General features: G+C 40.1%; 53 protein-coding genes (2 of these 53 cut by a window edge). 39 read left to right on the top strand and 14 right to left on the bottom strand.

Annotated features, from left to right (window positions below):
* A protein-coding gene (locus IAE20_RS05170) for a hypothetical protein (protein ID WP_200459753.1) crosses the window boundary here: on the top strand, positions 1 to 153 show its 3' end. The gene continues 672 nt to the left of window position 1, outside the view; 153 of the gene's 825 nt are visible here — the last part of the coding sequence; its start codon lies beyond the left edge, outside the window; it ends in the stop codon at positions 151 to 153.
* 34 nt (positions 154 to 187) lie between these two features.
* Here IAE20_RS05170 and IAE20_RS05165 read toward each other — a convergent pair whose 3' ends face one another.
* Positions 188 to 550 (bottom strand): IS630 transposase-related protein, encoded by a 363-nt coding sequence (locus IAE20_RS05165; protein WP_200481366.1) that lies wholly within the window; start codon positions 548 to 550, stop codon positions 188 to 190.
* 439 nt (positions 551 to 989) lie between these two features.
* Between IAE20_RS05165 and IAE20_RS05160 the strand changes: the two genes are divergently transcribed.
* From IAE20_RS05160 to IAE20_RS05145, 4 genes are all read left to right on the top strand, one after another.
* Entirely contained in the window at positions 990 to 2,495 is a 1,506-nt protein-coding gene (locus IAE20_RS05160; protein WP_200459751.1) for a YadA-like family protein, read from the top strand.
* A gap of 60 nt (positions 2,496 to 2,555) precedes the next feature.
* Positions 2,556 to 4,124: a YadA-like family protein gene (locus IAE20_RS05155; protein WP_200459750.1), complete on the top strand. Its 1,569-nt coding sequence runs from the start codon at positions 2,556 to 2,558 to the stop codon at positions 4,122 to 4,124.
* A 343-nt stretch (positions 4,125 to 4,467) separates the two neighbouring features.
* On the top strand, positions 4,468 to 5,226 hold the full coding sequence (locus IAE20_RS05150; RefSeq protein WP_200459857.1) for a hypothetical protein: 759 nt from the start codon (positions 4,468 to 4,470) through the stop codon (positions 5,224 to 5,226).
* Positions 5,227 to 5,510: 284 nt separating this feature from the next.
* The gene (locus IAE20_RS05145; protein ID WP_200481365.1) at positions 5,511 to 6,104 is read left to right on the top strand and encodes a LysE family translocator; all 594 of its coding nucleotides are present in this window, start codon (positions 5,511 to 5,513) and stop codon (positions 6,102 to 6,104) included.
* A 208-nt stretch (positions 6,105 to 6,312) separates the two neighbouring features.
* Here the strand turns inward: IAE20_RS05145 and IAE20_RS05140 are convergent, their stop codons facing one another.
* Both IAE20_RS05140 and IAE20_RS05135 read right to left on the bottom strand, forming a co-directional pair.
* On the bottom strand, positions 6,313 to 7,620 hold the full coding sequence (locus IAE20_RS05140; protein ID WP_227610760.1) for an ammonium transporter: 1,308 nt from the start codon (positions 7,618 to 7,620) through the stop codon (positions 6,313 to 6,315).
* Positions 7,621 to 7,659: 39 nt separating this feature from the next.
* On the bottom strand, positions 7,660 to 10,020 hold the full coding sequence (locus IAE20_RS05135) for a DUF1989 domain-containing protein (protein WP_200459748.1): 2,361 nt from the start codon (positions 10,018 to 10,020) through the stop codon (positions 7,660 to 7,662).
* Between the two features lie 256 nt (positions 10,021 to 10,276).
* On the opposite strand from IAE20_RS05135, the gene IAE20_RS05130 reads away from it, so the two are divergent.
* The 8 genes from IAE20_RS05130 (at position 10,277) to IAE20_RS05095 (ending at position 18,525) form a co-directional block, all read left to right on the top strand.
* Positions 10,277 to 11,440: an ATP-binding protein gene (locus IAE20_RS05130; RefSeq protein WP_200459747.1), complete on the top strand. Its 1,164-nt coding sequence runs from the start codon at positions 10,277 to 10,279 to the stop codon at positions 11,438 to 11,440.
* 21 nt (positions 11,441 to 11,461) lie between these two features.
* Positions 11,462 to 12,163 (top strand): response regulator, encoded by a 702-nt coding sequence (locus IAE20_RS05125; protein ID WP_227610758.1) that lies wholly within the window; start codon positions 11,462 to 11,464, stop codon positions 12,161 to 12,163.
* 33 nt (positions 12,164 to 12,196) lie between these two features.
* Positions 12,197 to 12,982: a PAS domain-containing protein gene (locus IAE20_RS05120; RefSeq protein ID WP_200481364.1), complete on the top strand. Its 786-nt coding sequence runs from the start codon at positions 12,197 to 12,199 to the stop codon at positions 12,980 to 12,982.
* A gap of 126 nt (positions 12,983 to 13,108) precedes the next feature.
* Entirely contained in the window at positions 13,109 to 14,491 is a 1,383-nt protein-coding gene (locus tag IAE20_RS05115; protein WP_200459745.1) for an NAD(P)-binding domain-containing protein, read from the top strand.
* A 361-nt stretch (positions 14,492 to 14,852) separates the two neighbouring features.
* On the top strand, positions 14,853 to 15,401 hold the full coding sequence (locus tag IAE20_RS05110) for a dimethylamine monooxygenase subunit DmmA family protein (RefSeq protein ID WP_200481363.1): 549 nt from the start codon (positions 14,853 to 14,855) through the stop codon (positions 15,399 to 15,401).
* Entirely contained in the window at positions 15,394 to 16,338 is a 945-nt protein-coding gene (locus IAE20_RS05105) for a PDR/VanB family oxidoreductase (RefSeq protein ID WP_200481362.1), read from the top strand. Before IAE20_RS05110 ends, IAE20_RS05105 begins: the two co-directional genes overlap by 8 nt.
* A 15-nt stretch (positions 16,339 to 16,353) precedes the next feature.
* Positions 16,354 to 17,364, top strand: coding sequence for a heme-dependent oxidative N-demethylase family protein (locus IAE20_RS05100; protein ID WP_200481361.1), 1,011 nt, complete (start codon positions 16,354 to 16,356; stop codon positions 17,362 to 17,364).
* Between the two features lie 30 nt (positions 17,365 to 17,394).
* Entirely contained in the window at positions 17,395 to 18,525 is a 1,131-nt protein-coding gene (locus IAE20_RS05095; protein ID WP_200481360.1) for an aminomethyltransferase family protein, read from the top strand.
* A gap of 72 nt (positions 18,526 to 18,597) precedes the next feature.
* On the opposite strand, the gene IAE20_RS05090 is transcribed toward IAE20_RS05095, so the two are convergent.
* On the bottom strand, positions 18,598 to 18,936 hold the full coding sequence (locus IAE20_RS05090; protein WP_200459740.1) for a P-II family nitrogen regulator: 339 nt from the start codon (positions 18,934 to 18,936) through the stop codon (positions 18,598 to 18,600).
* A gap of 379 nt (positions 18,937 to 19,315) precedes the next feature.
* On the opposite strand from IAE20_RS05090, the gene IAE20_RS05085 reads away from it, so the two are divergent.
* The 7 genes from IAE20_RS05085 (at position 19,316) to IAE20_RS05055 (ending at position 26,754) form a co-directional block, all read left to right on the top strand.
* Positions 19,316 to 19,549 carry a hypothetical protein gene (locus IAE20_RS05085; protein ID WP_200459739.1) on the top strand — a complete coding sequence of 78 codons (234 nt, stop codon included), beginning with the start codon at positions 19,316 to 19,318 and terminating at the stop codon, positions 19,547 to 19,549.
* Positions 19,550 to 19,780: 231 nt separating this feature from the next.
* Positions 19,781 to 20,647 carry a formyltetrahydrofolate deformylase gene (gene purU / locus IAE20_RS05080; RefSeq protein WP_200459738.1) on the top strand — a complete coding sequence of 289 codons (867 nt, stop codon included), beginning with the start codon at positions 19,781 to 19,783 and terminating at the stop codon, positions 20,645 to 20,647.
* Complete coding sequence (folD, locus tag IAE20_RS05075; protein ID WP_200481359.1) at positions 20,644 to 21,537, top strand: bifunctional methylenetetrahydrofolate dehydrogenase/methenyltetrahydrofolate cyclohydrolase FolD; 894 nt, start codon at positions 20,644 to 20,646, stop codon at positions 21,535 to 21,537. The genes purU and folD overlap by 4 nt, the downstream gene beginning before the upstream one ends.
* Positions 21,538 to 21,592: 55 nt before the next feature.
* Positions 21,593 to 22,831: an FAD-dependent oxidoreductase gene (locus tag IAE20_RS05070; protein WP_200459736.1), complete on the top strand. Its 1,239-nt coding sequence runs from the start codon at positions 21,593 to 21,595 to the stop codon at positions 22,829 to 22,831.
* 12 nt (positions 22,832 to 22,843) lie between these two features.
* Entirely contained in the window at positions 22,844 to 23,167 is a 324-nt protein-coding gene (locus tag IAE20_RS05065; RefSeq protein WP_200459735.1) for a sarcosine oxidase subunit delta, read from the top strand.
* Positions 23,164 to 26,079: a glycine cleavage T C-terminal barrel domain-containing protein gene (locus IAE20_RS05060; RefSeq protein ID WP_200481358.1), complete on the top strand. Its 2,916-nt coding sequence runs from the start codon at positions 23,164 to 23,166 to the stop codon at positions 26,077 to 26,079. Before IAE20_RS05065 ends, IAE20_RS05060 begins: the two co-directional genes overlap by 4 nt.
* A 3-nt stretch (positions 26,080 to 26,082) precedes the next feature.
* A complete protein-coding gene (locus IAE20_RS05055; protein ID WP_200481357.1) occupies positions 26,083 to 26,754 on the top strand; it encodes a sarcosine oxidase subunit gamma in 672 nt (223 codons plus the stop codon).
* A 268-nt stretch (positions 26,755 to 27,022) separates the two neighbouring features.
* On the opposite strand, the gene IAE20_RS05050 is transcribed toward IAE20_RS05055, so the two are convergent.
* The gene (locus IAE20_RS05050) at positions 27,023 to 28,336 is read right to left on the bottom strand and encodes an ammonium transporter (protein WP_200459732.1); all 1,314 of its coding nucleotides are present in this window, start codon (positions 28,334 to 28,336) and stop codon (positions 27,023 to 27,025) included.
* A gap of 304 nt (positions 28,337 to 28,640) precedes the next feature.
* Positions 28,641 to 29,237, bottom strand: a complete 597-nt coding sequence (locus IAE20_RS05045) for a helix-turn-helix domain-containing protein (protein ID WP_200459731.1) — start codon at positions 29,235 to 29,237, stop codon at positions 28,641 to 28,643.
* A gap of 294 nt (positions 29,238 to 29,531) precedes the next feature.
* Between IAE20_RS05045 and glnT the strand changes: the two genes are divergently transcribed.
* From glnT to IAE20_RS05020, 5 genes are all read left to right on the top strand, one after another.
* Positions 29,532 to 30,923, top strand: coding sequence for a type III glutamate--ammonia ligase (gene glnT, locus IAE20_RS05040; RefSeq protein ID WP_265092573.1), 1,392 nt, complete (start codon positions 29,532 to 29,534; stop codon positions 30,921 to 30,923).
* Between the two features lie 47 nt (positions 30,924 to 30,970).
* Positions 30,971 to 31,873 carry a class II glutamine amidotransferase gene (locus IAE20_RS05035; RefSeq protein ID WP_200481356.1) on the top strand — a complete coding sequence of 301 codons (903 nt, stop codon included), beginning with the start codon at positions 30,971 to 30,973 and terminating at the stop codon, positions 31,871 to 31,873.
* Between the two features lie 27 nt (positions 31,874 to 31,900).
* Positions 31,901 to 32,620 carry a protein glxC gene (locus tag IAE20_RS05030; protein ID WP_200459729.1) on the top strand — a complete coding sequence of 240 codons (720 nt, stop codon included), beginning with the start codon at positions 31,901 to 31,903 and terminating at the stop codon, positions 32,618 to 32,620.
* A 20-nt stretch (positions 32,621 to 32,640) separates the two neighbouring features.
* Complete coding sequence (locus IAE20_RS05025) at positions 32,641 to 33,975, top strand: FMN-binding glutamate synthase family protein (RefSeq protein WP_200459728.1); 1,335 nt, start codon at positions 32,641 to 32,643, stop codon at positions 33,973 to 33,975.
* A 448-nt stretch (positions 33,976 to 34,423) separates the two neighbouring features.
* Positions 34,424 to 36,370, top strand: coding sequence for an acid phosphatase (locus tag IAE20_RS05020; protein ID WP_200481355.1), 1,947 nt, complete (start codon positions 34,424 to 34,426; stop codon positions 36,368 to 36,370).
* 160 nt (positions 36,371 to 36,530) lie between these two features.
* Here the strand turns inward: IAE20_RS05020 and IAE20_RS05015 are convergent, their stop codons facing one another.
* On the bottom strand, positions 36,531 to 37,202 hold the full coding sequence (locus IAE20_RS05015) for a TetR/AcrR family transcriptional regulator (RefSeq protein WP_227610757.1): 672 nt from the start codon (positions 37,200 to 37,202) through the stop codon (positions 36,531 to 36,533).
* Between the two features lie 244 nt (positions 37,203 to 37,446).
* Between IAE20_RS05015 and IAE20_RS05010 the strand changes: the two genes are divergently transcribed.
* From IAE20_RS05010 to IAE20_RS04985, 6 genes are all read left to right on the top strand, one after another.
* Entirely contained in the window at positions 37,447 to 38,283 is an 837-nt protein-coding gene (locus tag IAE20_RS05010; protein WP_200481354.1) for a fumarylacetoacetate hydrolase family protein, read from the top strand.
* 61 nt (positions 38,284 to 38,344) lie between these two features.
* On the top strand, positions 38,345 to 39,283 hold the full coding sequence (locus IAE20_RS05005) for a VOC family protein (RefSeq protein ID WP_200481353.1): 939 nt from the start codon (positions 38,345 to 38,347) through the stop codon (positions 39,281 to 39,283).
* 17 nt (positions 39,284 to 39,300) lie between these two features.
* Positions 39,301 to 40,860, top strand: coding sequence for a bifunctional 3-(3-hydroxy-phenyl)propionate/3-hydroxycinnamic acid hydroxylase (locus tag IAE20_RS05000; RefSeq protein ID WP_200481352.1), 1,560 nt, complete (start codon positions 39,301 to 39,303; stop codon positions 40,858 to 40,860).
* Between the two features lie 13 nt (positions 40,861 to 40,873).
* The gene (locus tag IAE20_RS04995) at positions 40,874 to 41,581 is read left to right on the top strand and encodes a CoA transferase subunit A (protein WP_200481351.1); all 708 of its coding nucleotides are present in this window, start codon (positions 40,874 to 40,876) and stop codon (positions 41,579 to 41,581) included.
* Between the two features lie 2 nt (positions 41,582 to 41,583).
* Positions 41,584 to 42,216 carry a CoA transferase subunit B gene (locus tag IAE20_RS04990; RefSeq protein WP_200459722.1) on the top strand — a complete coding sequence of 211 codons (633 nt, stop codon included), beginning with the start codon at positions 41,584 to 41,586 and terminating at the stop codon, positions 42,214 to 42,216.
* A 114-nt stretch (positions 42,217 to 42,330) separates the two neighbouring features.
* On the top strand, positions 42,331 to 43,215 hold the full coding sequence (locus tag IAE20_RS04985; protein ID WP_200481350.1) for a transporter: 885 nt from the start codon (positions 42,331 to 42,333) through the stop codon (positions 43,213 to 43,215).
* Positions 43,216 to 43,451: 236 nt separating this feature from the next.
* On the opposite strand, the gene IAE20_RS04980 is transcribed toward IAE20_RS04985, so the two are convergent.
* The 6 genes from IAE20_RS04980 to IAE20_RS04955 all read right to left on the bottom strand — a co-directional run bounded on the left by IAE20_RS04980 (position 43,452) and on the right by IAE20_RS04955 (position 49,966).
* Positions 43,452 to 44,675 carry an OprD family outer membrane porin gene (locus IAE20_RS04980; protein WP_200459720.1) on the bottom strand — a complete coding sequence of 408 codons (1,224 nt, stop codon included), beginning with the start codon at positions 44,673 to 44,675 and terminating at the stop codon, positions 43,452 to 43,454.
* Between the two features lie 94 nt (positions 44,676 to 44,769).
* Entirely contained in the window at positions 44,770 to 45,429 is a 660-nt protein-coding gene (locus tag IAE20_RS04975) for a 3-oxoacid CoA-transferase subunit B (protein WP_200481349.1), read from the bottom strand.
* 67 nt (positions 45,430 to 45,496) lie between these two features.
* Entirely contained in the window at positions 45,497 to 46,153 is a 657-nt protein-coding gene (locus tag IAE20_RS04970; protein WP_200459718.1) for a 3-oxoacid CoA-transferase subunit A, read from the bottom strand.
* Position 46,154: 1 nt separating this feature from the next.
* A complete protein-coding gene (locus IAE20_RS04965) occupies positions 46,155 to 47,525 on the bottom strand; it encodes an MFS transporter (protein ID WP_200481348.1) in 1,371 nt (456 codons plus the stop codon).
* A gap of 51 nt (positions 47,526 to 47,576) precedes the next feature.
* The gene (locus IAE20_RS04960; protein ID WP_200481347.1) at positions 47,577 to 49,064 is read right to left on the bottom strand and encodes a bifunctional 3-(3-hydroxy-phenyl)propionate/3-hydroxycinnamic acid hydroxylase; all 1,488 of its coding nucleotides are present in this window, start codon (positions 49,062 to 49,064) and stop codon (positions 47,577 to 47,579) included.
* Positions 49,065 to 49,114: 50 nt separating this feature from the next.
* Positions 49,115 to 49,966 carry a fumarylacetoacetate hydrolase family protein gene (locus tag IAE20_RS04955; RefSeq protein ID WP_200459715.1) on the bottom strand — a complete coding sequence of 284 codons (852 nt, stop codon included), beginning with the start codon at positions 49,964 to 49,966 and terminating at the stop codon, positions 49,115 to 49,117.
* Between the two features lie 111 nt (positions 49,967 to 50,077).
* Here IAE20_RS04955 and IAE20_RS04950 point away from each other — a divergent pair, with 111 nt between their 5' ends.
* From IAE20_RS04950 to IAE20_RS04940, 3 genes are read left to right on the top strand one after another with little or no spacing between them, the layout of a single operon-like run.
* Positions 50,078 to 50,623, top strand: a complete 546-nt coding sequence (locus IAE20_RS04950) for a VOC family protein (protein WP_200481346.1) — start codon at positions 50,078 to 50,080, stop codon at positions 50,621 to 50,623.
* A 12-nt stretch (positions 50,624 to 50,635) separates the two neighbouring features.
* Positions 50,636 to 51,382, top strand: a complete 747-nt coding sequence (locus tag IAE20_RS04945) for an IclR family transcriptional regulator (RefSeq protein WP_200481345.1) — start codon at positions 50,636 to 50,638, stop codon at positions 51,380 to 51,382.
* A 56-nt stretch (positions 51,383 to 51,438) separates the two neighbouring features.
* Positions 51,439 to 52,053, top strand: a complete 615-nt coding sequence (locus IAE20_RS04940) for a glutathione S-transferase family protein (RefSeq protein ID WP_200459712.1) — start codon at positions 51,439 to 51,441, stop codon at positions 52,051 to 52,053.
* Between the two features lie 187 nt (positions 52,054 to 52,240).
* Here the strand turns inward: IAE20_RS04940 and IAE20_RS04935 are convergent, their stop codons facing one another.
* The gene (locus IAE20_RS04935; RefSeq protein WP_200459711.1) at positions 52,241 to 53,134 is read right to left on the bottom strand and encodes a LysR family transcriptional regulator; all 894 of its coding nucleotides are present in this window, start codon (positions 53,132 to 53,134) and stop codon (positions 52,241 to 52,243) included.
* 155 nt (positions 53,135 to 53,289) lie between these two features.
* On the opposite strand from IAE20_RS04935, the gene IAE20_RS04930 reads away from it, so the two are divergent.
* From IAE20_RS04930 to IAE20_RS04910, 5 genes are all read left to right on the top strand, one after another.
* The gene (locus IAE20_RS04930; RefSeq protein WP_200459710.1) at positions 53,290 to 54,327 is read left to right on the top strand and encodes a cupin domain-containing protein; all 1,038 of its coding nucleotides are present in this window, start codon (positions 53,290 to 53,292) and stop codon (positions 54,325 to 54,327) included.
* 26 nt (positions 54,328 to 54,353) lie between these two features.
* The gene (locus tag IAE20_RS04925) at positions 54,354 to 55,577 is read left to right on the top strand and encodes a 3-hydroxybenzoate 6-monooxygenase (protein ID WP_200459709.1); all 1,224 of its coding nucleotides are present in this window, start codon (positions 54,354 to 54,356) and stop codon (positions 55,575 to 55,577) included.
* Positions 55,574 to 56,212 carry a maleylacetoacetate isomerase gene (maiA, locus tag IAE20_RS04920; protein ID WP_200459708.1) on the top strand — a complete coding sequence of 213 codons (639 nt, stop codon included), beginning with the start codon at positions 55,574 to 55,576 and terminating at the stop codon, positions 56,210 to 56,212. The genes IAE20_RS04925 and maiA overlap by 4 nt, the downstream gene beginning before the upstream one ends.
* A gap of 32 nt (positions 56,213 to 56,244) precedes the next feature.
* Positions 56,245 to 56,946, top strand: a complete 702-nt coding sequence (locus tag IAE20_RS04915) for a fumarylacetoacetate hydrolase family protein (protein WP_200459707.1) — start codon at positions 56,245 to 56,247, stop codon at positions 56,944 to 56,946.
* Between the two features lie 111 nt (positions 56,947 to 57,057).
* On the top strand, positions 57,058 to 57,671 hold the 5' portion of the coding sequence (locus tag IAE20_RS04910; RefSeq protein ID WP_200459706.1) for an MFS transporter. 730 nt of this gene lie beyond the right edge of the window; the window shows 614 of its 1,344 coding nt (coding positions 1–614); the start codon lies at positions 57,058 to 57,060; the stop codon falls past the right edge of the window.

Raw genomic sequence — 57,671 nt, 5'->3', positions numbered from 1 at the left:
TCTATTGAAAAATTGACTCAATTAAGCGGAGACCTCTGGAATTTAATGTCAAAAGCGCTTGTGTCTGCTGCAATTGATTATTGTAAAAACGATGAAAATTCACCTGATGCGAATAAACGTTTCAGGTTGGGCGTTTATCAATATGATGAATGATATAGATATAATGAATGCCAGTAATAATGAACAATTAGTTTCTGACTTTGTCAGTATTTCTTCTGGTCTTGCCTATTTTATCTAGACCTCTCCATAAAATTGCATAAGAAATTTGATAACCAAATTTTTGTTCAAATGGTTTTAGCAACTCCTCAATTTTTGTAAAAGGTGTTGTCTCTACAAATTGTTTAAAGTCTTCAAGATTTTTAATAGAAAATGGACGCCCTTGTTTGACCACAGGAAGTGGTTCTAGCGCATGTGTTTCTTTCTCAAGTTTAATCCAGCCATCTAGCGTTGATCTGGCGATACCGAATTGCTTGCAAACATTCGATTTGTGTCCAGTCTGGTAATAAAGGGCCATGACTTTTTTTCGAAGATCTAATGAATAGGCACGCATAAAGCAGATTAATATTCCTTTGTATTTATATCGGTCCTTTATTGATTGAAATACAAAAAATAAAGAAGTATGGATTGAGCATGGTGGCTCACTTGAACGTTGTTGCAGGAAATCTATCACTTAATTTTATAAATGTCTATATTGAACATATTTATGAAAAATATTTTTTAATTATGCTGATTAAAGTAGGGTAACTTTTAAAAGATTTTTATTTTTATTTATTAAATACAAGTAATTATATGGCTTTATTTTTAAATCATTCCTTTCATTAGAACTATTGCGAAACAATGGTGTCTATGTTAATTTTTATTAATGTGCAAATTACACATTAAATATTGGTTTTGATGATGCGTTCCTCATAATAAACATCCGCTGGAAACGTATTTATAGAAAACCATTATTTATCAATAGCATAATTTATATGAAGAAGGATCATGTAATGATTAAAACGTTTCCACTATCAGTACTTACACTTGCGTTAATGACAACAAATTTATATGCCGCTCAAACCAATATTGGTACAGGGAATACGGCGAGTGGTCCAAATACTACCGTCGTGGGTACAGATAATAACGCCGCTGATACAACTGTAATTGGTAACAATAACAATGTGACTGGGGGGCTAGGCTTTGTTGGAGGGAATAATAATACGGTTGAGGGTAACTATAATGTTGCGCTAGGTTCGGGCAATACAACTCAACAAGACAAGAATATTGCGATTGGTAATGACAATACGACGGCTGGCGCGGCCAATATCGCCATTGGTAACAATGTAAGTACTACGGATAGCAGTACTATTGCAGTGGGTAATAATTCACAGGCCAGTGGTAATCAGGCAAGTGCTTTCGGTGATAGCACTGTAGCAAATGGTAAAGCAGCGACTGCGGTAGGTGCCGGTGCAGAAGCAACAGGTGATTGGACAGTAGCGTTAGGTGCTGGTGCCGCAGCTACTCAAGATAATGCAATTGCTTTAGGTGCTTCAACCAAAGCTGAAAGTAAAGATTCAATTGCACTGGGAACAGGTGCACAGGCGACTGCTGACGGTGCCGTTGCATTTGGTGCAGGTGCACAGGCAACTGCAAAAAATTCGGTTGCAATTGGTGCAGGTACCATCGCCGATGAAGAAAATACAGTCGCAATGGGTGACCGTCGTGTTACACAGGTTGCTGACGGTATTCGTGATAATGACGCGGTCAATGTTAAACAGCTAAATGATGCTCTGGCGAATGTTGATACCACGCCAAGTGAAGAATTTAAAACTGAAATACAAGGCAAAATTGATAACGAAGCTCAAATCCGTGCGGATGCAGACACAGCGCTACAGACCAATATCGATAATGAAGCGCAGGCACGTGCTGATGGTGATGCAGCAGAAACCGCTGCTCGTACTACTGCCATTAATAGTGAGGCTCAAGCACGTGTTGTTGGAGATGCAGCAGAAGCCGCTGCCCGTACTACAGCCATCAATAATGAAGCTCAGGCACGTATTGCGGGTGATGCAGCAGAAGCCGCTGCACGTACTACAGCGATCAATAATGAAGCTCAAGCACGTATTGCGGGTGATGCAGCAGAAGCTCAGGCTCGTGCTGATGCAGATTTAGCATTAGGTCAGCGTATTGATGTTGAAGCTGCAACACGCACCTCAGAAGTCAAACGTCTGGATGGTCGTATTGATCATATTAATCATCGTCTGGATGATGTTGAAACGACTGCAAATCGTGGTGTTGCGATTGCTCTTGCTGCTCAACAAGCGATTCCAAGCATTCAGCCTGGTCAGGTCGCAGTATTTGGTGGAGCAGGCTATTACGAAGGTGAAGCTGCGGGTGCACTTGGTGTAGTAACTTCATTTAGCAATCGTTTCTCAGGTAGTGGTGCAGTGGGTGTAGCCGATGGTGGAAAATTTGGTGCGCGCGCTGGCGTAGCTTATGTCCTCGGGGGGAACTAAGTCAGATTTAGTCGATATAAATCGCTAAGTAAGATTTAGTCATAATAAAAGGACAATCAAATGAAAAAAACGTTTCAATTATCAGTCATAGCAGCAGCATTGATGACAAGCAATCTGTATGCAGCACAGACTATTCAGGGTCCTACTGGAGCTGGTACAGGAAGCAACACTGCTACTGGTTCAAATGCCATTGCGATTGGGCAGGGTAATGATGTAGGCGATAGCACCAGTATAGGTTATTTCAACAATGCAACTGGCGACAATAGTTTTGTTGCGGGGAGTATCAATAATACGACTGCGGGCAATAACTCGATTGCTGTAGGCTACGATGCACGTGTTCTTAACGATAGCAATACGAGTATAGCGATTGGTACTGACGTTGATGTACTTGCATCCAATAGTGTGTTGATTGGAAATGACACTTCGATGCAGGGAGCAAATGCGACCGGTATTGGTAACAATAATTATGTCAACGGTGACAACTCCACCAGTTTAGGACAATTGTCATGGGCAACCGCTACTAATGCAACTTCAATTGGTACGGAGTCATGGGCAAACGCCGAGAATACGACATCATTGGGCTATAACGTAGAGTTAGGTCAGGAAAATGCCACAGGAATCGGCTGGCAGGCTGATGCCGTGAAAGACGCAACCAGTATTGGTTATAACTCGAATGCATTACTGACGGGCACTGCAGTCTTAGGTTCAAATACTGTGGCTAACGACGCAAATTCGGTTGCTCTGGGCTATAACTCTGACACCTACGATTTGCTCGGCGACAGTAATGGTGTGGTTACAGTAGGTACGGTTGAGGGCGTACTCGATAGTGATGGCACTAAAACCCGAAAGATTACACAGGTTGCCAATGGTATTAATGATACAGATGCCATTAATATTTCACAGTTAAATAGTGCGGTTAGCAATCTGGGTGTAAATCAGGAATTTTTAGATAATGTAGATGGATTGATCAGTAATGAAGCACAAATTCGTGCAACTGCTGATACCACTTTGCAAACCAATTTAGATGATGAAGCCGCTCAACGAGCACAGGCTGATACCGACCAAGCCGCGGCACGTACTGCAGCCATCAATACAGAAGCTCAGGCACGTATTGACGCAGATGCAGCAGAAACAGCAGCACGTACCACCGCGATCAATAATGAAGCAGATGCACGTGTTGCTGGTGATGCAGCAGAAGCAGCAGCCCGCACCACGGCAATCAATAACGAAACTCAGGCCAGAATTGCAGGAGATGCGGCGGAAGCACAAACCCGTTCAAATGCGGATATCGCCTTGGGACAACGCATTGATACACAAACAGCAACACGTGTCGCCGAAGTGAGTCGTTTGGATGGTCGTATTGATCAGGCAAATCGTCGTCTAGATGATATAGAGCGAACTGCTTATCGTGGTGTTGCCATTGCTCTGGCAGCACAGCAAGCAATTCCGAATATCCGTCCGGGACAAATCGCAGTATTTGCTGGGGTTGGGCATTATGAAGGGGAAACAGCAGGTTCAGTTGGCGTAGCTACTTCATTTATTTCTAATCGAATTTCTTTAAGTGGTTCTGTTGGTTTTGCTGGAGGAAATGAGGTCGGTAGTCGTATTGGCTTGACTTATCTTTGGTAAGTTTCTTCAACTTTGGGCAGATATAAAAACAAACAAAAGAATCTGATCTTTAATTTCCTATTATCTTAAAGATCAGATGGTTTTCATTTTTCCTCTTCGGTTGTTCTTTATGCTGCATAGAGAACAACCTTTTTTTAAGAAAAAAACTAAAGCTTTCGCGCGCTTTTGCCATCGGCTTGATAGCAATTCCTGTTAAAATGCTGAGAAATAAATACTGAGAAATAAATACTGAATTTTGGTGATAGGGTGGGGATCGTCAAATTTTCAGCAACAAAGTTAAAAGGAGAGAACTTTGGCGGTACATTCAGGTTATAAACTGTTTTGGGGTTGCATAGGTATACTGATGTTATCGGGTTGTGGAGAGGAAAGCCAAAACTTTAGCGTTGGTGTAAGTCTAGGTGGTACAGGGACAGGTACTGTTTCTACGCCCAGACCAGATATTATTCCTAACCCGACGGAGGATGATGTGCTTTATGCTTTGGCCTATCCTGATCCGGTTACACAGTATTGCAATGGCATGGAACGGACGATCCAGTTTGTGAGGCACTATGCTCCCTTTACTCCCATGATGCAGGGGGATCGTATGGATCTTCTGTCTATCAATCATTCATTAAAAGTACGATATAAGTTGCAGGTAATTGTTAAAAATACAACCTCCTCCAAAATGTATGAATATATTGATAGTTGTAATTCCGCGTTTCAATTGACGGGTACTCAAACAGAAAAAAATACAAAAACTAATGAGTGTTTAAATGATGAAACTGTAAATGAGTATCAACCGAATGAGACTCGAACTTATTATTATACCTTTAACCTACCTAATATTTTGCAGAACTGGACAGCGAGTTATCATTCCCAATATTCCAGCCAATTATATGCGTCTTCTTATGAAGAAGATAATTTAGCGAATAGATCGCAGTGTAGTCCCTTAACGTCTATTTTATTAATTGATGCTTATCCATCTTCAATGGATAGCGCACCTAAAACAAATACAGAAGACAATTCAGAAAATGAGTCCAATTCAGTGGATGAAAGTTCACAGCAGACAGCATCTGATCCTCTTCCACAGTTTGGGGCATTTGGTCTGGATGATGGGTTATAAATGGCTCAAATGTGTAAGTAAAATAAATCAGCTCGTTTAATGAAAAACGCTGTGTCATGAGTCAAGATCATTGGTTCTGTGTAGGGTTTTTAAAATGATCTTTATAGACATAATGAGCTGAAATTTTTTGATAAGGGGATTTATGGCGTTTACATTTGTTAATTTAATTCATTGAATTGAAATTATAAATTATTGTTATTAAATGTCTTCTTACATTTTAAATCTCGACAAAACAGTGGTCAATACGTAATGATTCTGCCAACTCTATAAGAGAAGGAACTTGAATGATTTCATGGTTATTTGTGAGTTTAGTGATAACAATCCTGTTGACACCAGGACCAACCAATACACTTCTTGCATCATCAGGAATTGAGTCTGGTCTGAGAAAGTCACTGAAGCTTATACCCGCTGAAGCCACAGGTTATTTGATTGCCATTTCGTTATGGGGAATTTTGATTGACTCCATTGCGGATAGTTTTCCGTTGATTCCACCCGTAATGAAATTATTAAGTGCAACATACATTATTTTTCTGGCCTTAAAACTTTGGAAAACTTCGACTGTTGATACGACTCTGGATCAGCCCCTCATTACAGTTAAAGCATTATTTTGTGCGACATTGTTGAATCCAAAGGCTCTTTTATTCGCGTCTGCGATTTTTCCGGCTTCAAGCTGGTCATCCACACATAATTATGTCATTCATATGGGAACATTTTTGGCGTTAATCCTTCCAATAGCCATGTTCTGGATATTCATTGGATCTATTTTGGTTTCTAACCGCATTTCATGGTTGAATCAGAAAAATCTAAAACGTACAGCTTCATTGGTACTGGTTAGTTTTTCTATACCCTTGAGTTATTCGGCTCTTACTTCGTTTTAAATGAATTTAAGTATTTAAAACGTTAATTTGCCCAAAAAACCACAAGTAAAAAATTGTGGTTTTTTTTGTCAAAATTTTAAAGGTTTGCGATTAACTTTTGCAGAGTCTCGGATTTCATTCAGCAATCAACCTTATCGATATGATTTAACTATAAAACATATCGCAAGCCATCCGCTGAGTGAACATATGACGAATCGTATGCTTCTCCTTAGTTATATGCTCGTTCATTATGATCAGAAAGATCCAAACCTTGTTCTTCTTGCTCTTTACTTACACGAAGCCCAACGGTCAGTGCGATTATTTTAAAAATAACCCAAGTTAAGATACCACTATAAGCAACGGTCACTAATATACTCAATATTTGTGCAAAGATCTGCTGTCCAAATTGTAAATCAGTGATATTGCCACCAAGACTCGGAGAAGCAAATATACCTGTTAGGATACAGCCGATCATTCCACCGATGCCGTGTAATGCAAAAACATCCAATGAATCATCAATATTGAGCAAACGTTTTAGACGGGTAACTGCATAAAAACACCCTATGCCCGTGAGCAAACCGATGGTAGCTGCTCCAAATACGCCTACATAAGCAGCGGCTGGAGTTATCCCTACTAATCCAGCAATTGCTCCAGAAGCTAGTCCGAGTGAGGAAACATGGGTGTCTAAAAATTTTTCTACAATCATCCATCCGACAATACCAGCACAAGCAGCAATCTGTGTATTAATCAGAATTAGGCCTGCACTGTTATTGGCAGCAAGAGCTGAGCCGACATTGAAGCCGAACCAGCCAGCCCAGAGTAGACCAGCGCCAATGAATGTGTATACAAGATTATGAGGGGCAATACTTTGGGTTTTCCAGTCTTTACGTTTTCCCACCATGATTGCTCCGACCAGAGCTGCTACACCTGCATTGATATGCACGGCAGTTCCACCAGCAAAATCAAGTACGCCCCAGTTGTGCATGGCTGAACCAGGACCACCCCAAACCATATGAGCCATGGGTGCATATACCAGTATGGTCCATAGAATTGCAAAAATGACCATCGCACTGAATTTCATTCGTTCAGCAAAACCACCCACTACAATAGCAGGGGTAATCATGGCAAACGTCATACCAAATACAGAAGTTACAAACTCTGGAATATCACCTACCAAAGATTGATCAGTTATACCTTTCATAAAAGCTTTGTTGAACCCACCAATGAAGCTGGATAGATTAAACACACCTTCTTTCATGCCACTACTATCTACAATCATGCTGTAAACAAAACTGATCCAGAGCAAACCCACAATGCCAGCAAAAGCAAAGAACTGGGTGCAAATAGACAAGACATTTTTACTACGAATCATGCCCCCATAAAATAATGCCAGACCGGGAATAAACATGATCATGACAAATACAATGGAGGTCATAACCCATGCAGTAGAAGTTTGATTGAGTGTTGCATCAGCTGCATAAGTGAGCGGCATGAATAACAACATTGTCATGAAAGCAGCCATAAAACGAAAAATCATGATCGATTCTCCAGAACTAAAGTATGAAAAATAAGGGTTTCAGGCGCGAACACGTGTTCGTTCAGGGTCGTAAAACGGCAGAGCAACTACAGTCGCTTTCAGGCGTTTTTGCTGCCCATCAAGTTTGCCAATTTCAAGGGTTGAACCCACAGTTGCGTGTTGGGGTGCTATACGGCATAAGGCTATCTGTTTGTGTAGTAATGGGGAGTTAGTTGCGCTTGTAATGACCCCTATAGGAAAGCGTCCGTTATAAACGACATCCCCATGTAGTGCGGGTTCGCTTTTTTCTAAGATGAGTCCAACTAATTTATGTCTACTGGCAGCAGATTGATTCTGAATAGCTGTTTTACCTAGAAAGTCTTCTTCTTTTGTTTTTAGGGGAACGGTGAACCCAATACCTGCTTCAAAGGGATTCGTTTGGGCATCAAACTCATGTTGAGCAAAAATTAGACCTGCTTCAATGCGCAGCATATCCAATGCATCAAATCCCATAGGCGCGATATCAAAAGCTTGACCTTCCAGCCAAACGGCATCCCAGATCTGTTCTGCATGATCGGGATGGCACCAGACTTCAAAACCCAGTTCCCCCGTATACCCAGTACGCGAGATCATCACGGGAATACCAGTTGCTCCCCCTAAACGGCCTAAAGTAAAATGAAACCAGGCCAATTTATTAATAGTGGGTTGATGCTCAGGTGTCCAAATGATTTTTGATAATAATTCACGACTTTTGGGGCCTTGAACTGCGATATTGTGAATCTGGTCAGAGGACTGGCGTATACTGACACGATAGCCCAATTCCTGTGCTTTTTGTTTAAACCATCGCCCACTATATTCATCACCACAGATCCAACGAAAATTGTTTTCGCCTAAACGAAAAATCGTGCCGTCATCCACCATACCTCCTGTTTCCAAACATGCAGCAGAATAGGCAATTTCGCCAATCGCCAATTTACGGATATTACGGGTAAGCATATATTGCAAAAAACTTTCGGCATCTGGTCCAGTTATTTCAAATTTGCGAAGAGCGGTTAGATCGATAACAGCTACACGTTCGCGACAAGCTAGATATTCTGCTTTTGCTCCCCAACTGCTGTATTCTGATGCCACCCAGTAACCGTGGTATTCTACGAGTTTTGAAGTTAATCCCGAGATACGTGAATAGAAACCAGATTTTTTAGTCATACGAGGCATCTCCTCTGGAGCGATACGATAAGGTTGTGAGCGAGGAAAATCTTGGAATTCATCATAAATACGGACATGAATATCGGTAGGAATCCACCCATTAGATGGATCAATATCATCTGGACAGGCTGAAGAAGCACAAAGTAGGTCTTTTTGCGCGCGCATTAATACGTAATCCCCGGGACGTGACCATGGTTCATCCATTGAAATGGTGCCGCAGGGTTCAATCTGTGTGTTGTAAAAGAAGTTAATTGCAGGCCATGCGCTCTTGGCCTGAATACCATATTTGCACAGGATTTTATTAAAATTATCTGTACAGGAAATATGTCCAAAGTAGCCCGAATCTTCATAAAACTTAGGGCTACATGCAGTTAAAAACATATCATGGCGACCTACTGTATCTTGCACAATTTCTACCAGTGCTTGCAGGTCTGAACCATAAAAACGGGAATGAATCCCAGGTAACGGTGTGCTATGCCCTAATAGGGTTCGAGTTGCGACTGCATCTAGACCAATTTCTTGGCCATTTTTTAAAGCCTGACGATCAAAAGCCAAAAAGTCAGAGCATTGTTTGCCTGACACATCAATAATTTGAATCCATTGGCCTACTTTAACCTCATAACTTTTTGCAGAAGCACGTGCAATGCGAATTTCTTGTAGAGGCGGGGCAAAAAGTGGAGGTAAGTATTCACTCTGGGGGCGGGCTTTGAATAATTTAACTTCAATTTCGTCGATGGCATCTTGCTGATCAACGCGCATATTTTTACCAGTATTCAAAACAATAAGTCGCAAATTATTGAGAGCTTTAAAACGTACAAAACCCTCGTGTTGAATTAGGCGTTGAACTTGCTTTAAATCACTTTGTTGTAACCCCAATCGTTGCAGTTGATGTTGTAATTTCTGGGTTGAGTGTCCTTGTTCTGCCAATTGCGCTTTTGTATTTTTTGCGATATCAGATTCGAGCACAGTTTGTTCAGAAAGTAATTGTAAAGAGTGAGGCTGGATATACCCTTGTAAGTCCTGTATCACGAATTCAATAGATTGTTCTTTTGCAAGATGCAGTTCAATTTCATCTTGTGCTTCAAGAGAAAAAGATCCAACTGATTGAGGATCAACCCGTAGGTTCAAACAGTGAATTGCGGGTTGCAAATGAAAAAAATCTCCTGTTTCTTCAAAGATATTTTCATTTTTTTGAGGTTGTTGTAAGTGTCCCATGTACATCACCTATAGCTGTGCGACTGGCAGCGAAACCGATAAAATTAAGTCGGTTAGTCCCTTCCGTTTTATTCACTATCCCTAGTCATAAAATAGAAAACAATTCCACCGATTGAATACCTAAAATGAGGTAGATTTTATTTTTGGCATGAATAATGCTCAAAAAAATTAACCATGAAGAATATAAATGGCTGATCAAAGGTGAGTCAATCAAATAAATGAACAGCGATTTGCCGCATTTAAAATGGGTAAAGATATGAAGTTTTGGCAACACTGGTTCAAAAATCGAACGCATTCCAATGATCTGGAGTCGATGCAAAAGACTCTATTCGCTTGTCAATTTGATTTATTTTGTGCCCAGCTGGAACTACAACTGGCGCAAATGCAAAATGTTTCAGAACAAATCCCATTATTTTTGGAACATCTGCATCAACAGATTCCGCATTTTTTTTCAGAACAAAAAATACAATATTGTCTGGTGTTTTGTTATCCCTTTACTCAGGAATGCTTTATTTATCATGCTCAAACAGAACAGATGAACCGATCTGATATTGAGCTGATTCAGCAAACCCTGTTGAATAATTCTGTGTATGTTCAGCAGTCAGACAGGCATGTAGCTCAGGAAATGGCTATTTTATCTTATCAGTCAAAGTTGTTATTAACAGGCCATGACATTCTCGTTTGGCGTTTATATAGATTTTTATCACCCGTCGAATTGCCATTTAATTTCATGCAATTGTTAGATCAAGCTTTAGGAAAAGGACTTGAGGTCTGGTTACAACAACAAAAAAAATTACACCAAATATTATTGGAGGAACGAAAGGACGTTGCAGCAGAACTACATGACAGTATTGCACAGATATTAGGCTTTTTACGCCTCAAATCAGCGCAACTGCATCGTCAGTGTAAGGACAATGCGCAATATACGGAGATACAGGATGTAACTGAAGAGCTTGCAAGTTATACCCATTACGCCTATCAGCAAACTCGTGAACTAATTACAGCTTCTCGTTTGGCTTATCAGGAACTGGATTTTTCATTGGCATTAAAAAAAGTCATTCAGGAATTTGAACATCAATCGAGTATTTCATTTGAACTGGATAATCGTATTCCTCAATTTAAAGTCACGGCTAAACAGGCGGTGCAATTGCTTTATATCATCAGAGAAAGCTTAAGTAATATTGTCCGACATTCTCATGCTTCACTTGCACAAATACGGCTGGACTATCTGGCTTCGGGTGAGCTGCAAATTCGGATTGCCGATGACGGCCGTGGGTTGGATTTAAGCCAGAAACGCAGCGACAGTTTTGGGTTGGATATTATGCGAGAACGTGCTGAACGTATTGGAGCAGAACTTAGTTTTAGTGTGAATTTTCCTCAAGGAACCTGCGTTCTGTTAAAGCTAAATGCGTATTCATAAATTTTAAAAGGGGTCATCAAAATGTCGATGCCAGTCTATACAGTGAGTATTGTCGATGATCATGCTTTATTTCGGCGTGGTGTACTCGATATTTTAAGGCAATCGGGCCGTTATCAGGTTTTAGCAGAATATGCTTCAGGCAGAGAGTTTTTGGGTCAGATGCAACAGGTGTACCCCGATTTGTTATTGCTTGATGTACAAATGCCTGATGAATCTGGTTTAAATATTCTAAGGGAGATTCGTAAAACCGATCAACGATTAAAAGTCGTTGTTTTGACAGCGAGCGATGATGCACAAATTATTTTGGAAGCGATACAGCTGGGTGCAAATGGATTTTTGCCTAAAGATACTTTGCCAGAAGTGATTTTATCTAATCTAAACGATGTCTTAAATGGACAAACGATTTTACATGGGCAGGGCATCACTATTTTAGCGCATCAGTTGCGGCTCAATAATCATGAGGCAACAGAATTATTATCCGAAAGCCCTGAACTCATGGATGATCACCATGTTTTATTTTCAGAAATGACGATGCGCGAGCAGGAAACTTTATTGCTTATTGCGAAAGGATTAAATAATAAGTTGATTGCTAGAGAGCTGGGAATCAGTGATGGCACAGTCAAAGTATATGTGAAAAGCCTATTGCGCAAATTGAATGTACATTCTCGACTGGAACTTTCAGTCTGGGTACACAGGCATTTAAAAACGATCCGTAACGTTTAATAAATATGAATAATTTCATAGTAGGAGCATCATATGCTAAAACTACTGCATAACGTCCTGCATCCTCATCCTGCTGCGTCCATCAAACAGTCTTGGTCTCCCTTATTTCAGTCTTTTTCAGAAATAGTTTTACTGGTCGATCAATATCTAAACATCTATGAATATAATGTTGCGTGGATTAATTTTATTCATATTGATCATTCAGATCGTACTTTGATCCCGCAGCAAGATTTTTCTCACTGGGTTTATCCCGAAGATGTGTATTATTTTAAGCATTTGTTGAACCATCCACAAAATAGCCAATATCGTTTACGTTTAATGGATGGAAAAAATAATTTGCACTGGTTTGAGGTTTCAGCAAATTATATTCAACATGATCCTAAGCACAATAAAATGTATTGGTGTTTGATATGTTCTAATCAGACCGAACGAATTAAGGAGCAATATTTACAGGTTGCTCAACAGCGCAGTTTAAATGATCTGTTAAAACGTCTGCCTATTATGTTATATCGGTCCCGAAATGATCGGGACTGGACCATGGAATATGTCAGTGAAGGTTGTGAAAAAATTACGGGTTATGCTGCACATCAATTATTAAATACACCTTTATACGGCAATATCATTCATCCTGACGATGAAGCCGAAGTTTGGGAAGTTTCACAGACAGCCATACGAGCTCGAACGTTGTTTTATCTGGATTATCGGTTAATACGAGCAAATCAGGATATTTTAAATGTTCAGGAAATAGGGCAAGGCTTATATTCAGAGAGTGATATGGTTTTGGGGGTAGAAGGGGTAATTTTCCCCAATGCGGGTTGATCAACCCAATAGACTTTTACAGTATTCCTAACTAACCCCTTGGTCATACCTACTACAGGGAATTTATCTCCTTAAATTTCAGAATTATCGTTAATTCAATAGTTTTACGATTTGAGGAGAACATCAATGACACGTGTTGCGATTATCGGGGCAGGACCAAGTGGAATGGCGCAATTGCGTGCATTTCAATCAGCTCAACAAAAAGGGATGGATATTCCCGAAATCATATGTTTTGAAAAGCAGTCTGACTGGGGAGGACAATGGAATTATACATGGCGTACAGGACTAGATGAACAGGGTGAGCCTGTTCATAGCAGTATGTACCGTTATCTGTGGTCAAATGGCCCCAAAGAAGCCCTTGAATTTGCTGATTATAGTTTTGATGAGCATTTTGGTAAGCCAATCGGTTCCTATCCTCCACGAGAGGTATTATGGGATTACATTAAAGGTCGTGTTGAAAAAGCTAATTTACCCGATGGTTCAAATGTTCGAAGTTGGGTACGTTTTAATACGGCTGCTCGTCATATTGAGTTTGATCAAGTCACTCGTCAATTTACGGTGACTGTACATAATTATGATAAAGATGAAGTTTATTCGGAAGTTTTTGACTATGTTGTGGTGGCTAGCGGACATTTCTCTACTCCAAAAGTACCAGAATATGAGGGATTTAAAAGCTTTGGCGGACGGATTTTACATGCCCATGATTTTCGTGATGCGCTTGAATTTAAAGATAAAACAGTTTTAGTGGTAGGCAGTAGTTATTCGGCCGAAGATATTGGTTCACAATGTTATAAATATGGTGCAAAGCAAATTATCAGTTGTTACCGTAGCGCACCGATGAACTATAAATGGCCTGCTAACTGGTCTGAACGTCCAGCATTAAAACGAGTCGATCAGACGCATGCGTACTTTGTTGATGGTTCAAGTGCACAAATAGATGCCATTATTTTATGTACCGGCTATTTGCATTATTTTCCATTTATGCAAGAAGAATTACGCCTTAAAACAGATAATCGTTTGTACCCTTTAGGCTTATATAAAGGTGTCGTCTATGAGAAAAATACTCGATTATTCTATTTGGGCATGCAAGATCAGTGGTACACCTTCAACATGTTTGATGCACAAGCATGGTATGTGCGTGATGTGATTTTGGGAAAAATTGAACTGCCTGAATATGACGAGATGTTGGCACATACGCAGAAATGGCACGATATCGAAAAAGCCATTACCGAAGTGCCTGACATGTATAAATTTCAGGGAGATTATATTCTAAATCTGATTGAAGCTACGGATTATCCAACCTTTGATATTGAAGCCATGCGCTTAATTTTTATGGAATGGAAACAGCATAAAAAAGAAAACATCATGACTTTCCGAGATCATATTTATACATCTGTCATTACGGGTACGTTAGCAGCCTTACATCATACGACTTGGCTTAATGCATTGGATGATTCTTTGGAAAATTATTTGCACGCGGGGCAGGAAGATTGCAAGAAGGTTGGATAAGCACATTTTGTTAAAAATGAGTGATCTCTAACGTTTGAATGATCTAAGCTGAGTGGTATCAATAAGGATTTACTTTTTAAAAATGAAAAGTAATAAAAATCTGTTGTCGGACTGACAATACGAAGCATTGTTGCAGTCCGCCATTCATATTGCCTGTCTTGATAGCTAATCAGGATTAAAGATTCTTGGATTATTTCTAGCGTTTGACAGTTTGAGCCAAGACTTCTCTATAAATGTCACATCCCATAAAAAAATTCATTTAAATACCCCTAAAGAGGTATGCCTTCAAGGAAATTTTCCTACCAAGAAAATAATTTTACTCTTGATTGATCTTCTTATTTCACTACACGGGGACTCTGCGATGCAAGAACACATGCTCAGTACGCCTGTTTATCAGAATGTCCATGATCTTCAAATACTACATGGGAAAACACTATTTCTGGTTCAGTCATCTCAGCCAACAGCAGTTCAGCATATACAGCAAAAAATGCGAGATGTTGATTTTGAGAATTTTTTTATTTTTCAAGATTCAGCCATCTGGGCAGAACAAATACAGGCTGTAGTTTTTCAATGTTTAAATCAGGCGCAGGCGGGATGGCGCGCCGTGATTCATGGCGAAGAGTATTTTATTTGGTTGGTCGATCATGCCTTACGCCAAGTAGGTTTGCTCAAAGATGAAATTGCGAGAGTGCTGATTGAGGGTAAACGTAACGTGTATTGCGTACATTGCTTTCATATGCAAAACAGCGATTCCGAAGACTTTTGCCAGTGTGAAAACTGTGGCGTTGATTTGCTGATTCGTAGCCATTTCTCCGAACGTTTGGGGGCATACATGGGGGTATGTGCCAATGCTGAACATCTAGGTGGGCCTTACCAAAAGATTAAAGCGCTGGAGGTGAGTCATGTCTAATCTCATGGCAGTAAGAGTGAGTCAAATTGAGCAAATGACTTCAATTATTCGTGAATTTACCTTTGAGTCAGTCGATCAACCTTTAAGACATTTTTCATCGGGTAGCCATGTAGTGGTGCAATTACCAGTACAAGATCGAATTTTAAGAAATGCTTATTCATTGCTCAGTGATCCTTTTGAAAATCAATATTATAAGATTGCAGTACGCTTGCAGGACGATTCTCGCGGTGGCTCACGGTTTATGCATGATCAGGTGAACGTCGGTGACATTCTGAAAATTTCAGCACCATTAAATCTATTTTCATTGCATTCTCAAGCCCAACATCATGTATTTATTGCAGGTGGCATTGGCATTACTCCCTTTATGTCACATATTCGGCAATTGGTGCACAGTGGTGGGAGCTTTGAGCTGCATTATGCCTGCCGAGATCAAGTCAGTAATGCTTATGAATCGGTATTAAATCAACTCTTTCCAGCCCAATTAAATGTCTATTCGGAACGTACTGAATGTCGTTTAGATGTCCTAAAACTGTTGCAACAGCAAGATTTACATACACATGTTTATATTTGTGGGCCAGATCGTTTAATTGATGCAGTAAAAGATGCCGCCCAGAAGTTAGGCTGGTCAAAACATAGAGTGCATTGGGAAGCCTTTGCCTCACCACCTGCAGGAACACCGTTTCAGGCAAAACTAACTAAACGTCAAAAAACAATAGAAGTAGCGAGTAATTACAGTTTGCTCGAAGCGTTAGAGGCTCAAGGCGTGGAAGTACCAAGTCTCTGCCGTGGCGGTGTGTGTGGGCAGTGCGCTTTGAAATATAAAAATGGTGAGATTGATCATCACGATCATTTTTTAAATACCGAAGAACGTCAGCATTTTCTCATGCCCTGTGTTTCGCGTGCCAAGCATGGCAGTTGCATCGAACTCGATTTATAGAAAGGAACATTGCTTATGACTATTCAATTTAATCCATCAGAACAGATGCGCGATCAATTTTATTATTACAACAGCCCCAAAGCGATTGCACGTTTTCCTTTTCCTTTTCCAGAAGACCACTATATGTATTCTGTGAATATTGAACCTGTTGTTTCAAAATCGGACACTGTTTTTGAAAACTGGTTTGATATTGATGAGCATTATTTAACAGAAATGAACGAGCGGGCGTTAACCCTCGCCAGTGATCCTAAACGTTGCATTGTTTTACCGCACATGCATCAAGCAGCTTGGGATTTTTTGGAAATGGCCATGACCCATTTATCACACGATTACCCAGAGCATTTCCAGTTGCAACAGCACGGTAAAGCATGGCATTGGGTGAATAAGCCTTTAAACATTGATATTCATTTTACTTTTGGTGATGCAGCCACATTACCACTTGAGCCTTTTGAATTTATCGCTCGACAGGTACAAGGTGATATTGCCTTGCTTGATCAGCGTGATGGCGATTTATACATGGATGCCGGCATGATTACGGGACCAGCCGATTGGTCGCTGAATTTTGATGCAGGAATGAGTTTCAAACAATGGCATGCGCCTGTGCCACAACTTGCACATAACTTAGGGGTGTTTGATCGTGCCTTAAAATTTTTACTCAATATTCAGGTCGATCAACCATACCGTCGTTTGAACTGGACGATGACAATCAATCCACGTATGGATACTTCCTCTGAAACCTATCATTTATGGGGACATGAGCGAGCATTAGTTACCCAAGACAATGCCGGTGAATTGGTACATTTACGTGTTGAACTACAAATGATGCCGCGTTTAGCACGTAGTAATGCCTTGTTATTTAGTATTCGTACTTATCTGATAAGTCTGAATGATTTGGTAAAAAATCCAATTTGGGCAAGGCGTTTACATCGCGTGATTCGGGACTTGCCCGAGCCAATTGCCGACTACAAAGGCATTAGCCATTACCGAGAACCCTTGGTGCAATGGTTAAGTCAATTTGATGAATAAAATTAGTATTTTTAAAAAGGAAAATTAAGTATGGCAAATTTATGGCGTATTTCGGCATTGGCAGAACGTCACCGTCAATTGGGGTCGAAACTCGAAGACTGGAACGGGATGGGAACGGCATGGACTTATGACAGCAATACTGCTGATCATTACACTGCAATTCGGACTAAAGCAGGGTTGATGGATGTTTCGGGTTTAAAGAAAGTTCACTATGTTGGGCCACATGCGGAAAGCCTATTGGAATATGCAACTTCACGAGATATTTCAAAACTCTATCCGGGTAAATCTGCTTATGCCAGCATGCTCAATGAAGAAGGCAAATTTGTGGATGATTGCGTGATTTATCGCACGGGTCCAAATTCATTTCTGGTTGTACATGGTACGGGGATAGGCTTAGAAATGCTGACTCGTTCTGCCATCGGGCGTCAGGTTGCAATTTTATTTGATGATGATTTACATGATTTATCGCTACAAGGCCCATTGGCCGTGGATTTTCTGGCAGAGTATGTTCCGGGTATTCGCGATTTGCCATATTTCCATCATATTCAAACACGTCTATTTAATTGTCCAGTCATGATTTCACGAACAGGTTATACGGGTGAACGTGGTTATGAAATTTTCTGTAAAGCCAATGATGCGCCTATAATCTGGGATACGATTTTAGAAAAAGGCAAAAGCTATGGCATTGTACCGTGCTCATTTGTCACGCTGGACTGGTTACGCGTAGAAAGCTATCTCTTGTTTTATCCTTACGATAACTCCGAATATTTTCCATTCAAAAATGAAAAATCAGGCGATACATTGTGGGAACTCGGGCTTGATTTTACCGTTTCACCGACCAAAGGAGAGTTTCGTGGTGGTTATGAACATAAGCGTTTAAAAGACAAAGAGCGTTTTAAGATTTATGGCGTAGTTTTAGACACTGAACAAGCGGCGGAAATGGGGGATACCCTATGGGATGGTGATACCCAAATAGGTGTAATTACCTGTGGCATGTATTCTCCGTTAAGCAAAAAGTCGGTTGCTATAGCCCGTGTTGATGTGCCTTATGCAGTAGATGGCAAAGCATTGACGGTAAAAGGTAGTTTAGACGTGACTGCTGAAACTCATAGCTTACCATTCGATGATCCACAAAAATTAAAGCGAACCGCAAAAGGCTAATTCGAATCAAAAAGAACAATCCTGTCAGAATTGGCAGGATTTTTTATAGCTATTTAAAAAAAGGAAATCAATTTAGAGAGCATCTCTACCTGTTTCACCCGTACGAATACGGATCACTTGTTCAAGTGCTGACACAAGAATTTTACCATCGCCAATTTTTCCAGTAGATGCAGCTTTGCTGATCGCATCAATGGTCGTTTCTACAGATGTATCATCCAAAGCAATTTCTAGTTTGACTTTGGGTAAAAAATCAATTTTATATTCGGCACCACGGTACATTTCAGTATGACCTTTTTGTCGTCCAACCCCTTTTACTTCTGTAACAGTTATGCCTTGAATGCCTAGTGCAGAAAGAGCCTCACGGACATCATCCAATTTAAATGGTTTTATCACTGCGGTGATCAATTTCATTTGATTCCCCTGATTGAAAGGTCAATAAGCTTGGGTTTACGAATTTGTCATCATCTCGTTTCCTCTTTTGTTATATAGAATTTAAGCAGGAAAAGTCTATATTTCTTTATAAAATTCAAAGACTTTTTTTAGGTACTCCTTTAGAGGTATAGGCGTCTTTGGACTTTTCTTATGGGTTTAGTTGAATATTTGAAGAGGTATATTTAGACGGTAATTCGTAGGGCAAAACTAACATTTTTTGCTTAATTTTGATGCATAAAAAATTCCTATCACGAATATTTTATTGGTTGTATTTTTATCTAATTGAACAAAAAGACTTTTTTAGAATGGCATAAAGCTTGCTAATACAACATTACCCCTTAATTCAGAAGGTAATGCCATGAATGAATCTAGTTTATTTAAGATCAAAAACATACGTTTAATTGGACAAAAAACGTGTGAGCTTTATATGGAAAATGTGGAAACCTTGTCGATTAAAGGCTGGGTCATTAATTGCAATGATGTATTTATTCACCAGTTTCACGAGCAGTTAAACAACTTGTGTCAGTCCGATAATCCATTTCAGTCTTTACTACAGTTAAAGCAATACCACAAAGTTGAAGTTCTATGTTAGGCCAAAAGTGATGCGTGGTATTGAAAGCAATACCACCATTTCCTAGTTTTTATGTTTTATATCTATAAAAGTTTCCTGATAAGAAAAAAAAATTCAAAAAACTATGGACGATTAGGAAAAATTAAACTATAAATTACTACTAAGAAAATTAATTTCCTGAAAGGAAACTTTTTCAATGCGAATTGTCATCATCCGTCATCACGTTTAGGACTTAACATTGAGGAATTCATTATGTCCCACGATCAAATCGAGCAATACATTTTAAAAATTAGTTGTCCTGCTGCTTCAGGCATTGTGTCTGCGGTATCAAGCTATTTAGCAGGTAATAATTGCTATATCAGTGAAATGTCACAATACGATGATGAAACAACCGGATATTTTTTTAGTCGCATCGTTTTTCGTTTTAATAACGGCAAAGGAAACATTGAGGAACTCAAGCAAAATTTTGGTGAGGTAGCGGAAAAATTTGCCATGAATGCAAGCTTTTATGACAAAAATAATCCGATGAAAGTTTTAATTATGGTCAGTAAGTTTGATCATTGTTTGCTGAATTTATTGTATCGCCATCATAAGGGCGAACTGGATTTTCAGATCACAGCCATTGTGTCTAATCATCTAGATTTACGACCAATTGCTGAACGTGAAGGCATTCGCTTCATCTATTTGCCCGTAACCAAAGACACTAAGCAGCAGCAAGAGCAACAATTGCTCGACATCGTGGATGAAACCGGTACGGAACTGGTAATTTTAGCGCGTTATATGCAAATCCTTTCCAATAATTTATGCACACAGCTTTCTGGTCGTGCCATTAATATTCACCATTCGTTTTTACCAGGTTTTAAAGGTGCTAAACCCTATCATCAAGCGTATGAGCGTGGAGTTAAATTGATTGGTGCAACAGCACATTTTGTGACCAGTGATTTAGATGAAGGACCAATCATTGAGCAAGAAGTACAACGTGTTGACCATGCTTATTTGCCAGATGATTTAGTTTCTGTTGGCCGTGATACCGAAACCGTGGCGTTATCTAAAGCAGTAAAATATTTTGTTGAGCATCGCGTATTTATGAATGATGATCGTACGGTGGTGTTCAAATGAGCTTGAGCCTATTACAGCAAGAGGATGACAAAATCATTGATGGTAAAACCACAGCACAGCAGGTTCTAGACGAAGTCAAATACGAAGTTGTCAAAATGAAACAGCAGGGTATTGAACCATGTTTAGCGGTGATTTTGGTCGGTGAAGATCCTGCAAGTCACGTATATGTCCGTAACAAAGTCGAAAAAGCTGAATTTGTTGGCATGCGTTCTTTGGAGTTTCGTTTTGAAGTTGATCTGAATCAAGAACAATTACTTGCCAAAATTGATGAACTCAATGCCGATACCCGTGTACATGGCATTTTAGTGCAGTTGCCTTTGCCAAAACATATTAATGAAACCGATGTATTACAACGTATCGATCCCCAAAAAGATGTCGATGGTTTTCATAGTGAAAATGTCGGGGGATTGAGCCAAGGTCGTGATGTGCTTACCCCATGCACACCAACGGGTTGCATCCGTCTGCTAAAGGACAGTTTGGGTGATGATCTGAGTGGCTTACATGCGGTGGTGGCTGGACGTTCCAATATTGTCGGTAAACCTATGGCAGCTTTGCTTTTAAAAGAAAACTGTACAGTTACGATAGTTCATTCCAAGACTAAAAATATACAGCAAGTGTGCCAGCAGGCCGACATTCTTGTCGCAGCGGTAGGGCGTCCAAAAATGATCACTGCATCTTATGTTAAAGCTGATGCGGTGGTGATTGATGTCGGAATTAACCGAATTCTGGAAAATGGCAAAAATCGTTTGGTAGGCGATGTCGACTTCGATGATGTACTGCCAATCGTAAGTGCTATCACCCCTGTACCAGGTGGAGTAGGGCCGATGACCATTGCTTATTTAATGAAAAATACCTTGCATGCTGCCAAGTTGCAGCACGCTGAACTGTAAAACGAAATTATCCGAATGATCACAGGCGTTTGAAACGCCGCGGAGGAATGTACCCATGCCTTTTGGTCTACTGAAGTATGGATTGAGCCATGAATATCCTGTGGAAGTGGATTTGCCTCCACCCAAGGAACTCAAAACTCATTATGACATTGTCATTATTGGGGCAGGCGGGCATGGTTTAGCCATCGCATATTACTTGGCAAAATATCATGGCATTACAGACATTGCCGTGTTGGAAAAATCTTATCTGGGCAGTGGCAATATTGCGCGAAATACTGCGGTTATTCGCTCGAATTACCTTACCTCCGAAGGGGTAAAGTTTTATGCCGAGTCAGTAAATTTATTTAAAAATCTGTCCAATGAATTCAATTTCAACATTATGTATTCTGAGCGTGGACAGTTGACTCTGGCACATACAGATTCTACGGTCAGAGCCTTTCGCCAGCGTGCTGAAGTCAATAAACATTTTGGTGGCCGTACTGAAATGATCGACCGCCAACAGATTAAAGAATTGGTACCTTGCCTGAATCTTGACCCGGCACATCTGCCTGTCTTGGCGGGTTTATGGCATATTGACGGGGCGACTGCACGCCATGATGCCGTAGCATGGGGCTATGCCAAAGAAGCAGCAAAGCGTGGGGTGGAAATTCATCAGCTCACAGAAGTTAAAGATTTTGTTGTAGAAAAAAATAAGGTCGTCGCAGTGAAAACCAACCGAGGCACTATACAGTGTGGTTGTATCGTACAAGCGATTGCAGGTTCCTCTTCTATTTTAATGAACAAACTGAATATCCGCGCTCCAATTCATACCTTCCCTTTACAAGCTATGGTGTCACAGCCATTTAAACCGTTTATTAATCCATTGGTGAGTTCATCTGCATTGCATTGTTATGTACAGCAAACCAGTCGAGGGGAAATTGTATTTGGTGGCGGTTCTGATCCGTATCCCTTGTACAACACGCGTTCAACACTCGATTTAAAAGAAAGCTTGCTGGCACATGCTATTGAAATGTTCCCATTTATGGCAAATGTGAAATTAATGCGGCAATGGGCAGGCATTACTGATATGACACCCGACTATAGTCCGATTATGGGGAAATCACCCTATGACAATTATTATCTCGATGCTGGATGGGGAACTTGGGGGTTTAAGGCCACACCAATTTGCGGAAAAACTATGGCAGAGCTGGTTGCGACTGGTCGTACACCTGAGTTGATTAAACCGTTTGCGCTAGAACGCTTTAGTCGTTTTCAGCAAGTCAATGAAATGGGCGCCACTGCGGCCAGCCACTAGGGAGTAGATTACATGAAAATTATGCATTGTCCTTTAAATGGCCCTCGTAATATCAGCGAATTTACCTATGGCGGCGAACTCAAGGAAATGATTGATCAAAACACTTGCAGTGACGAGGCATGGGCAGATTATGTGTTCAATACTCGAAATATTGCTGGTGTTGTCCTCGAATGGTGGATGCATACACCAAGCAGTTACTGGTTCATCGCTGAACGTCATACTGTGACCGATAAAATTTTAAGAACCTTTGATGCCAAAGCGTTATTTTCACAACGCATTGATTTCTCTGCCCCTGAAGCGACAGCAACTGTAGTACATAAGGAGTCATTAACATGAGTAAAAGTGAAACTTTACAACGACTGCCTTTACCTTATGGCTGTTTAATTGACCGTCAAAGAACCATTGAATTTGAATTTGATCAGCAAAAATTTACGGGTTTTGCCGGTGACAGTATTGCCAGTGCCTTACTTGGGCAACAGCGTTGGGTAATGTCACGTTCATTTAAATATCATCGCCCTCGTGCACCTTTGACTCTAGCGGGTCAAGACGCCAATACCTTGATTCAATTGCCACATGAGGCCAATGTATTAGCGGATACCACTGAAATCAGCACAAATCTAATAGTATCGGGTCAGAATTTTTCGGGCAGCTTATTGAAAGACAGTAATGCTTCTTTAGGGAAGTTTTCAAAATTTATGCCAGTCGGATTTTATTATCGTTCATTTTTCAAACCCAAAGGAGTCTGGAAACTTTGGGAACCTTTAATCCGAAAAAAAGCGGGCTTGGGCATTGTGGATTTAAATTTTCAGCCTGAGTATTACGATAAAGCTTATTTATTTACAGATGTTGCGGTGATTGGCGCTGGACCAGCAGGGTTACAAGCGGCATTAAGTGCAGCCAACGAGGGTGCAAACGTCTTATTAATTGAGCAAGAGAAAATTCTTGGCGGTAGTTTGAACTATGCACGGTTCGATTTGTCAGGTAAAAAAGCGGCTGAGTTACGTGCCAAGCTGGTCAGTGCTGTTGAGCAACATGGCAACATTACGGTGATGAAACAAGCAGTATGTAATGCATGGTTTACTGATCACTATTTACCAGTAATTCAAGGCAAACGTATGTATAAAGTACGTGCTAAACAATGTGTGGTGGCAAGTGGCAGTTTTGATCAGCCTGTTGTGTTTCGCAACAATGATTTACCAGGAGTGATATTAACCAGTGCAGCGCAAAGACTAATCAAATTATACGCGGTCAAGCCAGGTCAGCGCATTGTGATGCTGACTGGGAATGATGATGGTTACTATGCTGCATTAGATTTTATTGAAGCGGGTTTAAATGTTGAGGCTTTGGTTGATTTACGCGCAACGACCGCCAATGAAAGCTTGCAGCAAGCGGTACAGCAAAAAATTCAATGCTATATGAACAGTACGGTTTATGAAGCTTTTCATGATAAAAGCATGCATCGTGTAACGGGTGTGGAAATTCGCAATATTATCAGTGAGGGGCAAGTTGGTAATGTCATCAACAAGCTGGAGTGCGATGTTTTATGCATGTCTTCTGGTTATATGCCTGTTTATCAATTGTTGTGTCAGGCGGGGGGCAAACTGAGTTATGACGAGCAAAAGGCTGAATTTAATATTTCAGACTTGCCTCAAGGCTTACATGTCGTAGGTTCAGTCAATGGCGTGCATCATATTGAAAATGTATTAAATGATGCACAGTACACTGCACGCTTGGCTGTGGCTCAAGCTTTAGGACAGGATATACAGCAAGATCAGCCCAAAATGCTCCATGAGGCAGCAGTAAACTTTCCATGGCCGATTTTTGAACACCCAAAAGGCAAAGAGTTTGTTGATTATGATGAAGATTTACAAATCTGCGATATCGTGAATGCCACTAAATGTGGTTATAGAGATGTGCAATTGGTGAAACGGTTTTCAACCGTGGGAATGGGGCCATCGCAAGGACGTCATTCGGCTTTGCCTACAGCTCGATTGGTGGCAAAGTCGACTCAGCGCAGCATGAGTGAAACGGGTGTAACGACAGCGCGTCCGCCATTTACTGTTGAAAAACTGGCGCATGTGGCAGGACGTGGTTTTGAACCATATCGACAAACAGCCATGCACAGCCGACATATTGAAGCTGGCGCGAAAATGATGCCCGCTGGCAATTGGCAACGTCCAGCCTTTTATGGAAACCCAGATGAACGACTAAAAAATATAGCAGATGAAGTCAATAATGTACGCCAGAATGTCGGCATTATTGATGTCTCAACATTAGGTGGTCTGGATGTTCGTGGGCCAGACAGTGCCGAGTTTCTAAATCGACTTTATACCTTTGGTTTTGCCAAATTGCCAGTCGGAAAAACCCGTTATGCTGTCATGGCAAATGAGCATGGGGTCGTGATTGATGATGGTGTGGCAGGACGTTTAAGCGAAAATCATTTTTATGTGACCGCCACCACCAGTGGGGTAGATCGTATTTACCAGCAAATGCTGAAATGGAATGTACAGTGGCGTTTAAATATTGACATTACGAATGTGACTACAGCATTGGCCGCCGTTAATATTGCTGGGCCCAAATCGCGTGAAGTGATGATACAAATTTGCCATGATGTCGATTTATCCAACGAGGCATTTCCATATTTGGGACTCCGTGAGGGAACCATTTATGGTATTCCTGTGCGTATTTTACGCGTTGGCTTCGTGGGCGAGTTGGGCTATGAAATTCATTTCCCGGCACGTTATGGGGAGTTTATGTGGGATAAACTCATCGAAGCAGGTAAGCCTTTCAATATGAAACCATTCGGAGTAGAAAGTCAGCGTTTATTACGTTTAGAAAAAGGCCACATCATTATTAGTCAAGATACCGACGGTATGACTCATCCTCTAGAAGTTGATTTAGGCTGGGCTGTCGCGCGTAATAAACCATGGTTTGTTGGTAAGCGTTCAATTGCGATTTTAGAAGCACAACCGTTGAAACGTAAACTGGTATCTTTTGTTTTGGATAAATCTCAAGAGCAGCCACTTGAAGGGCATCTTGTACTTGAGGGCGAAAATATTTCAGGCAATATCACGTCCTGCGAATATTCACCTACCGTGGACAAAATTATTGGAATGGCGTATGTCGGGATTAATCAAAGTGAAGTTGGACAACAATTTCCAATCCGTGTTGAGAATCGTGCCGTTGTACTTGCGACAGTCGTCAAAGCCCCGTTTTACGATCCACAAAACCAACGTCAGGAGGTTTAAGCCATGCAAAATTTATATCATGCACAGCGCAGTCCGATTGCTAAAACAGTTCCTACCTCACTTTACCAAGCTTTTGGTCAGGGTAAAATGTTTCTGAAAGATGACTCTATAGATGCCAAATGGCAGATTCAAAAATCTGCCATTATAGATTTAACAAACCTTTCTCGAGTGGGTTTTCGTGGAGCTGATACGGCAAATTATTTGAGTAGTTTTGGATTTTATTTACCAGAAGTCCCAAACTTTGCTTTACAACAGGCCGATGGGAGTTGGGTTGCGCGTTTATCTGCGACAGAATATTTATTGTTAGGTTCACTCACAGATTTTGGTGAAAGAATCAATCAGTTAGAAAATGGCTGGACAATGGATGATCGTGCAAATTATTTATTGCCCCGACAGGATAGCCATGCATGGTTACAACTGACTGGAGAAACTGCGGCTTGGGTGATGGCAAAACTCTGTGGAGTTGATCTATCCAGTGAAGTTTTTGCTATAGGACAAATTGCGCAAACCTCTGTTGCTCGGGTCAATGCGATTGTGATTAATGTGAGTGATACCCAAACGCAAAAATTCGATATTCTTTGTGACCGAATGGCTGCTCTATATTTGTGGGAAGTTTTGCAAGATGCCATTAGTGAATTTGATGGTAAGGCGGTGGGCATAGAAGGGCTATTGTAAGCTGTTTACTCATTTCAAAACAAAATTGGTATAGATTAAGGTCTATGCCTTTTTTTATTTAAATAAAGAGTGGAAATGGTACATCTTTGCAGTCTGGATTAATCCGTGTGAGTCTAAAAATATTGTAATTGAATAAGGAGCAATTGATTTGGGAAATCAATTAGATCAAGCTCAGATATCTTATATGAACAGATTTACAGGCATGGCCAATAGATTTTAGCTTAAATAAAAAAGCCTGAGATCTATCTCAGGCTTTTATTAAATCTGGTTAATCATTATAAGCGCGTTCATTGTGATCGCTAATATCTAAGCCACGTTGTTCTGCTTCATCAGATACGCGTAAACCCATTGTTTTATCAATGATTTTCATAATTATAAAAGTGAGCACACCGCAGTATACGATTGTTAAAAGAATACTTGAAACTTGTGCAATTAATTGACTCATGACATTTACATCCTGATTGCCTCCCAAGGCAGGAATACAAAAAATACCAGTCAAAATACAGCCAACCATTCCACCCACACCATGTAAGGCAAAGACATCGAGGGCATCGTCAAAACCAAATTTGCGTTTTAAACCCGTCACAGCAAAGAAACAGCAAATACTGGTGATGATACCTATGGCTATTGCACCTAATGGCCCTACATAAGCGGCGGCAGGTGTAATACCAACTAATCCAGCAATTGCACCAGATGCTAGACCTAAAGATGTAACATGTTTAAGCACCATTTTTTCTATTAGCATCCAGCCAAAAATACCACCACACGTTGCAAGCATTGTGGTGAGTAAAACCAGCCCGGCTGTAGTATTCGCAGCTAATGCAGAACCTACATTAAAACCAAACCAGCCTGCCCACAGCAGTGCCGCACCAATCATGGTATATACCAAATTATGTGGCGGCATGGCAGTCGTTGGCCAGCCACGGCGTTTACCTAACACGATTGCACCTACCAGAGCAGCCACACCAGAATTAATATGAACGGCTGTACCCCCTGCAAAATCTAGTACTCCCCAATTGTGCATAATTGCACCAGGTCCACCCCAAACCATGTGTGCCAAGGGTCCATATACTAAAATGAGCCACAATGCACCAAAAAGTACAGCCGCACCAAATTTAATACGTTCCGCATATCCACCCAATGCGATACAGGGTGTAATCATCGCAAAAGTTAGGCCAAAAGTCGCCAAAACATATTCAGGTACGCCTGCAACAAGTGTCTGGTCATTTATATTTGCAAAAAATGCTTTGCTTAGCCCTCCCACAAAACTATTTATATTTAAAGCACCTTCAGTCATATTGGTGGTATCTGCGACAAAGCTATAAACAAACGCCACCCATAAAATACCGACCACGCTGGCAACCGCAAAAAATTGTGAAAATATAGAGAGGACGTTTTTTGCACGAATCATTCCCCCATAAAACAGTGCTAATCCTGGAATGAACATGATTAGAACTAAAATAGCCGATGTCATAATCCATACTGTAGATGCGGCGTCAAACGGGGCATCGGCAGCAAAACAGTAAGTGGGTAAGATTATCAGGCAACCGAGTAGCATTTTTTTCAACGCATAGGAAATCATGCATTTACTCCCATATTCTAAAAAAGGTTTGTCATTTCATATCGCCTTCAGACGAAGGAATTTTTATATTCCTTTAGGGAATATTAATTTCTTTTTATTAAAGCAATTCTTATACCATGATTGTTTTTTAGACCATAAATATGTAATTGATTGTTTTATAATACTTTTTGTTTTGAATTAAGCGGAATTAATTTCTGATGTGGTCAATATTGAGACATTTATATGTAATGTACAGGGGTTTTAATATCGCCATTTAGGGTGAGATGTTTTGTCTTAACCACCATTCACCGCAAATGGCATTAATTCATTCTTCACTTGGCCCATAATTCATGACAGAGAGTAGGCGAATAGGAACTTTGATTAGTTTTTCTGGGCCATGGGGAATTTCGCCTTCTAATGTCAGGCAATCCCCCGGCTGCATGTGGAAGACTTCATGGCCATGTCGATACATCAATTCACCTTCGACCAAATACAACATTTCAGTACCAGGATGGGCAAAAGTTGGAAACTCTTCACTGGCGTCATCCATGCTGACCAAATAAGCCTCGAAATTTTTACGAGGGCCTCTTGAATGGGTCATCAGTTGATAGGTATGACCTTTTTCTGTACCGCGACGCACCACTTCCATACCTTCGCCCGACTTCACCAACATGGCATGGCTTTCTTGTTGGTCATATTGGGTAAATAAAGTAGACATGGGAACGCCTAGGACTTCACACAAACGGCTAAGTGTTTCAAGACTGGTAGATACCTGAGCATTTTCGATTTTGCTTAACATCCCTTGGCTAATTCCAGCAATCTGTGCAACTTCCGATAACTTTAAACCTTGTGCTTGGCGAAGACGCTTAATTTGAATACCGATGTATTGTTCCAGCTTCAAGCTGTTCTTTATTTGTCTCATTATGGTTCAACTCTGCACTGTTTTTGATAGTTCATTTTGTAGGATTTTACTAAAAACATGTTGGTCATGTTGGAAAAATTAAAAATCATTTTAAGAAAATAATATTCTCTATAGGAATATTAATAACTTATTCTCATTCGACCTTCTTTTAAGGCAATTTTCACAAAGTTGGCAAGAGATTTGCTTTCTCATTAGTAAATAAAATTTCTTGCTATGAAACTTGTGTTGATGTAAAAGTATATCCATGCAGTTTTCAAGCCAAACATAATTTTTGTCATATCAGGAGTATGTCAAATGTTGCAGCAGGCTATTAAGGAAACGATTGATCATGACAATGTCATTAATCGTCCAATGTACCGTCCCGAAGTGCAAAAGGTGATTGACCAATTTCATTTGAAATATGTGTTGGCTCAGTTTGTTGACATTCATGGGGCAGCAAAAACTAAATCGGTACCCATTTCTGGATTAAAAGCAATTGAAAAAGATGGGGTTGGTTTTGCTGGTTTTGCCATTTCAGGAATGGGCATGCAACCCCATGGCCCTGATTTTATGGTGAAAGGGGATTTATCTTCTTTAACGCCAGTGCCATGGCAACCGGGCTATGGACGTGTGGTATGCGAAGGTCATGTCAACGGTCAACCGCATCCTTATGACACACGGTATGTACTGCGTAAGCAGGTGGAACGTTTGAGCGTAAAGGGCTGGACTTTGAATACAGGTCTGGAACCTGAGTTTAGTCTGTTTCGCCGTGGTGAAGATGGAAAGCTCAAGGCTGTAGATGATTCGGACAATCTAGATAAGCCTTGTTACGACTATAAAGGTTTATCTCGTTCTCGTGAGTTTTTGGAACGTTTGACTGAAGCCTTAATTCCCGTGGGTTTTGATATTTACCAAATTGACCATGAAGATGCCAATGGCCAGTTTGAAATTAACTATACCTATAGCGATGCCATGAATTCGGCTGATATGTTTACCTTCTTCCGTATGGCTGCAGGGGAAATTGCTAATGATCTCGGCATTATTTGTTCATTTATGCCAAAACCCGACCCGAAACGTGCTGGCAATGGCATGCATTTTCATCTCTCTATCGGTAGCGATGAATCAAGCAATTTATTTCATGATCCAAGTGACCCAAGTGGCATGGGCTTATCGAAAATGGCCTATCACTTTATTGCTGGATTATTGGCACATGGCCCTGCTTTATGTGCATTTTGTGCTCCAACGGTTAACTCTTATAAACGTTTAGTTGTCGGTCGTTCTTTGTCAGGAGCGACTTGGGCACCGGCTTTTCTTGCATATGGTTCAAATAACCGTTCAGCCATGGTTCGTATTCCGTATGGACGTATTGAATTACGTCTACCCGATGCCGGCTGTAACCCATATTTGGTGTCGGCAGCAATTATTGCGGCTGGTCTAGATGGTATTGAGCGTGAACTTACTCCTCCACCTGCATGTAATGAAAATCTCTATACCTTGGGCTTAGAGGAAATTGCTGCCCGTGGAATTGCGACCTTACCGCAATCTTTAAAAGAAGCCGTAGAAGCTTTAAAAGCTGATTCATTATTTAGAGAAACATTAGGTGCAGAAATTGTCGATGAATTCATTGAACAAAAAAGCATGGAGTGGGTGGAATATTGCCGCCATGTCTCTGACTGGGAAATTCAACGTTATACCGAGTTTTTCTAAAAACTCTATAACCCAATAAATGAAGATGAAATGATTGGAGAAATCACATGTGTGGAATCGTTGGCTTATATTTAAAAAATCCTGCTCTTGAGTCTCAACTTGGTAAATTATTTGAACCGATGTTGGAGTCGATGACAGGTCGTGGTCCTGACAGTGCAGGATTTGCGATTTATGGTGATGAAGTGCAAGACGGTTGGGTCAAATTGACTTTGCAAAGTACTGACGAAGATTTTAACTGGCAGGCTTTTGCAGAAAAATTACAAGCAAAATTGGGCACAGGTTTTGACTGGTTTCAAAATGCCACTGCTGCGGTAATGAAAGTTGAATCAGATGAAATGACTGTACGGGCCGCGATAGTGGAATTGGCACCCCAGCTCAAAATTATGAGCGCAGGACAAAGCATTGAAATTTTAAAAGGCATGGGTTTACCTGTTGAAATTTCTGAACGGTTTGGACTTGCTACTATGAAAGGTAGCCACATTATTGGGCATACCCGTATGGCAACAGAAAGTGCCGTGACGATGGAAGGTAGTCATCCATTTTCAACAGGCGCAGATTTGTGCTTAGTCCATAATGGTTCATTGTCAAATCACGCACGTTTACGTCAAGAGTTAAAACGTGAAGGCATTACTTTTGAAACAGATAATGATACGGAAGTGGCGGCTGGTTATCTAACCTGGCGTTTACAACAAGGCGATAATTTGGAGCAAGCCTTGAATCATGCACTTGATGATTTAGATGGATTCTTTACTTTTGCAATTGGTACTCGTGATGGTTTTGCGGTAATTCGGGATCCGATTGCCTGCAAACCAGCAGTGTTAGCTGAAACAGACGACTATGTAGCGATGGCTTCAGAATATCAGGCATTGGCATCCCTACCGAATATCGATAAAGCCAAAGTATGGGAACCAGAGCCCGCTACTTTATACGTTTGGGAACGTAGCGCATAACAACATTTGCAAAATGAGGAGAATCAAATGAATACAGTATTGGCAAAAATCGAACACGTTAGCAAAAACACATATGATTTAAACCATGACAGCATTCGTGAGTTAAATCAGGCGCTTCATAACAGTGAAGTTGTGGCAGAAATAAAAAACTGGACGGTGAAAAATCCTGGGGGGCAACACAATATAGCGGTGGGGATTAACGCACCGATTAAAGTCACTATTGAGGGTCATGCTGGTTATTATTGCGCAGGTATGAATCAAGAAGCAGATATTGTAGTGAATGGCAATGTTGGCGTAGGCGTTGCAGAAAACATGATGTCAGGTTCAGTCCATATTAAAGGTAATGCATCACAAGCCGCAGGCGCAACTGCGCATGGGGGAACTTTGATTATTGAAGGTGATGCAGGCGCTCGTTGTGGCATTTCCATGAAAGGGGTAGACATTATTGTTGGTGGCAGCATTGGACATATGAGCTGTTTCATGGGACAGGCTGGTCGTTTGGTGGTCTGTGGAGATGCTGGAGATGCCTTAGGCGACTCACTTTATGAAACTCGTATTTATGTCAAAGGTAGTGTGAAGTCTTTAGGTTCTGACTGTATCGAAAAAGAAATGCGTCAGGAACATGTGGCTGAACTTGCAGAACTCTTAGAAAAAGCAGGCTTCAACGAAGATCCAACGGCATTCAAACGTTATGGTTCAGCACGTCAGCTTTATAACTTCAAAGTTGACAATGCATCGGCTTATTAAAACGTATCGGAGAATACAACATGACTCAATCAACTACACAATTTGAACCTGTACTACGTGAATCCGCTACATTTGACCGTTTAACGATTCAGGAAATTCAACGTGCTGCTGCCACAGGAATTTATGACATTCGTGGAGGAGGAACTAAACGTCATCTTCCGCACTTCGATGATTTACTTCTGCTTGGTGCAAGTATGTCACGCTACCCATTAGAAGGTTATCGTGAAAAATGCGGAACTGATGTGGTGTTAGGGACCCGTTTTGCAAAAAAACCAATCCACTTGAAAATTCCTGTAACCATTGCGGGTATGAGTTTTGGAGCATTATCAGCCAATGCAAAAGAGGCTTTAGGTCGTGGTGCATCTGTCGTAGGAACATCCACCACAACGGGTGATGGGGGGATGACGCCAGAGGAACGGGGCCATTCAGAAACATTGGTTTATCAATATTTGCCATCACGTTATGGTATGAACCCAGATGATTTACGTAAAGCTGATGCCATTGAAATTGTTCTGGGACAAGGTGCAAAACCAGGTGGTGGCGGTATGTTACTTGGTATGAAAGTGACTGAACGTGTAGCGGGTATGCGTACCTTACCTGTAGGTGTCGATCAACGCTCTGCGTGTCGTCATCCAGACTGGACGGGGCCAGATGATCTAGCTATTAAGATTGCGGAAATTCGCGAAATCACGGATTGGGAAAAACCGATTTACGTAAAAATTGGGGCAAGTCGTCCATATTATGATGTCAAACTGGCTGTAAAAGCAGGTGCAGATGTGATCGTTTTGGATGGCATGCAAGGCGGAACAGCAGCCACGCAAGAAGTGTTTATTGAACATGTGGGTATTCCAATTTTACCTGCCATTCCTCAAGCTGTTCAGGCACTCCAAGAAATGGGTATGCATCGTAAAGTACAGTTGATCGTTTCTGGAGGTATTCGTACCGGTGCCGATGTTGCCAAAGCAATGGCACTCGGTGCAGATGCAGTCGCAATTGGTACAGCTGCGCTTATTGCACTGGGTGATAACCACCCACGCCTCAATGAAGAATTGAAAAAAATCGGTTCGGCTGCGGGTTATTATGATGATTGGCAAAATGGTCAAGATCCGGCAGGGATTACTACACAAAATCCTGAATTGGCAAAAAATCTTGATCCGATTGAGGGGGGGCGCCATTTGGCAAATTACTTACGCGTCTTGGTGTTGGAAGCCCAAACAATGGCGCGTGCTTGTGGTAAATCGCATCTGCATAATCTTGACCCTGAAGATTTAGTTGCTTTGACTGTTGAAGCAGCAGCAATGGCACGTGTGCCCTTAGCTGGAACAAACTGGGTACCGGGACATTTGGGAGGATAAGCGCTTAAATAACAACAGGTCGCAATATATGCTATCGCGTGAATAAGGAACGCATAGCATATATCGCCCTGTAATTTGAGTCATTAAAAGCAAACTATAGAATATATAAGCTAACACGCTTGAATATATACAGTTGTGTTTCCACCTATCATATTCTGTGGCTAATTCTCTAAATGATTGTAAGCTATGAAAAAGATAGAAGAATGAACGATATGATTTATCATGATGGTCGTTTTGAGTGATTAATAAAAAAACTTTATTGCTTTGACTAAGCTCGCGTCCTTTAACCAAATTAATTTTAGAGATTTAAAAAAATTGTTTAAATTCAGGTTGCTCTCATCGTGTTTTTAACATGATTTGTTTAGACAATTTAAAATTAATTCTGGCTATGTAATAACAGCTAAACATAGATGATGAAAGATACCGTTTTTTATTAACGGATCGAATCATGTCAAGCTTTAAAATAAATACACTTTTATTATCACTAATTTCATGTTCAGTTTTTTTTACGGGGTGTAATGATAGCCATTCTTCTGATGATGACATCAGCGCAAATCAGGAAACTCCAGCAGCTCCAAAGGGCGTGGGATACGAAGATACTGCTCCATTAGCATTGAACATAACACCAATTGTAGATTCCTGGATAACCAACCAACGCGGTGATGCACGTTATGCAACGGTCGAAACAAATGCGGGAGTGAGAGTTTTAAGTGGTTTTCTTGATGTATGGACCCCATCAAGCCTATTTGTAGATGCAGGCGTTTCTGCACAAGCCCAAGATGGATTTCCTGCCGTTACCCAATCAAACTGGACGGGTTTACCTGCCGATTCTACAGATGGCAGCAAAAAAAATGCTGATGTACTCAATTACAATATTAATTACTCTGTCCAGACCACTCATAACCGAACAGAAGAGGATGCTATAAGGGCCTATCTAGATGATAGACGTGGAAAAAGTTATAGCGTAACTACAGGCATGGGAGCATTGACTGATCCTTGGCGAGCATTAACTGGGCAAACTACTACAATAAACTCCGTGCCAAGTGATGCAAATCAAGTGAAATATGATGATAAAGGCAATAATACAGGACTGACTACAGCTGAAGGAAATACAAATTTTGGTAAAGTTGTAGAATTTATTCAGGCCATGGGAAATAACTCTTCAACTGAACCTGCAAAACGTTTTTATAAATATGCACGTCCATATCGCTGGAGTACAGATGTTATCGTTGTGCCTAGTTTAGAATCAGCAAAAAGCAGCACTCCCTCAACAGATGGTGGTTTCCCTAGTGGTCACACCGCTGAAGCTGGTCGTAATGCAATTGCTATGGCTTATCTGGTTCCACAACGCTATCAAGAAATCATAGCCAGAGGTATGGATCTGGGGGATTCTCGTATTATTGCAGGTATGCATTCTGCGCTTGATGTGATTGGTGGAAGACTTCAGTCTATTGCTGCCGATGTTGCAAATCTCAATGCTATGACGCAAGCACAAAGAAAAGAAGCATATTCGCAAGCCCAGACACAACTCATGAAAGCAACCAATACTTCCACCTTTGAGGAATTCTACGCTTTATCCAAAATGCCTTATGATGCCAATGATCGATTCGCTGATCTTGAAAAATTAAAAAAACAAGTTGATCAGTGGATGACCTATGGATTTAACCAGATTAGCGATAAAACTAAAACTGCAACGGTACCGAAAGGTGCTGAAATCTTACTTGAAACACGGTTCCCTTATTTGAGTGCAGAACAACGTCGTGTAGTTTTAAAATCAACGGCATTAGCCTCAGGCTATCCTGTTATGGATGATACCGAGGGATATGGACGCTTAAATTTATTCAGAGCAGGAGGTGGGTATGGCAATTTTAATGGAGATGTTTATCTAACGATGGATGCTGATTTAGGTGGCTTTAACCAATATGATCAGTGGAATAATGATATTACAGGTGAAGGTAAACTTACCAAACTAGGTACAGGAACCTTGGCATTAGCAGGAAACAACGCATTTACAGGAGGAATTGATCTTAAACAGGGCAGTCTTGAATTATCATCTGAGAATGCCGCTGCCCAAGGTGATATTTATATGCATGAAAACAGCAGACTTAATATTAATGCCACCAAGACAGTGAATGTTTCTGGTAATTTAACTCAGCTTTCAGGAACTACGCTCAATGTTAACTTGCAGTTAAATACATTGCCTGCGATTCAGGTTGGTAAGACAGTCACTTTAAATGGAACATTACAGCTAATAACAAAGACCAATTTACCAACAGGAACATACACTGTTTTATCAGCCAAAAAACTTCAAGGAAGCTTTAAAAGAGTGACATTGAATGGAAAAGATATCACTGCAAATTATCAAAATAATAGCGTGGTATTTACAGTCTCATAAACCAGTTTCATCAGGTCGTGACCATGCTCTAAAATAGATGACAGAATTTCTTTTAAAACCGAGTGAAGCAATGAGCTCGGTTTTTTCATCTATTAAAAAATAGTAGCACTGGATCGTTAATGCATTATTGATTGAGGTGTTTAATCCGTCGCTAGAAAACTTAACGAATTTGGTGATTTTTTAATACCGTAAAAAAGGGAGTTTGTATGTTAACTTCTGACGGCAATGGTAGACTCATTAATCTTTGGGCTTCCTCTGGAGCAATGCCTAAATTGATAAAAAGAGTTTCTATTACTAGATTAAAATAATCCTGATCCACCGCTTCTGTTAGAATCGTTTCCAATGAGTAATAAGCAGAACCGAGAAAAATATCGCGGGAAACTCGATAATCCTTAATAATGACTAACCCTAGATCGTGTGCTTTTTTTAAATCTCGAGTTAGATACCGTGAAATATTTCTACCACGAAGAGTAAATCTTGGCCCTACGCTGGTAATTAACTGTCCCCAAACTGGATAACGTGTTGCAGAGCGTAAGTATAATTTTGTGGCTAACATAACTCGTTCAAGAGGATGATCAAATTGAAAAATAATAGGCTCAATAATATCTAATATCTCGTCACTCATCTGTATTGCAAGTTCAGTAAGTAATTCATTCGTCGAAGTAAAATAATTATAAAACGTACCTCTAGATACACCCGCATGTTTGACGAAATCATCAATCAACAAATTTTGTTCGGCAGGCACTTGGCAATATAGATCAAGTGCAGAAACCATTAAATGATTTTTCATTTTTTGCTTTTTTTCTAAGCCAACTCTACTTCGGTGATCCAATTTGGCCTCTTTAAACGCTTTAAGCTATGTCTTTGAAATCATAAATATATTAACTAAATTCCTGCATAAAGCCAAAAATTAATATCTATGTATCTTATATAAAAATAAAAGTTTTTAAAAATCATAAACATAAGTAAATTAACTTTAAATTTTAGAAAAATACTTGACAAATAAGATGATTAAATTAAATATGACGATATGTCATAATGACAAAATGTCAATTAACAAAAAAGGAAATTTAAGCATGAAGCTGGTCCGATTTGGTACACAAGGAAATGAGAAGCCAGGGATAATTGATGGCACTGGTTGCATTCGAGATGTTTCAACGATTCTTCCAGATTGGAGCCCCGAATGGCTAAACAATGAGAAATTAACCACTCTGCAACAACTCGATTTAGAAACATTTCCAATTGTAAGTAAGGATGAACGTCTAGGTATGCCAGTCACGGGTGTGCGTCAGTTTGTCGCCATTGGGCTGAATTATGGTGAACATGCTCGAGAAGCGGGGATGGAGTTACCAAACGAACCTGTAGTTTTTCTAAAAGCCATCACTTCTCTTAGTGGCCCCTACGATGCTGTGGTCTTACCGCCAAACTCATTAGCTACTGATTGGGAGCTAGAACTTGGTTTTGTGATTAGCAAGACCGCCAAAAATGTACCTCAAGCGGAAGCTTTAGAATATGTAGCAGGGTATTGTCTTGCCAATGATGTTTCTGAACGCGAATGGCAATTGAAACGTAATGGACAATGGGGAAAGGGCAAAAGCTTTGATACGTTTGGTCCAATTGGCCCGTGGCTGGTGACAAGAGATGAATTAACTGATCCTCAAAATATTCAATTTTCATTAAAGGTCAATGATGAGGTCATGCAATCCGCCAATACCAGTGACATGATTTTTTCAGTGGCCGAAATTATTGCCTATGTCAGTCAATTTATGACCCTTTTACCTGGCGATGTTGTGATTACAGGAACACCAGCGGGTGTAGGTGGCGGTATGAAACCACCACGCTTTCTCAAAAAAGGTGATGTTGTCACTCTGGAAAGTGATGTACTGGGTCAGCAAAAACAAGTAGTTGAGTAATCCAAAACTTCTCTCTGTTTTCTTTACGGATCAAAGAAATAAACAGCACTAGGATAATGATATGAATAAAAAACGAAAAAACCAGCTTGCGATTCATTCTATTTGTGAGTTTGTGTTCAGTGTTCCTGATCTACAGCAAGCCTATGATTTTTACAACGCTTTTGGTTTGGAGGTGAAAAATTCAAGCGAAGGTTATCTTGAGCTTTATACATATGGATGTGCTCATCGTTGGGCGAGAATCTATCAGGATGGTGACAAGAAACAATTAAAATGGCTATCTTTTGGCATATATGCAGAAGATTTTGAAGCCATACAACAGCACATTATTTCAAAAAATATCCCGATGATTGCTGCTTTGGATGATCAGGCAAAGCAATCATTTTGGATAGAAGGCCCTGACAGCCTTCCTTTACAGATCATGGTGACGGATAAGGTATCTCCAGATTTTAAATCCCAAGCCATCCATCCCTTAACTGAGTCATTGGTTGGTCGTGCGCCAAACCGCAAATTAATTACTCAGGTTCATCCGAGTTATCTATCGCATCTTTCAATTTTTGCGACTGATGTTGAAGCTACGGTCTCTTTTTATGTAAATGTCTTAGGCCTGCGTATTTCAGATCAGTCACGCGGCATTGTGGCATTTTTACATGGTGCACATGGCAGTGATCATCATCTACTTGCGATTGCCAAATCCAATGGCAGTGGTTTGCATCATTCAAGTTGGAATGTGGATCAGATTGATGATATCGGGTTGGGAAAGCAGCAAATGGAACAGGCTGGTTATGATCAAGGGTGGGGAATGGGTAGACATGTTTTAGGTTCGAATTATTTTCATTACGTTCGAGACCCTTGGGGTAGTTATGCCGAATATTCGCATGACATAGATTTCGTAGCACATGATCATGACTGGCCAGCCGCAGATCATCCTGTTGAAGATTCGATGTTTGTTTGGGGGCCTAACCCTCCAAAAGATTTCATCATCAATTATGAAACCATTTAATTAAAAGGAATTTAATCATGGTAGCTCAACAAACAGATGTAATTATTGTTGGTTTTGGACCTGTGAGCGCAGTTTTAGCATTAAATCTGGCAAGAAAAGGTCATCAGGTTCAGATTTTTGAGCGTTGGACAGAGCGTTATCCTTTACCCCGTGCGATTTGTATTGATCATGAAATGCGACGCATGCTACTGACATTGGGCTTGGAACAGCAATTAGAAACCATTCTTCAGCCAGGTGAGCTGTATAAATGGGTCAATGCAGACTGGAAAGAACTGATTACCTTTGACTGGACCCGTGAATCTATTTCAGGAGGGGCGGAAGTAAATTTTATTCATCAGCCAAGCTTTGAAAAACTAGTGGAAGATGAACTGAAAAACTATCCGAATGTTGATGTTCGCCTTGGTTACGAAGTTTTAAACGTTGAGCAAAATACACAATGGGCTCAAGTGGTTGTCCAAAATCTGGCGACGGAACAAACCGACACTTACTCGGCACGTTTCGTAGTAGGCGCTGACGGAGCAAATAGTATCGTACGGCAGTCGATTGATGCTAACTGGTTTGATAAAGGTTTTCAGGCAGACTGGCTGGTGGTTGATATTATTCCAAATGAAGATGCTCCTAATAATATTCCAACTGAAGCCACACAATATTGTAATCCAGGACGTCCAACCACGATTGCACCAGCGGGACTATTTGAAGGTAAATGCCTAAGAAGATGGGAGTTTATGCGTTTACCCTATGAATCAGTTGCCGATCTTGAAAATGAAGAAAAAGTTTGGGAATTATTAAAACCCTGGGTCACACCTGAACAGGCCACGCTGATTCGCTTTAAATTATATAATTTTAAATCCTTAATTTCACAAAAATGGTGTGAAGATCGAATTCTGATTGCAGGTGATGCAGCACATGTCATGCCACCATTTATGGGACAAGGTATGTGTGCAGGTTTTCGGGATGCCTTAAATTTATCATGGAAAATTTCTGGCGTATTAAATCATCAATACAGCAATGAAATTTTAGGTACCTATTTTGAAGAGCGTAGCCCTCATGTCAATGATGTTATTGAATTATCAATGTTTTTGGGTAAGGTGATTTGCGTGTCTGATTCTGCCGAAGCCCAACAAAGAGATCAGGCATTTTTTGATGGAATTGTACCTCCACCGCCCAACTTTCCAGATTTAACACACGGTATTTTAGCGCAAGAACCAAAATTTAACCCGCAGCAAATTGCAGGAAAATTGTCTCCGCATAGCATTTTACAATGCGGCGCAGTACGCAAACGGCTGGATGATTTAATTGCAGGGAAGTTTGCATTATTAACGCTTGATCCAACCTCAGTATCTATTTTTTACCCTGATCAACTGAAAGTTATTTCATTGTTAGACGAACAGTCCAAAGATGTGCAGCAGGTAATGATTGAGTTTATGCAGCAACACAACATTCAAGCAATGTTAGTTCGCCCGGATTTTTATATTTTCGGTGCGGTCGAACAGACTGAAAATGTCCAGCAATTAGTGAGTTATTTTGAAGACTATATGCAGCAATATCAGATAGACAATGTAGCTGTTTCGGCTTAATCAGGGAAATGACATGAGTAAAGTATATCAAGATGCAGCAGCAGCATTGGCAGATGTGATTCAGGATGATTTAACCATCGCTGTGGGGGGGTTTGGCTTATGTGGTATTCCAGACCAACTCATTTGTGCAGTACGAGATAGTAATGTTCAAAGGCTGACCTGTATTTCCAATAATGCTGGACTGGATGATTATGGATTAGGAATGCTGTTAAAAACTAGGCAGATTAAAAAAATGATTGCTTCTTATATTGGAGATAATCAGGAATTTGAACGCCAATTACTTGCTGGTGAGCTCAACGTTGAACTAACCCCGCAAGGTACTCTAGCAGAAAAGCTACGTGCTGCGGGTGCGGGTATTCCAGCATTTTATACTCGTACGGGCGTAGGGACTGTTATAGCAGATCATAAAGAAATCCGTGAGTTTAATGGTCAAGAATATTTATTGGAACAATCCTTTGATGTCGATATTGCTTTGATTAAGGCCTATAAGGCGGACAAGGCGGGTAATCTGGTGTTTAGAAAAACAGCCCGAAATTTTAATCCAGACTGTGCGGTTGCAGGGAAAGTAACTGTTGTTGAAGTGGAACACTTAGTTGAGATCGGTGAGATTGATCCTGATGACGTTCATTTACCAGGTATTTATGTACAAAGAATTATCCATATACCCAACCCTGTAAAACGTATGGAACAAATTAAGCTGAAGGAACAGGCTGGAGCATAAAAATGAGTTGGTCAAGATTAGAAATGGCGCAACGTGCCGCACAAGAGTTACAAGATGGTTTCTATGTCAACTTGGGTATTGGTTTACCCACTTTGGTGGCGAACTATATTCCAGTAGATTCACAAATCTGGTTGCAATCAGAAAATGGTTTATTGGGCATGGGTGAGTTTCCAACTGAAGAAACGGTAGATGTTGATCTCATCAATGCTGGAAAGCAAACTGTGACCGCAATTCCTGGGGCTTCATTTTTTGAAAGTTCTGCCTCTTTTGCCATGATTCGGGGTGGCAATATCGATGTGGCAATTTTAGGTGGAATGGAAGTGTCAGAACAAGGAGACTTGGCCAACTGGATGGTTCCGGGTCAAAAAGTCAAAGGCATTGGCGGTGCAATGGATTTGGTCGCTGGGGTAAAAAAAGTGATTGTTCTTATGGAGCATTACGCTAAATCAGGACAACCAAAACTGTTAAAACAATGTCAATTACCCTTAACGGGTAAAAAAGTAGTGCAGCGGATTATTACCGACTTAGGCGTAATTGATATTACACCCAAGGGTTTTAAATTAGTTGAACTCGCCACAGATGTATCTGTAGAGCAAATTCAGGACGCAACAGGCGCAGAATTAATTATTGAATAAAATTGAATATTCAGTAAAAACTTAATTTCTTAAAAACAAAAAATTGATGGCTTCAACCCAAAAGCAGGATAGGACATCTTGCGGGTTGAGCCATGCCTAAAAAGGACGTATCTCATGTTGAAAACAACATTAAATGTAATGTGCGGCTTCATATTGTCTGTTGTAAGTGCTCAGACCTTTGCTCTGGAAAATGTTGCGGATTCTGCGGCGTTGGGTGCAGAAGGAAATATGGCAGGTAATTTACCTCCAGCAGGGGTTTATTTGTTGACCTATTTTCAGGATTATAGTGCCCATAAAATGGTTGATTATCATGGAAATTCGAGCATTCCAAATTTTGATTTAGATGTAGATGTACTGGTGTTACGAGTGGTTTGGATGACGGATAAGACCTTTCTAGGGGGGCAGTTTGGATTTTATGGCATTCAGCCCATGATTAGTATGCGTTTAAATGCAGCAGGCTTATCTGATCGTGATAAAGGTTTAGGAGATACATCATTTGCGCCATTATTAGCATGGCATATGGGTAACCACCATTTTGGTATGGCGCTGGAAAATGTTTTACCGAGTGGGAATTATGATAAAAATCATTTAGCTAATATTGGGAAGAACTACTATACGGGACGGCCGATGTTTGCCTATACCTATATGAACCCCTATGTGGATATTTCGGCTAAGTTTTCCTATAGTATCAATGCCAAAAATGAGGATACCCATTATCGTTCTGGCAATTATGCGGCCGTTGACTATAATCTTGGCTATCATGTTTCTCCAGCGTTAACGGTGGGCGTGCAGGGCTATGCTTTAAAACAAACCACGGCTGATACGGTGAATTCTGTCAAAATTGAAAATAATAAAGCACAGGTTATTGCTTATGGGCCTTCCATTGCTTATCACCCTTCAAGGCAATGGTTTTTGGAAGGAAAATATTTGATTGAAGATCAGGTAGAAAATCGCACAAAGGGACAAAGTGTTGGGTTGAAATTTGTCTGGAGTTTCTAAGATTTTATATTTTTGATCTTTTATAAACATCACAATATGACAAATAGGCTTACAGATAGTCAAAGTAAGTCTATTTTTAGCAAATTTATAAATCGTACGAGCTAAAACAAAAAGCGATTGGTGAAAGAAAAAATTATTAAACGCACTCAAGCTTTAGTGTCAGTATGCATACTGATACTCACACTAAAGCGTTTAGGCTGCTTCAAAATTAATATTTGTAGCTATTGCATATCAATCTAGAACTTATAAGTGTAATACAGTCCTAGTCTATTTTCGATGTAATCTTTGGAGACAGAGTTTTTATAATCAGCATATAACCAAGAGATTCCTAAACCTTTTAATTGAAGCTGTTGAAAATCATAATTTAAGATCAGATCAAACTCTTTTTCTGTCCCGTTATTGCCAGTGTTGGTTTTAATATGATCGCCATCATAGTAGCGGATAATACTCTTTAAACCATTCAATGGCGTGTCTTTGAAATCATAATCATAGCGCACTTGCCACGAACGTTCATCTTGTTGCATAAATGTTCCCACTGACCAATTAGCCGAATAAACTTGAGGAACCCAGTTTGCCAATAGGGGAAAAGCATTGTCACCTCCTACATATTTATAGCCAAGTCCAAAGGTATGATTGCCATAATTCAGCATATGAATGGTCGCATATACTTGATTATCAAGTTTTCCTTCTAACGCATCGCCTGACTCTTTGGTGTCAAATAGATAAAAGTTTGACTTTAAATGGATAGTGGCGTTGAAGTTATGTCGAAATTCATAGCTTAGAAAATGTTGGTCATAAATATCTTCTAATTTTGCATAGAAATAACGAATTTGCTGATCATTAAAATCATAATCCAGCCCTACAAAATCCAATGCATCGGACTGTGCTTTATTTTTACCATTTGTTAATTGGAACTTATAATAGTCTTCAGCATTTCGCCCACTGACTTTCGTTAAACGACCTGCGGTAATTTTGGTATTTGCGAAGTCTTTTGATTCTAAAATACCTCCCAAAAAAGTGGTGGGTAGTTGCATTGCAACATCCGTATGTACAATTGGAAGTTTGGGAATCACTTCACCTATTTTTAGTTCAGTATCAGAATATTTAAATTTAGCTGTTGCTCCTAGTTTAAGTTGATCCTGTGCCTGTTGCTGTTTGGATGCATCATAAGGCATGACATTATCTACAATATTTTTTGCGGAACTTAAACGATACGCGTAACGGGCAGATAAATCCAAACCAAGCTGTAACGGTGTATCTGTATAGCCAGAATTTATTGTGAGTGTTGCTGCTTGCGACCAGTTACTTAAGTCCTTGCTATTGGCATCATCAAAATTACGATCAAAATAGAAATTTTTTAAATATAGATTTGCTGTTGTATCTTTTACAAAATCAGCATGCACTACAGAATTTAGGCAAGACGTTGCTATTATCCCCAAAAGGACTGAGTTAAGTTTCATGTTTTCTTCCTGAAAAATATTGTAGTTTTTGAATCAGGCCCCTTGAAATTCCGCTTTCAAACGGCCAAAACATTCAGATTTTTGAGATGACTATTTACATCTTCTTTGAGATCATATTGATTAAAGGTGCATCGGTTAAGGACTGTAAATTTTCAAAATCTAAGCCTTCAATCATTTCAATGACTTTAAGACCTTCGTCCTCAACCTCTATGACACAAAGATCAGTATAAATACGGTCAACACAGCGCTTTCCTGTCAACGGATAACTGAGCTGTTTCACAATTTTGGCTTCACCATTTTTAGTGATGTGTTCGGTAGTCACAAACACTTTTTTTGCACCTACGGCCAGATCCATTGCACCGCCCACTGCTGGAATATCATCGGCAATACCCGTATGCCAATTTGCTAGGTCCCCATTGGCCGCGATTTGAAAAGCACCAAGCACGCAAATATCAAGATGACCCCCTCGCATCATGGCGAAAGAATCTCCATGATGAAAAAAACAACCACCAGTGAGCATGGTGACAAATTCTTTTCCTGCATTAATTAGATCGGGATCTTCTTCGCCATGTTTTGCTGGAGGACCAAAAGCCAGTAAACCATTTTCAGAATGCAGGAAAATTTCCTTATCTTGAGGAAGATATTTTGCAATGCGTGTCGGTATCCCAATCCCTAGATTCACATATGAACCCTCTGGAATATCTTGTGCAACACGTGCAGCAATCTGGTCACGTGTTAATTTTTGATAGGTCATTTTGATTCCACGTATTCAAAAATTTTACTTAAGAATGAATGCATTCATTTCATTAAAGGTGCTGTATTCAACAGTGCACAACATGCTGAACAAAAATGCCCGGAGTGACGATATGTTCAGGATCAAGCTCTCCTAACTCAACAACCTCAGCAACTTGGGCGATGGTTATTGCGGCAGCCATGGCCATGATTGGGCCAAAATTTCGTGCTGATTTGTTGTAAATCAAATTGCCCCAACGGTCACCTTTATGCGCTTTAATCAAAGCAAAATCTGCTTTAATAGGAAGCTCAAGTACATAGTCTTTGCCATCGATATGGCGTGTTTCTTTCCCTTCGGCGAGTAGCGTTCCATAACCTGTAGGCGTAAATACTGCGCCCAAGCCCATGCCCGCGGCCTGAATACGACAAGCAAGATTGCCCTGTGGTACGAGTTCGAGCTCAATTTTTCCTGCACGATATAATTCATCAAATACCCATGAGTCTGACTGACGGGGAAAAGAGCAAACCATTTTTTTGACACGACCTGCTTTTAGTAATTTGGCTAATCCATAATCCCCATTACCTGCATTGTTACAGACAATGGTTAAATCTTCAGCGCCTGTTTCAATTAAATGATCAATCAGTTCCGCGGGCTGACCAGCTGTACCAAAACCACCAATAAGAATGGTTGCACCGTCTGGAATGGATTGAAGTAATTCATAAGCTGAATGATGAATTTTATTCATATTAAATATGTCCTTTTACCAAATCTTTTTGCGGGACTCTTTTTATGGTAAATGTCAACATAATGATTGCGCCTAGAAGCATTAAGACACTGCCATACACCATGCCTGTAGCAAAAGAATGGGTAAGATCTTTAAGGAAACCAATTAAGAAAGAGCTCACAATAGTCGCTGAGTTTCCACAAGCATTAATAAACGCAATACCAATGGCCTTGTGATCACTGGATAAACTTTCATCAGCAAATGCCCAGAAAATTCCCATAGTGCTGAAGCCTGCCATACATGCTAAACACAACCCTATAATTTGTAGTACTGGAGCTTGTAAATAGGCTGCCATTAGCCAACCGATGAAACCAAATAGCATTGGGAAGAAAGTATGCCAATATCTTTCCTGAGTTTTGTCCGAGCGATAGCACAGAAAAAATAAAGCAATAATGGTAACCAAATGGGGGATTGCCACAATAATTCCGTGTGCAACAGAACTTAGATTGGGTAGCGAAGCTGAAACAATTTGCGGAACCCAAATATTGACCATGCCGCATGTGGTTACGATACAGAAATAAACTATCGCACAACGTACGATTGAGCGATTTAAAAAGGCCCATGTTGAAGGAGGCATGGCAGCATTTTGTTGAGTCTGCTGAAGAATAGTTTTATTTTGCAGCTTTTCTTCTTCTAGGGCTTGAATCAGTACCTGTTTTTCTTCTTCATCTAACCACTTGGCATCTTTAGGTGTATTGGGTAATTTCGCATAGACTAAAAATCCAAGAATGATACATGGCAAACCTTCTAGTAAAAACACCCATTGCCAACCAGAAAAGCCATGCCAATCATGCAAGTTTAAAATATAACCGGTAATAACAGCACCAAACATCGCAGTAAATGGCATTGCCAACATGAAAATCGCATTAGCACGAGAGCGGTGTGAGGTAGGAAACCATTGAGTCAAATACAGTAACATGCCAGGCATAAAACCTGCCTCAGCAATACCCACAATAGCTCGAATGATGTAGAGAGATTTTTCATCCGTTGCAAATGCGGTACAGCTCGATGCAATACCCCACACAATAATAATGGTTCCAATCCACAACTTGGTGCCAAATTTCTTTAGCATTAAATTACTTGGAATACCAAAACAGATATAAAAGATATAAAAGATAGTATTGGCTAAACCAAAACTCAGCGCGGTCAATCCCAAATCTGCACTGAGCTGTTTGCCGACAAAACCAATATTAATACGATCTAAAAATGAAAAAATGAACAGTATTAATAGAAAATACAAAAGTTTACGTCTTACTTTTTGTACTGTATTTTCTAATTTCTGATTTTTTTCAGGCACAGCAGTGACCTGAATTCCAATTTGTTGTGAATCCATAGTTTCTTCCTTTGAACACGATATGGATAGGCGATTTGTATCGCCTAAGAGTTAATGTGTAATCATGTCGTATAAATGTGTTGCCTTGATGAGTTGTTCGATACTTTGTTGGGAAGATGCCTTGCCAAAAATATAACGATCAGGTCGGATTAAAATGGCGTGTGTATGATTTTCACGAAGCCATTGCACAATTTCTGGACAATTTGCATAGATAATAGTGAAGTGTTCAAGCTCATGTAGCTCAAGTTCTTCAATTTCTGACTGAAACTCAGGTAGAACAAACAAACAGAAGTGATAGCCCGCAACATCATCACTGAGTTGTTGTTGAGCTAAAATGAATTGGGGTGCAATTTGACCGTTAATTTCTTCTGTCTGCTGAATAAATCCTTTACCTAATTTTGGGGTCGGGGTAATGAAGTTTTTTAATTGGGAAACTTGTTGCTGATATTCGTGGTCTCCGCAATAATTTTGAATGATTTTTCCAAAACTAACTGCACCTTCAATAAACTCTTTGACGTGAGAAATGCGTTCCGAATGATAGCTTTCGATCAGATCACTATGCTGATCATCACTTACCATTTGTTTTAATTTCCAGGCTAAATTAGCGGCATCACGTATTCCGGCTGCCATACCTTGTCCCATAAATGGGGGAGTCTGGTGTGCTGCATCACCTGCAATAATCAAACGATCTTTGTACCATTGTTTGGCAAGTAAAGCATGAAAAGTATAGACAGCAGCTCGTTCAATCTCGGCGTTTTCAGGTTGAATATATGCTGACAGCAATTGCCAGATGGTTTCAGTCTGGGTTAGTTTTTGTACATCATCTTCTGGCATCACCATAATTTCCCAGCGTAATCTTTGTCCCGTGCCTTTGATATAGCTCATGGGACGTTGTGGATCACAGAATTGGATACTATAATCACCTAGATCATTACTATTATTTTTAACAATAAAATCTACAACCAGCCAACGGCTATGCAAATTTAAATCTTCAAATGTTGTTCCAATTAGTCGACGGATTAATGAGCGTGCGCCATCACAACCTACTACGAACTTCGCTGTAGCCTGATGTAGTGTGCCATTGGCTAAGTTTTCAAAAAATAATGTGCATTGCTCAGGCTGTTCGTCAATTTTGTAAACTTCATGACGTAGTTTAAGCGTCAATAAAGGATGACGTTCTACATGCTCGCGTAATGTGGCTTCCAAATCAGGTTGATGAATTCGATAGGCTGAACTCCATTGATGTATACCTTTTTGAGTGGGCCTTTCCCAAGTAATCAGTAAATTTCCTTCTGCATCAACAAATTTCATGCCAGGGCCGGGTACTAGTTCTTTTTGCAATTTCTCAGCAATACCAATCGTTTGAAATACCCGCATACATTCGGCATCAAAACGGATAGCACGCGGTAGCTGCAAAATTTGTGGTTCACGTTCTAAAACTAAAACGCTTAAACCCTGTTTTACTAATAAATTGGCGAGTGTTACACCTGTTGGCCCATAACCCACAATGGCAATATCATAATGTTGTTTTAATTCCATTTTTACTCCTCCTGAGTGAAAGAGGCTTTATTGTTAAAGCCCCATTCGAATTAACCTTCATTTTTTACGATATTTTTCAGGATTCCGACTTTATCTACTTCAATTTCAACAATATCGCCTTCTTGAAGTAAAACAGGTGGATTACGTTTCAAACCAATACCACCTGGGGTACCACTGACAATCACATCGCCAGCGCTTAATGGAGTAAAGGTAGAAATATAGTTAATCAAAGAAGGAATATCATGGATAAGCTGAGTGGTTTGAGCGCGTTGTAATTCCTGACCATTCACACGAGTAATCAGGGTCATAGTTTCATTTGCTTTAATTTCATCAGTTGTTACTAACCAAGGACCAAAACCACCCGTCTGGAAGAAATTTTTACCTGGCCCCCATTGGGCTGTATGGCGCTGCCAGTCACGAACTGAACCATCGTTGTAGCATGAATAGCCAGCAATATGATCCCATGCCTGTTCTTTAGGAATACGGCGACCTCCTTTTCCAATGACAATCGCAATTTCCCCTTCGTAATCAAACTGTTCTGTTTCGACTGGACGTAATAAAGGTTGGTTGTGACCGACTTGTGATGGCGCAAGTCTAAAGAAAATCATAGGTTTTTCAGTGATTTCACGCTGAGTTTCTTGCACGTGGTCAGCATAATTCAAACCAATACAGAAAATTTGTTCAGGATTTGGAATGACGGGTTCAAATTGAATGTCTTCGAGTGAGTAGTCAACAGGTGCATTTTTAACAGATGTTAAGATTTCAAGAAAATTATCTTCAGCTAATAAACTTTTTAAATCGACGTATTTATCTGAGAAATACTTTTTGAGATCAATAACGGATTGATCCTTAATTAAACCAAATGATGATTGACCGTGGATGCTGAAGCTTAATAATTTCATGGAAATCTTCCTTGTGTTGTTTATGTTATTATCAATAAATAATAACAATTGACATAATATTGGCAAACAATATATGTTGTGTCAACATTTTTATCAATTATTGAGAAAAACATGAAAGGACTTAAATTTAGCCATATCGGAATCTATGTCACTCACATGACCAAGATGGAGCAGTTTTATACTGAAATTCTCGGTTTTTTTGTGACTGATCGTGGAAAACTCGATACACCTCGTGGTGAAGTGCAATTGGTTTTTCTAAGTCGTGATCCAAAAGCGCATCATCAGATTGTGTTAGCAACAGGCCGGCCTGAAGAATCAATCTTCAATCCGATTAATCAAATTTCCCTAGAGGCGGATAGTTTAGGAACTTTACAAAAGCTTTATGCCAAATTTGTAGAGTTGCAAATTCCTCATGTAGATCCGATTACTCATGGCAATGCGATTTCTTTTTATGCGCCAGATCCTGAAGGGAACCGTCTTGAATTATTTATTGATACGCCTTGGTATGTATCGCAACCCATGAAGATTCCGTTAGATTTAAGCAAAGATGCAGATGAACTGATGGCTGAAGTTGAAAATCATGCTAAAAGGTTACCGGGCTTTTGCCAAAGAGCCGAGTGGGAAGGTAAAATGCGTCAACTGATGTCTATGAATTAAGCTGAGCGTGCAATGTCTACATCCAATAACATGTTAAATATTCTCACTTTATTTTCTATAGAAGAACCTGTTTTGGATGCAGACATTATTTGTGAAAAATTGAATTTTTCAAAACCCACCGGGTATCGTTATATTAAAGATTTAGTTGCGCATGGGCTTCTACAAAGATTGTATGGTGGTCAATATACCTTTGGACCTAAAATTTCTGTTATGGATTATATTTCACAACAATCTAATCCCATACTTCGGTTATCAATTCCTTTAATGCTGGATATCGTCGAGCAAACAGAATTTAGTTGCTGTTTAACGCAATTTTATGAAGATTATTGTATTGATATTCATCATGAAAGTTATAAAGACTCATCGTTATTGGCATATGGAAGAGGTCGTCCACGACCTGCTTATGTCGGTGCGGCGCCCAAAATTATTTTGGCAAATACGGCAATGAAAATACAGAAAGCCATTTTCCAGAAATATCACGAGCACTTTATTTCGAGTGGATTTGTCGAAACTGAAACCGAATTTTTAGAAAAATTGAACCAAATTAAAAAACAGGGTTATTACTTGTCTAAAGGAGAGTTAGAGCCTCATTTAGGTGCATTGGCAGTTCCCATTATTTACTCTACAAAGGCATTTCCTCTTGCATTAAGTATTGTGGGTTCTGTTAAACGCTTTAATTTGATTCATGTTGAAACGATTGTGGAAATTTTAACAAAAGCAGCAAATCACATTGAAAGTGAATTTAAAAATGCTGAGTAATGACAAGGTGAGTTGGCTTATTGATTGAACGTCAACGACCCGATTTGAGGTGAAAAATGATTACACTTTGGGGACGTACAAACTCCACCAATGTTCGAAAAATACTATGGTGTTTAAATGAGTTAGAACTCAAATTTGAGCATATTCAGGCTGGAGGGCCATTTGAGATTGTAAATACTACTGAATATTTACAACTCAATCCAAATGGTTTAGTGCCCTGTCTTCAAGATGGAGATTTTACGTTATGGGAATCCCATACCATTTTACGCTTCTTGGCAGAAAAATATGCTCAAAAAGGTTTATTCATTAGTGATATTGAGCAGCGTTATGCGGCTGAGAAATGGATGGATTGGTGTCTAGGCGGAATGAGTCCTATTTTTAAAATGATCATGATGCATACAATAAAATTGCCTCTTGCCCAAAGAAACATGAGTTTATTGCAGCAGGCTCTGCAAGAGCTGGACGTAAAGTTAAATGTTTTGAATCAGCATCTAGAGTTTCGGTTATTTATTGCAGGCGAATATTTTTCTATAGCAGATATTGCTTTAGGCAGTTATATGTATACTTGGAAAAATCTGCCCATTGATCAATCACTAAAATTTCAGGCGATTGACTTATGGTTCGAGAGATTAATGGAGCGACCAGCATTACAGTCCGTTTTAAAGCTTTAATACCCCATGAATTAAAAATCTAAATTTTTTGTTCAATGTCTTTTTCTTAAGCGAAGAGTGACCAAGATGTATGAAAAGGCCACTCGCTAAAATTTAAAGAGTAGGTTGTTAAAATTCGAATTTATGACATGAAACTCGTCATAGCATAATTTTTATATCTATTTTTAGTTAATATTTCCTCTGAGAATTATTGACAAAATAAGTGGAAACATATTTGTCTCAACCATTGGTTACTTGGAGTTTTATGAGCTCTTGAATGCCAATGTTGTTTAACGCTATAGGTTGGAAAATGATAGGGCAGCTCTAATATTTGCAAATTGCCCCTGACTAAAAGTAGTTGGCTCAAATAGTGCGGAATAGTTGCTATCGCGTCTGTGTCTTGTACCACAAGACCAACTCCCAAATAGCTCGGTAAACGAAGTAAAATATTTCGATTAACCCCCAGTTTTTGCAACTCATGTTCCAATACATAATGTCCACCAGTTGCAAAAATGTCGATATGTAATTCTTGACGAAACTCTTCATCTGATAATGTGGGGCCAGTTAGTCGTGGGTGATTTTGACTGGCAATACAGACATAATGTTGTTGAAATAAGGTTTGTTGATAAAAACCCGCTTCTAATTGGGGTAAAAAACCAATAGCTAAATCAATTTCTCCATTCGACATGAGCACAGGAGTATCCGCAGTAATCGGTATAATTTCCAGTCGAATATTGGGAGCATTCTCACGTAAATAATTAATCAGTTTAGGTAATAAAACCAGATGGCTGATATCTGTCATGCTAATTCGGAACTGATAATTCGATGTTTGGGGATCAAATTCAATATTATAACTTTGTACTAACTTTAACCGATTTAAGATTTCCACTACTAAAGGATAAATTTGTTTAGATAATTCAGTTGGTTGCATCTTATTTTCAATTCTTACAAACAGTTGATCCTTAAAATGTTCCCGTAATTTATTTAAGGCAATACTTAAGGTGGGTTGACCAATATTTAATTGTTCAGCCGCTTTAGAAACACTGTTATGTTTATAAATTTCAAAGAATATTTGTAAAAGTCTAGTATCTAAATCAAACAACCCATGAATCCTTGTATTGATATTATCAATACAGACTATTCTTTTTTGTGCATGGATTCAACAATTTTTGATTGTTACATTGATGAACACGGAAGACTTGTCTCAGACAGTTCACAAAAGAATTGTGCTGTTGAGCAGTAAAAAGAGGATCAGCAATGGAACAGTTAGCAACACTGGATGACTTGCCAAAACGTTATCTTGGTCAACTTGAAGAATCAAATCTTGTACCTTTATGGCCTAGCCTGCGGAATGTATTACCGCCGCATAAACCGATGCCTCAGACTCAAGCCACTGCATGGTATTTTAAAGATATCAAACCATTACTGTTAGAAGCAGGGGAATTAACTCCTATTGAAAAGGCTGAACGACGGGTGCTGGTTTTAGCTAATCCAGGACACGGTCTTGAAAATATGAAAGCGAGTTCGGTTATGTACTTGGGCATGCAGCTTTTATTACCGAAAGAATGGGCGCCATCCCATCGTCATACACCAAATGCAGTGCGTTTAATTGTGGAGGGTGAGGGAGCCTATACTACTGTTGAGGGGCAGAAATGCATGATGGAACATGGGGATTTAATTCTTACTCCATCAGGACTTTGGCATGAACATGGACATGATGGTGATGAGCCAGTGATTTGGCTAGATGTTCTGGATTTACCGCTAGTGTATTACATCGAAGCATCTTATGTACAACCGGGTGAGCTTCAGAAAGTGGTGAGTGCGGGTAATGCACATCATTATGGTGCGGGTATTGTACCAACCACGCATTTTATTCGTGAAAATGCTTCTTATCCGATGATGCGTTATGCATGGAAAGATACGAAAAAAGTCTTGAATGCATTGGCTGAAGATAAAAACCATCAAGCACCTATACAGGTCACTTATATCAACCCAGAAACCGGAAATGATTGTCAGAATATTATTGGATATTCCGCTTTAATGCTGCGTCCAAATGAAACTGTTCAATTGCAACCACGTTCTACTGCTCAAATTTTTCATGTGATTGATGGTCAATTACAACTTAGGATCGATCATAAAAATTTCAATTTGGGCAAAGCGGATACATCTTGTGCACCGTGTTTTGCATATATTGATTTAATCAATAGCTCGGATCAGCCATGTTATCTGTTCGTTGCAGATGAAGCTCCTTTACAGCGGAAATTAGGTTTGTATTCAGTGCGTGAACGTCACTGATCAGAATATTTATAAGGATATAAATCATGTCAAATACTCAACAACAACCGATTTTAATTGCGGGTGGTGGTATTGGTGGATTTGCAGCAGCACTGGCTTTGGCCAAACAAGGCTTTAAGGTGCAAGTATTCGAGCAAGCCCCAGAAATTGGTGAAATTGGAGCTGGAATTCAATTAGGACCAAATGCATTTCATGCTTTTGATGCGCTTGGAATTGGAGAGATTGCCCGTGGTAAAGCAGTCTATACCGATTATATGGTGATGCATGATGCATTGGATGAATATCAGATAGGTAAAATTCCCACTGATGAAAAATTTCGTGAACGTTTTGGAAATCCCTATGCAGTGATCCATCGAGCCGATATTCACGGTTCATTGGTGGAAGGCGCAAAAAATTATGGCAATTTAGAAATTATCACTAATTGTCAGATCAAAAAAGTGGAGCAAGATGATTCAACGGTCACTATAACTGATCAGAATGGCAAACAATATCAGGGTCAGGCCCTCATTGGTGCAGATGGTGTTAAGTCGATTGTACGCGAAACGTTCGTGGGTGACCCTGCATTAGTCACAGGTCATGTGGTTTATCGTGCTGTTGTGCCTGAAAATGAATTTCCAGAAGATTTGAAATGGAATGCTGCCAGTATCTGGGTGGGGCCAAATTGCCATCTTGTGCATTATCCATTACGTGGTGGTAAAGAATACAATGTTGTCGTTACATTCCATAGTCGTGAACACGAACAATGGGGCGTAACGGACGGTTCTAAAGAAGAAGTACTGTCTTATTTTCAGGAAATTTGTCCGAAAGCACGGCAACTGATCGAATTGCCAAAAAGTTGGCGTCGGTGGGCAACTGCAGATCGCGAACCAATTGATACCTGGACGTTTGGTCGCGTGACTTTACTTGGTGATGCGGCTCATCCGACAACCCAATATATGGCGCAGGGCGCATGTATGGCGATGGAAGATGCAGTAACGCTGGGTGAAGCATTGCGTAGCACGAATAACGATATTCTTCAGGCATTTGATATTTACCAAAAAGCTCGTGTAGCGCGTACAGCACGGATCGTTTTGTCATCACGTGAAATGGGTAAAATTTATCACGCAGCGGGTGTTAAGCGGCTGGTTCGTAATGATTTATGGCGTAATCGTCCGACTGAGCGTTTTTATGATGCTATGGAATGGTTATATGGCTGGAATGTTAATAACTGTTTAGATGCGGTGAAAAACTATCAAGGACATGCAGCATGAAATTGTATAGTTTTTTCCGGAGTGGGACATCGCATCGTACTAGAATTACACTGAATTTAAAAGGCGTAGCCTATGAAGCGGTTTATATCTCACTAGCCAAAAATGAGCATCATCAGGCTGATTTTAAAGCGTTAAATCCGCAGGGTTTTGTTCCCGTACTTGCGACCACCTCAGAAACGCTTTTGCAAAGTCCCGCCATAATTGAATGGCTGGAAGAGCAGTATCCTGAGCCTGCATTACTTCCAACAGATGTAGTGGGCCGTGAGCGGGTGCGTGCCATTGCAGCATTAATTGGATGCGATATCCATCCTTTAAATAACAAACGTGTTTTAGAGCATCTACGTCAGAACTTTGAACTCAACGATGCACAGATTAATGCATGGTGTGCGAAGTGGATTCAAGATGGTTTTCAGGCTTTAGAGCAAATTCTGTCCGAAGATCTAACGCGTGAAAAATTCTGTTATGGCAATCAGGCTACGATTGCGGATGCTTATTTAGTTCCACAAGTGGTTTCTGCACAGCGTTTTAACGTCGATTTATCGGCATATCCCAACATTAATGAAATTTATCAACATTGCATGACACTAGAAGCATTTCAAAAAGCTGCACCTGAACAACAGGGCGATGCATTTTAAAGTGTGAGTAGAGTAAGAGAAGGAATATAAACATGTCATTTATTTTTCAGCCGATGACCACTGCGGGTCTTTTCATTCATGGTTCAGAATATAAGTTTCCTGTGCGCCGCGTGTATTGCGTTGGACGCAATTATGCTGCACATGCGCGTGAAATGGGTTTTGATCCAGATCGTGAACCACCATTTTTCTTTTGTAAACCCAATGATTTGGAATCAATTGTTCCCGTGAACACAGATCCAGTCAATATTCCATATCCGACTGAAACTTCGAACTTTCACTATGAGATTGAGCTGGTGGTTGCAATAGGTAAAGATGCCAAAAACGTATCTGTAGAAGATGCCGTCAACTATATCTATGGCTATGCGGTGGGGTTAGACATGACTCGTCGGGATTTACAGATGGGCATGCGTGAGAAAGGCCGTCCATGGGAAATTGGTAAGGCATTTGATTTTTCTGCACCGATTGGTCCCATCCATTCTATTCAACAAACTGGCGAACTCAATCAGGCTGATATTCATTTAACGGTAAATGATGCAACAAAACAGCGCAGTGATATCAGTCATCTAATCTGGTCAGTTGCAGAAACAATTGCCAATTTATCAACTTTATTTGAGCTAAAAGCAGGCGATTTAATTTTTACAGGTACTCCTGAGGGGGTCGGTGCTGTGGTGAAAGGGGATGTAATGCGTGCAGACATTGACGGCTTGACTGGAATTACGGTCAACGTGCAATAAATCCTCATGATCTGATTGATTCGAATAGGCACTCAGTCGCAATAATAAATATAGCTGAGTGCCTTTGCTAAGGAATGCATATACGCCAATTTATTGGCGCAGGGAGGACTTATGTCTCAGAATTCTATAGACGTACAAAGCTTTATTGATGAAATTCCATTATCCACACTACAAAAACTGATTATGTGGTTATGTTTTTTAATTGTAGCTATTGATGGTTTTGATACAGCCGCAGTAGGGTTTATTGCACCAGCACTCAAAGCAGAATGGGCACTACATGCCACAGATCTTGCTCCATTATTTGGTGCAGGTTTATTTGGCCTCATGGCAGGGGCATTAATCTTTGGGCCGTTATCTGACAAATTAGGACGTAAACCGATTTTGATTGGTTCAGTCATTATGTTTGGTCTAACCAGCGTATTTGCTTCTTTTTCACCTGATTTACATACCCTGATTGTTTGGCGTTTTTTGACAGGGCTTGGCTTAGGGGGAGCCTTACCCAACGCAATCACCTTAACCTCTGAATATGCACCCACGTCCAGACGTTCTAATCTAGTCACGTTAATGTTTTGTGGCTTTACAGTTGGATCTGCTTTAGGTGGAATTCTTTCTGCACAATTACTTCCCTATATTGGCTGGCATGGAATTTTATTGATAGGAGGGGTACTGCCATTAGCCACAGTCCCGTTCTTGTATTTTTTATTACCTGAGTCAATTCGTTTTTT

It is taken from the genome of Acinetobacter sp. S54 (genome assembly GCF_016624945.1).
GTDB lineage: Bacteria > Pseudomonadota > Gammaproteobacteria > Pseudomonadales > Moraxellaceae > Acinetobacter.
This window is presented reverse-complemented; position numbering and strand designations above follow the sequence as displayed.

What these genes read in the sequence shown, in the direction of transcription:
- IAE20_RS05020 (WP_200481355.1), top strand. Translation starts at nt 34,424, where the DNA reads ATGTCAAGCTTTAAAATAAATACACTTTTATTATCACTAATTTCATGT.
- IAE20_RS05025 (WP_200459728.1), top strand. Translation starts at nt 32,641, where the DNA reads ATGACTCAATCAACTACACAATTTGAACCTGTACTACGTGAATCCGCT.
- IAE20_RS04915 (WP_200459707.1), top strand. Translation starts at nt 56,245, where the DNA reads ATGTCATTTATTTTTCAGCCGATGACCACTGCGGGTCTTTTCATTCAT.
- IAE20_RS05090 (WP_200459740.1), bottom strand. Translation starts at nt 18,936, where the DNA reads ATGAAATTGATCACCGCAGTGATAAAACCATTTAAATTGGATGATGTC.
- IAE20_RS04955 (WP_200459715.1), bottom strand. Translation starts at nt 49,966, where the DNA reads ATGAAATTATTAAGCTTCAGCATCCACGGTCAATCATCATTTGGTTTA.
- IAE20_RS05140 (WP_227610760.1), bottom strand. Translation starts at nt 7,620, where the DNA reads ATGATTTTTCGTTTTATGGCTGCTTTCATGACAATGTTGTTATTCATG.
- IAE20_RS05095 (WP_200481360.1), top strand. Translation starts at nt 17,395, where the DNA reads ATGGCAAATTTATGGCGTATTTCGGCATTGGCAGAACGTCACCGTCAA.
- IAE20_RS05120 (WP_200481364.1), top strand. Translation starts at nt 12,197, where the DNA reads ATGCTAAAACTACTGCATAACGTCCTGCATCCTCATCCTGCTGCGTCC.
- maiA (WP_200459708.1), top strand. Translation starts at nt 55,574, where the DNA reads ATGAAATTGTATAGTTTTTTCCGGAGTGGGACATCGCATCGTACTAGA.
- IAE20_RS04980 (WP_200459720.1), bottom strand. Translation starts at nt 44,675, where the DNA reads ATGAAACTTAACTCAGTCCTTTTGGGGATAATAGCAACGTCTTGCCTA.
- IAE20_RS05000 (WP_200481352.1), top strand. Translation starts at nt 39,301, where the DNA reads ATGGTAGCTCAACAAACAGATGTAATTATTGTTGGTTTTGGACCTGTG.
- IAE20_RS04970 (WP_200459718.1), bottom strand. Translation starts at nt 46,153, where the DNA reads ATGAATAAAATTCATCATTCAGCTTATGAATTACTTCAATCCATTCCA.
- IAE20_RS05070 (WP_200459736.1), top strand. Translation starts at nt 21,593, where the DNA reads ATGCCTTTTGGTCTACTGAAGTATGGATTGAGCCATGAATATCCTGTG.
- IAE20_RS04975 (WP_200481349.1), bottom strand. Translation starts at nt 45,429, where the DNA reads ATGACCTATCAAAAATTAACACGTGACCAGATTGCTGCACGTGTTGCA.
- IAE20_RS05050 (WP_200459732.1), bottom strand. Translation starts at nt 28,336, where the DNA reads ATGATTTCCTATGCGTTGAAAAAAATGCTACTCGGTTGCCTGATAATC.
- IAE20_RS05060 (WP_200481358.1), top strand. Translation starts at nt 23,164, where the DNA reads ATGAGTAAAAGTGAAACTTTACAACGACTGCCTTTACCTTATGGCTGT.
- IAE20_RS04960 (WP_200481347.1), bottom strand. Translation starts at nt 49,064, where the DNA reads ATGGAATTAAAACAACATTATGATATTGCCATTGTGGGTTATGGGCCA.
- IAE20_RS04990 (WP_200459722.1), top strand. Translation starts at nt 41,584, where the DNA reads ATGAGTTGGTCAAGATTAGAAATGGCGCAACGTGCCGCACAAGAGTTA.
- IAE20_RS05005 (WP_200481353.1), top strand. Translation starts at nt 38,345, where the DNA reads ATGAATAAAAAACGAAAAAACCAGCTTGCGATTCATTCTATTTGTGAG.
- IAE20_RS04945 (WP_200481345.1), top strand. Translation starts at nt 50,636, where the DNA reads ATGTCTACATCCAATAACATGTTAAATATTCTCACTTTATTTTCTATA.
- IAE20_RS05125 (WP_227610758.1), top strand. Translation starts at nt 11,462, where the DNA reads ATGTCGATGCCAGTCTATACAGTGAGTATTGTCGATGATCATGCTTTA.
- IAE20_RS05105 (WP_200481362.1), top strand. Translation starts at nt 15,394, where the DNA reads ATGTCTAATCTCATGGCAGTAAGAGTGAGTCAAATTGAGCAAATGACT.
- IAE20_RS04925 (WP_200459709.1), top strand. Translation starts at nt 54,354, where the DNA reads ATGTCAAATACTCAACAACAACCGATTTTAATTGCGGGTGGTGGTATT.
- IAE20_RS05160 (WP_200459751.1), top strand. Translation starts at nt 990, where the DNA reads ATGATTAAAACGTTTCCACTATCAGTACTTACACTTGCGTTAATGACA.
- IAE20_RS05100 (WP_200481361.1), top strand. Translation starts at nt 16,354, where the DNA reads ATGACTATTCAATTTAATCCATCAGAACAGATGCGCGATCAATTTTAT.
- IAE20_RS05055 (WP_200481357.1), top strand. Translation starts at nt 26,083, where the DNA reads ATGCAAAATTTATATCATGCACAGCGCAGTCCGATTGCTAAAACAGTT.
- IAE20_RS05130 (WP_200459747.1), top strand. Translation starts at nt 10,277, where the DNA reads ATGAAGTTTTGGCAACACTGGTTCAAAAATCGAACGCATTCCAATGAT.
- IAE20_RS05010 (WP_200481354.1), top strand. Translation starts at nt 37,447, where the DNA reads ATGAAGCTGGTCCGATTTGGTACACAAGGAAATGAGAAGCCAGGGATA.
- IAE20_RS05065 (WP_200459735.1), top strand. Translation starts at nt 22,844, where the DNA reads ATGAAAATTATGCATTGTCCTTTAAATGGCCCTCGTAATATCAGCGAA.
- IAE20_RS05085 (WP_200459739.1), top strand. Translation starts at nt 19,316, where the DNA reads ATGAATGAATCTAGTTTATTTAAGATCAAAAACATACGTTTAATTGGA.
- IAE20_RS05155 (WP_200459750.1), top strand. Translation starts at nt 2,556, where the DNA reads ATGAAAAAAACGTTTCAATTATCAGTCATAGCAGCAGCATTGATGACA.
- IAE20_RS05035 (WP_200481356.1), top strand. Translation starts at nt 30,971, where the DNA reads ATGTGTGGAATCGTTGGCTTATATTTAAAAAATCCTGCTCTTGAGTCT.
- IAE20_RS05135 (WP_200459748.1), bottom strand. Translation starts at nt 10,020, where the DNA reads ATGGGACACTTACAACAACCTCAAAAAAATGAAAATATCTTTGAAGAA.
- IAE20_RS04950 (WP_200481346.1), top strand. Translation starts at nt 50,078, where the DNA reads ATGAAAGGACTTAAATTTAGCCATATCGGAATCTATGTCACTCACATG.
- IAE20_RS05165 (WP_200481366.1), bottom strand. Translation starts at nt 550, where the DNA reads ATGCGTGCCTATTCATTAGATCTTCGAAAAAAAGTCATGGCCCTTTAT.
- IAE20_RS04965 (WP_200481348.1), bottom strand. Translation starts at nt 47,525, where the DNA reads ATGGATTCACAACAAATTGGAATTCAGGTCACTGCTGTGCCTGAAAAA.
- folD (WP_200481359.1), top strand. Translation starts at nt 20,644, where the DNA reads ATGAGCTTGAGCCTATTACAGCAAGAGGATGACAAAATCATTGATGGT.
- purU (WP_200459738.1), top strand. Translation starts at nt 19,781, where the DNA reads ATGTCCCACGATCAAATCGAGCAATACATTTTAAAAATTAGTTGTCCT.
- IAE20_RS04940 (WP_200459712.1), top strand. Translation starts at nt 51,439, where the DNA reads ATGATTACACTTTGGGGACGTACAAACTCCACCAATGTTCGAAAAATA.
- IAE20_RS05030 (WP_200459729.1), top strand. Translation starts at nt 31,901, where the DNA reads ATGAATACAGTATTGGCAAAAATCGAACACGTTAGCAAAAACACATAT.
- IAE20_RS04995 (WP_200481351.1), top strand. Translation starts at nt 40,874, where the DNA reads ATGAGTAAAGTATATCAAGATGCAGCAGCAGCATTGGCAGATGTGATT.
- IAE20_RS05115 (WP_200459745.1), top strand. Translation starts at nt 13,109, where the DNA reads ATGACACGTGTTGCGATTATCGGGGCAGGACCAAGTGGAATGGCGCAA.
- IAE20_RS05145 (WP_200481365.1), top strand. Translation starts at nt 5,511, where the DNA reads ATGATTTCATGGTTATTTGTGAGTTTAGTGATAACAATCCTGTTGACA.
- IAE20_RS04930 (WP_200459710.1), top strand. Translation starts at nt 53,290, where the DNA reads ATGGAACAGTTAGCAACACTGGATGACTTGCCAAAACGTTATCTTGGT.
- glnT (WP_265092573.1), top strand. Translation starts at nt 29,532, where the DNA reads ATGTTGCAGCAGGCTATTAAGGAAACGATTGATCATGACAATGTCATT.
- IAE20_RS05110 (WP_200481363.1), top strand. Translation starts at nt 14,853, where the DNA reads ATGCAAGAACACATGCTCAGTACGCCTGTTTATCAGAATGTCCATGAT.
- IAE20_RS04985 (WP_200481350.1), top strand. Translation starts at nt 42,331, where the DNA reads ATGTTGAAAACAACATTAAATGTAATGTGCGGCTTCATATTGTCTGTT.
- IAE20_RS05045 (WP_200459731.1), bottom strand. Translation starts at nt 29,237, where the DNA reads ATGAGACAAATAAAGAACAGCTTGAAGCTGGAACAATACATCGGTATT.
- IAE20_RS05150 (WP_200459857.1), top strand. Translation starts at nt 4,468, where the DNA reads ATGTTATCGGGTTGTGGAGAGGAAAGCCAAAACTTTAGCGTTGGTGTA.